Source organism: Megamonas hypermegale (genome assembly GCF_900187035.1).
In the GTDB taxonomy this organism is placed as follows: Bacteria; Bacillota; Negativicutes; order Selenomonadales; family Selenomonadaceae; genus Megamonas; species Megamonas hypermegale.
This window is the reverse complement of sequence record NZ_LT906446.1, coordinates 1,268,769-1,326,439: the sequence shown is the minus strand read 5'-3', so window position 1 is coordinate 1,326,439 and position 57,671 is coordinate 1,268,769. Positions and strand designations below refer to the sequence as shown.

The window sequence follows — 57,671 nt, the reverse complement described above, 5'->3', positions numbered from 1 at the left end:
TGAAGAGGTAGCATCTCAAACGACACAAAACGCTATAAACGTATTTAATTTAGATTGATAAAAAAACCTTGCTTAGTGTTTATATCTAAGCAAGGTTTTTTGTATATTTTTTACATATGACTGTGTCTTTTATAACGAGAAATACATTTGTACATTACAGAAAATAATTTAAAGAAATATAGCTGGAAAAGCTTGATTTTATTGGGCTTTTAGGAAAAATATGTTTACAATTTTACAGATAAAAATGTTACATATTTATGTAAAAATTTGACAAAAGTGTAAAATATTGGTATAATAGGTTTCCGAAAAGGAGGAGTTTGATGGATTTAAGAAACCTATTTAGCCATGACGCTACAAAGCGTAAAGTTACAATTGGTTTTGTTTTGTGTTTTGTAATGGCAACTTTAACTGGTTTTGCTAGTACGAATAAGAATATTACAGTTGTAGCTGATGGTAATCAAAAGGTAATCAGTACAGTTTATAACAATCCACAAAGTATATTAAAACAAGCAGGTATTAACTTACAGGAAAATGATGATTACAGTGTATCGACAGGTGATGTGAGGGATAATTCTGTTATTACCGTAAATCGCGCTGTTCCTGTAAATATTGAAATTGATGGGAATACAAAAACTATTAAAACAGCTAAAAAAACAGTGGGAGAATTGATGTCTTCTTTAAATTTAGATGAAGATAAGTATTTTGTAGACCAGAATAAGAATGCTCAGATAAATACTAACTCCACAATCAAAGTATTAAATGTATCAACTAGATTAGTATTAAAAGATGAAGTTCAACCATATAATGTAATAAAAGAACCAGATAGTTCATTGATTAAAGGAATTGAAGAAGTAGAACAAGCAGGCAGAAACGGTCTTAATCGTTTGTTAGTAAGAGAAAAATATCACAATGGTGTAAAAGTAGACGAAGAAGTAATGCAGACAACGCAACTTGTTAGAGTAAGAGACCAAGTTGTGCGTGAAGGTATTGCTGAACCAGTAGCACAAAAAAGTGTAGGGTTCCGTTCTTATTCACAAGTATTGTACATGGAAGCTAGTGCATATTTGCCATATGATGGTGGTGGTAGTGGCTATACTGCTTTGGGTATTCCAGCACGCTATGGTGTAGCGGCAGTTGACCCTAGAGTAATTCCACTTGGTACCCGCTTGTATATTCCTGGTTATGGCGAAGCAATTGCCGCTGATACTGGCGGAGCTGTAAATGGCTATACAATTGATTTGTGTATGGAAGATTATACACAAGCCATAAATTTTGGTCGTCGTGGTGTAGAAGTTTATATTTTAGATTAATAAATGAGTCTGTATCAAGGGATACAGGCTTTTTTTATAGATTATTTTTCTTCACTTTAATCTTTATTTTTGATTATTGTGAACCGCACACTTGTGATTTTAATCATGAGTTAGGCGAACAAAATAGTCAGCGTATATAGAAATATGTACGTAGAGATAGACTAAGATCTATCCAATACTGTTTGAATTGCTGGAAAGCCCTAAAGATATCTGAACTACAACGTAAACATGAAATAAAGTTAAACGTGAATGTGGCGAAAGCAGAAAAAATCAGATATATAGCATAAGGTTAAATCCTAAGTGTTGAAAAATGGACAATCAGCAGCGAAGCTCCGAATAGGAGAACGTTCAACGATTATTCCTCTTGAGGGAAGTACTCAGTAAGCTATTGACTGAGGAAGTGGACAGACTCTAACAGGTAAAGCTGAGGGATAAGATATAGTCTGTGCCGTTACGAAAGTAACGGAAGTTCATAAGAGAACTGTATAGAAAGTAGCGTTTCTATATGAACGAGACCTCATAATACGACTAAAGCAGAACCTACAGTTCTTGTATATGTTATTTAAAATAGGCAGTTAATATATAAACACTTGCTATATTGCTATACATATGTCATGATTATATTAGATGATAGTATGGAAATAATACGTGGGATATTGTGGGTATAAAAATATTGAAGTAAAAGATTTAAATGTTAGAGAGTGGAACTGTCCTGAATGTAAAACACATCACGATAGAGATGTAAATGCAGCTATAAATATTAGAGATGAAGGATTAAGAATATTAAACATAGCTTAATCTTGAATAACATATACAAGAACCGTAGGAACTATGGGGATAGCTCGGAGATACTGTATTCGTTAGAATACTTGACCGAGAACCCTGCGACTTTAATCGTGGGAGGTTCAGATACTAGACGAATGTTGAAAAAAATTAAAGATAAGAAGGTTTTTTATGATAAAAGAAGTACTAGTAGTTGAAGGGAAAATGGACGTTGTAGCAATCAATAAAGCTGTAGAAGCTGATTGCATTATAACGGAAGGTTTTAATCTTTTGCCACGAACGATAAAGAATATAAAAGCAGCTTATGAAAAAAGAGGCATTATTATCTTAACAGACCCGGATTCAGCAGGGGAAAGAATTCGTTCGTATTTGGTAAGACGCTTTCCGAATGCTAAGCATGCATTCATTCCTGCTCAAGAAGCTACAGCTAATGATGATATCGGGGTTGAACAGGCAAAACCTGAAGCTATAAGAAAAGCATTAGCAAAGGTTCGTACAGCAGAAATTGAACCTTCAAATGAATTTAGTGCTAAGGATTTAATTTTAAATGGTTTAAATGGTTCACAAAGCGCTAGTTTGCGCCGTGCTAAAGTGGGCGAAATCTTAGGTATTGGCTTTGCCAATGCTAAGACTTTTTTGCGTCGTTTAAATAATTATGGCGTGACTAGAGATGAATTTGAAAAAGCTTTGGCGCAGTTGGATAAAGAAGATAATTGAATTAGGAGGAAATTGATGAAAGCACCGACTATTGCGGATAAGAAAGTTACAAGATATATTTTACAGCGTTTTGGTCTACATATGAGCAAACGCTTAGGACAGAATTTTTTAATCGATGCGGGTATTGTACAGGGAATTGTTGATGTGGCAGATATCAAGCCGGGCGATAGAGTTTTAGAAATTGGACCAGGTATCGGCACTTTGACACAGGCACTTTGTGAAGCTGGTGCTGATGTGACTTGCGTAGAATTAGATAAACGCTTGCCAGAAATTTTAGCACATACTTTGGAGTCATATGATAATGTACGTGTAATACAAGGCGATATTTTAAAAGTTAATATCTTGGAAATAATGGGTGAAGAACCTTTTAAAGTTGTAGCGAATTTGCCATATTATATTACAACACCGATTATCATGGAACTTTTAGAAAAACATTTACCGATTACGGATATCGTTGTAATGGTGCAAAAAGAAGTTGCGGAAAGAATGGCGGCAACTCCAGGTGGCAAGACATATGGAGCACTTTCGGTTGCAGTACAGTATTATACTGTTCCAGAAATAGCGTTACATGTTCCACCGCGTTCTTTCATGCCACCACCAGAAGTTGATTCTGTAGTAGTGGATTGTAAAGTTAGACAAGAGCCAGCAGTTGATTTAATTGATGAAAAGATGTTCTTCCGTGTAGTTAAAGCAGCTTTTGGTCAGCGCCGTAAGACTTTAAACAACGCTTTAAAATCAATAGGCGTGGATAAAAATATAATCGCTGATGTTTTAGCACAAGCGGGCATCGAAACAACACGCCGTGGCGAAACTTTGACTATGGAAGAATTTGCAGCTATTAGCAATATTTTAAGTAAAATGTCTATGGAGAAATAAAATGCTTAAATTGGTTTCATGGAATGTAAATGGACTTAGAGCGTGCATGAATAAAGGTTTTATGGATACCTTTAATGATTTAGATGCAGATGTTTTTTGCCTGCAAGAAACGAAGATGCAACCGCATCAATTGCAATTGGATTTGCCTGGTTATTATCAGTATTGGAACAGTGCTGATAAAAAAGGTTATTCAGGAACGGCAATATTCACTAAACAAAAACCTATTTCAGAGTCTTATGGTTTAGGAATTGATGAACATGACCATGAAGGACGTGTAATAACATTAGAATTTGAAAAATATTATATGGTATGTGTATATACGCCAAATTCTAAACGAGAATTAGAACGCCTTGATTATCGCATGGTTTGGGAAGATGATTTTCGTGCTTATGTAACTAAATTGAATGAACAAAAACCTGTGGTAATTTGTGGTGATTTAAATGTTGCACATACGGAAATCGATTTAAAAAATCCTAAGACAAATCGTCGGAGTGCCGGTTTTACTGATGAAGAACGCAATAAACTGACTGAACTACTTGCGGCTGGTTTTACAGATAGTTTCCGTTATTTATATCCAGATAAAACGGGTATATACAGTTGGTGGTCATATATGCGCAAAGCACGTGAAAACAATGCGGGATGGAGAATTGATTATTTTATCGTATCCAATAGTTTGCAAGATAAGATAAAGCAAGCGGGTATTCACAATGAATATTTTGGCAGTGACCATTGTCCAGTGAGTTTACAACTTGATTTATAAATAAAGCCCAGTAATGATGAGAAATTTATTCGTTACTGGGCTTTTTGTTTAAGGCAGAATAGATAGTAATTGCGCTTCGTTTATGCCTAAATCGAGATTGTCATTTAATTTATATTCGATTACAGTACCGGGTGGATATTGAACTTCTTTTCCTTTAAATAGTAATCCTGAAAATGGAATGATAATACTAGCAGCTGCGTTAGCGTAATTATGACCACCTTTAAATTTTAAATCATCTTTAAAATGAAGTGTATGGGTATCATTTATTTTGTAATCATTTATTTTAAGGCGAATTATACCACTTTGGCCAAGAATACGGCTACTATGGGTTTTAGTGATGACTGCTGATAAAACAGTGTCTTTAGGGATTACAATTTTATTTTTTACAGTGATGTCTTTGACTAAAACAAATCTAATTGTATCAAACTTTTTGGCGGTATTGCTATCTAATTTATCTAGTAGTTTAAAAGATAAAATGCTATCTTCAGCGAGATAAGCATTGCCAGGTTGCACATTATCAATTTTTTCAGCATAAGTTGGCTCTGAAAAATTAAAAAGAATAAGTGATATTGTCAAAAATGTAGATAATAAAATTTTTTTCAGCATGATAGACTCTTTCTTAATTGACTTTAGGTAAATTTAATCGGTAGTAAATACCAATAATACGAATGATGAACACAGCTAAAAATGAAATTGGCACAGCTAAAAATAAATTGAAATTAGCTATTAAAAGATATACACATGCGCCAAGTATTGCTGGTAGAGCGTAAATTTCTTCTTGTAAGACAGATGGTATACGCTGGGCTAAGATATCGCGGATAATGCCACCGCCAATGGCTGTAACAAGTCCTAATGTTATAGATAAAAGCGGATATTGAGGATATGTGCTAAAACCAATAGTCGTTCCTGTTACTGTGAATGATGCTAAGCCTAATGTATCAGCTACTAAATAATATTTGCGTATTTTTTGTTTAGAACGGTAATTTAATAATTTTTGGCGGTATATTATAAAGATAATTAGGGTGGTTAAAGCTGTTAAGGCTATATATAGTGGTGATTTAAAAGAATTAGGCGGAATATTGCCGACGAGAACATCGCGGATAATACCGCCACCGATAGCTGTACTGAGTGCTAATACTAAAATACCAAAAATATCCATACGGCGAGAAATTCCCACTAATGCACCTGATATAGCAAAGGCAATAGTACCAGCTACTTCAAAAAAAATCCATAAAATTGTCATGTAAAATTAAATCCTTTTAGTGTGTTTTATAGTCTACATCCCATTCTTTGATTATGCCTTTATCAGCATTTATGGTAAATTCATATCGTATGTTGTTTATAATAGCTTGACCTTCATATTCTGTATAGTGGTCGTCGTGGTCACGGCGAAGTTTAATATCGCTTGCTTGTGCACCAGAGATATTTTGCACTACTAAATCAATAGCTTCTTGTTCAGAAATAGGATTGTCTGGAAGATTGCGTAAATAGCGGTCATCTACTTCATAATCCATGGAGTAAATATCGCCGTTTTGTTTGTCAATATTGTAGTTGAATTGTTTATCTTCTGTATCAAATTCTACATCATAAATATCAACGCCGTAATAATTTTCTGCATGAGAGCGCATATTGTAAATGCCATTAGGGCTGACCTTAGCGTCATGTAATGCGATGGTTTTAGCATCGTCTTCTGTAATATTACCATTGTTTGTTGCTGGTTTATTTGAAGTCGTAGTTGATGGAGTATTAGAAGCTGTAGATGGTTTTTGATTGTTAGATGAGTTAAACAGTGATGAATTAGATAAATAAAAACCACCGATAAAACCGATTACTAAAATGCAGATAACAGCAATGACTTTTTTCATAAAAATCCTCTCCTTTTTTATAATAAAATTTTTTCCATATGGATGTGAGGGCAATGTTCATCAAGATATACATCACCGCTAGCGATATAACCGAGCTTTTCGTAAAATTTTTGTGCTTGGCATTGCGCTGATAATATAGCTTTCTTACCGCCTAATTTTTTTATTTTAGTTTCGATTAATTGGATTAATTTCTGCCCTAAATGAAGCTTGCGATAATCTTTTAAGACAGCTAATCTGCCTATGATATAAGTAAAAGGCTCTTTTTCATCGACGAAAGTTCTTACATTGCCTACAGCATTATCATCGATGTAGATGATTAAATGAATGGCTTTTGCGTCGATATCATCAAACTCATTGTGAAAGCCTTGTTCTTTGATGAAGACGGTTTCACGAATGTACATGGCTTCTTTGGGTAATTGATTAAAGAATTTATAAGATATCATAAAACACCTGTAAAAATATTAGTATTGATTAAATATGAATATGAAAGCGATAAAAAGACGTTAGCTAAAAATATTGATGATAGCTAACGTCTTTAATTTTTATATTAATTTATTTCAAATACAATGGAAACATTAGCCTTTACGCTGATATCGCCTGCTTGAATTGGTGATGAAACACCGCCAATGCCAGCATCAGCAGATTTAGCATACATTAAGCTATTAAAGGTTCTTGCTTCAATATAGCTATTATTAGAATTTACATTTACGACATTTGTGACATTTTTACCCAAGGTACTAGCAATGATATCTGCTTTGCGCTTAGCATTGTTTATTGCTTGGACTAATGCTTTGTCTTTAAATGATTGAGAGTCTTTTAAACCGAATTCAATTGAATTTACACTATTTGCACCAGCATTGATAGCTGTATCAATAACGGTGCTGACGAGGTCAATATTATCTACAGTAACAGTTATTTGATTGGAAACGTTGTATCCTGTGATTTCTTGAGTGCCGTTGTCTTTGCGATTATAAACAGGGTAAAGATTATAGTTGGTAGTTTTTATTTTATCCTTTGTTATGGATAAAGCTAATATATCTTTTTGAATTCTGTTCATAACGATAGCATTTTTAGCAGATGCTTCTTTGGCATCTTTAGCTGTGTTTTCAATGCTGATATTGATAGTAGCTTGGTCTGGCATTGTTTTTATCACAGATGTACCATCAACGGAAATAGTTCTGACTTCTTGAGCGAAAGCCATACTACAAGACAAGAGCAAACAAAAAACAGTCATCAATCCTAAAATTTTAAACTTACGCATGATAAATCCACCTCTTTTAATAAAATTTTTATTTGTTTATATATTGTGTAAATATTGGTGTGAAAATCATTAAATAGCTTGAACAATATAGATATATCAAACAAACTATTTAATGATTGATTAAACTAAGAGTTTTTAAAGATTAAAATTAAACGTTAAAGCGGAAATGAGTTACATCGCCATCTTGCATAACGTAATCTTTACCTTCGACGCGAACTTGACCTTTTTCTCGAGCAACTGCTACACTGCCTGCTGCAACTAAATCATCATAAGATACGATTTCAGCGCGGATAAAGCCACGTTCGATATCGGAATGGATTTTGCCAGCAGCCTGTGGTGCTTTTGTGCCGATTTTAATTGTCCAAGCACGGCATTCATCTTCACCAGCAGTCAAGAAAGTCATGAGACCAAGCAATCTGAAAGCAGCTTTGATGAGTTTGTTAAGACCAGATTCATCTAAACCTAAATCTGCTAAGAATTCTTTAGCTTCGTCTTCATCGAGTTCAGCGATTTCAGATTCTACTTTAGCAGAGATAGTAACGACAACAGCATTTTCTTTAGCAGCGTATTCTTTTACTTTAGCTACGTATTTATTTTCCGTATCAGCTGTTGCAGCTTCATCTTCACCAACGTTTGCCACATATAAAGTTGGTTTTAAAGTTAAGAGATTTAAATCTTTGATTAAAGCGAGTTCATCTTCGTTTAAACCAGCTTGACGAGCAGGAACGGCATCTTCAATGACGCTTTTTACTTTTTCTAGAACAGCTTCTTCAGCACGAGCTTCTTTGCTGCCACTTTTTGCAGTGCGAACTACGCGGTCTAAGCGTTTTTCTACAGTTTCAAGGTCAGCAAGGCAGAGTTCAGTATTGATGATTTCGATATCGCGAATTGGGTCTACAGAACCTTCAACGTGAGTGATATCGCCACTTTCAAAGCAACGAACAACGTGTGCTACTGCATCTACTTGGCGAATATGTGATAAGAATTTATTACCTAAACCTTCTCCGTGTGAAGCACCTTTTACAAGTCCTGCGATATCAACGAAGCTTACACTTGCTGGTGTAGTTTTTTTAGAATTATACATTTCGTGCAGAACTTTTAAGCGTTCATCTGGAACATCAACAACGCCTACATTTGGTTCGATTGTGCAAAATGGATAGTTTGCAGCTTCTGCACCTGCTTTTGTAATAGCATTAAATAATGTGGATTTGCCGACATTTGGTAATCCAACGATACCAACTTCTAAATTACTCAAAATTTATTCACCCTATCTTTTTTTAGTATACTTTATAATTATAACCGATTATATCATTGTTGCAACAATTTGCTATCAATAATCGTACCGTATTTGCCCAGCCACCAAGAAATAGCACGAACAGAATTGATATAAGTTTCTAATTGATTGGCATTTGGTAGAATTTGTTCATTGAAAAATTCTGGTTTATTTATTAAATCATCTGTATTGCCAATAGCATTAGATGTTATCCAAAAACCATAATTTTCGCCGAGTTTATTTTCAAACATGGATTTGCCTACGCTGTAATACGTGAAATCTTTTGGTGCAATTAATTCGATTACAGTAGGGATTACATCTATATGGCTGCCTGCACTATCTTGAGGCAACATGGATTTGTCTATGCCTTTGCCTGTAATGATAAATGGCACAGTATAGCGTTCATACATCGATGGAACTTTGTCGATATTATATCTATCTGCATGGTCGCCGATGAATATGAATAAGCTATCAGGATATTTTTCTTTTACTTTAGCTATGAATTCACCAGCTGTTTTATCTGCATACCAAAAATGGCCGAGCTCTTTTATTAAATCTTGATTATTTTGTTCATTTGCAGGTAAAGCATTTTTTACACTTTCAGAATTAAATCCTTTGCTGTTTAAATCGACATTAAATGGGGAATGATTAGAAGTGTTCAAGATGATGCTAAAAGATGGCGTATCATCAATATTATCTAAAACGGCTTGATATAAATATTCGTCATCAGCACCCCATACGCTACCACTAGCATTTTCATCGATATTGCCACGGCTATAAAAATTATCAAAGCCTTGAGCTAAGCAAAATTCTTGAATGTTTTCCCAAGTAGCAGGGCCAGAGTACCAAAAATTCGTTTCATAGCCAAGTTTTTTCAGCTGTGGAGCAGTTGCCGTAAGATATGGTTTTTCTAAAGCTTCAGGCATTGTAGTCAAATATAAATTAGAATTAGCAAGACCTGTAACCATGGTCATCAATGCTCCTACTGTACTTGAACCACTCGGTAGCATATGCGAAGTGTATATCGTATCATCTTGTTTTGTGATGTTTTTCATATTATCGGCGATATGCAAATCGCTGTATTTATCGAGTAGTGGCCAATTTGCATAGCTTTCAGAAACGATGACGAAGATATGCTTTGGTTTTTCAATTTTATTTCCCTGTGCTTGTTTAGAAAGGTAGATAGATAAATCATTTTGTCCGTCTTTACCAGTTAAAGCATGAGCAAGATTTGTAACATCTTGGGTTGTAAAACTTAAACCGTTGCAAGCTTCCATGCGCATTTGATTGGCATAAGCACGGTAAATGGCTTGGTAATCATCTAAGATAATTTCATTTAAAAATGTATCGTTAGTTATGCCAGCATTTTCCCAGTTTACACCAGTGCGCCAGCTCCAGCCACCGCCGTATAAAGATAACGTGCCGATGATATACGTACATAAAATAAGGCAGATGGTTTTCATATTAAAAGACAAGCGGTTTAATAATTTAAAATTCAATTTATGACTAAAGTATTTGTTGAATACGACTGTTATAGCAAGGCTTAATAAAATGACGAAAGCCAATTTTAATGGTAATTGAAATTCGACGACTAAAGACATAAACAAGGCATAAATGTCTTCATGAAGTGCTGTAAATAGCATTTGATTAAAACCGCTATGAAATTGCTGATAAAATGGAAAACGAGCGATGAATAATAGTGTTGTTAAAAATATGACTATAAAGGAACAGATATAACGAAAATATTTTAATCGCTTAAATACACTTTCAATTATTATGCTGATGAACATGAATAATGATAAGCCACCAGCCGTTTGTAAACTGAGTTTTGCTCCACCAAAAATGGCTGTAATAATGGAATTAAAATCACTGCCATTTGACATATATTCATTCATACCCACCATAAATATCAAGCGGTATAAACATAATAATAGCCAAAAAAATAAAAAAGTCTTTAGTAATTTTCCTAAATTGTAATTCAAACTGGAGAAAACAGTTCGCATTAAAGTTTTATCCCTCTTTCATTTATAGTATACAAAGTAGTTTTTCATATATTATAACAAAAAAGAAATCTGTATTAAATAAAAAAAGCACCGAAAAGGTGCTTTTGTTTTAGTCTAAAATTTTAGCTTTAGTTGCTGTAGCCTGTCCTGGCATGCTAAGAGCCATGAAGTCGTACCAAACTAAAATAGCATCGCCTTTTTTGAGTTCGTTAGCATCATCTTCTACAGTTTTTGGAATAGTAACGTATACATCATTATTGGAATTTAAAATTCTTACGCCGTCTTTAACTTTTTCTACTTCGTTTACTTTCATGTAAATTGCATCGTGTTCACCATTGCCCATTACGAGAGCATACGCTTTGCTTTGTGGTGGAAGACTGCGTGTAGATATTGGGCTGTAGTATGCAGTGAGTTCATCGCCAACGTGTAGACGGTTTAAATCTACATCTTCTCCGTTTCTACCATTTAATATTTCTGTATCCCAGCGTACAATTAAAGCAACACTTTGATTGCTTTGAGTATCTTGAATTGTAATCATATCATCATTGATTTCTGTAATTGTGCCGTGCATGCGCATTACGGAATCAAGTGTTTGTCCTGGTGTTGCTGCAAATGCCATAGTTGTTGAAAAGATTAGGCACATTGCTGTGAGTAATAAAAATTTAATTTTCTTTGACATATAATTCATCTCCTGATAATTATTTACTAAAAATAGCATAGCATGAATGTAGGTATTCAATCAATAAGAATTAGATTAAACTATGATTAAAAGTAAATTAAAATTAATCATTGTAGTAAGAAAAAAAGATGATACATATTGTATCATCTTTTTAGGGAGTTATTCATGTAATTCAAGTGGTAGACCGTCAGGGTCTTTGAAAAAAGTCATTTTTTTGTTGGTGAATGTATCCAGTCGTATCGGTTCACATTCAATGCCGAGAGTTTTTAATTCAGCTACAGTGTCTTCAATGCAGTCGACTTTAAAAGCTAAATGGCGTAGACCGCAAGCTTCAGACGGATATTCTGGTTGTCCGACTCTCTTTGGTGCATCGGGTTTGCCGAAAATTTCAAGTTCACAGTCACCGAGTTTTAAATCGAGTTTATAATCATTTTTTTCTGGGCGATGATTTTCGCGCAAAACTTTAAAACCGAGTAAATCAACATAAAAATGACGTGATTTTTGATAATCAGATACGATAATCGCTATATGATGAATGATATTTAAATTCATATCAATTTGCTCCTTTTATTGTTTTTTTACTTTAAAGATATAAGTGAGATAAATGAAGACTACCCAAATTGGTAAAACTATGATAGAAATGAGCATATCTGGAATTTGAGTCATGATGACTACAACTGCGATTAAGAATAAAATACAGAAATAGTTAGTATATGGATACCATAGAGATTTGAAATGAAGTTCATCAAGGCGGTTTTCACGTGTGAATTTTATTCTGAATTTCATATGTGTGAAAGTGATGATGAACCAACTGATGATAAGACCAGCTACTACGATTGCTAAGAGGTACATGAAGATAGTTTTAGGGAAGTAGTAAGTCATTACAACTAAGATGATGCCAACAATGGCGGATACTAAAATGCCAATCATTGGTACGCCACGGCGAGAAAGTGCGCTGAAGATTTTAGGTGCATGACCATTTTTAGATAAACCGTAAAGCATACGAGATGTACCGTATAAAATACCATTGTAAGCAGAAAGAGATGCAACGAGAACGACGAAGTTCAAGATATTAGCAGCTGCTGGGATACCGATATTAGAGAAAATCTGTACGAATGGGCTACCATGCATACCAACTTCTTGCCAAGGAGAAAGTGTCATGAGAACTACCATTGTACCAATGTAGAAAATTAAGATACGAATTAATATTTCATTGATAGCACGAGGCAGTGTCTTTTCAGGATTTTCAGCTTCACCAGCTGTGATACCGATGAGGTCAACACCACCAAAGGAGAACATTACAACAGCAAGTGATGCTGCAAAGCCCCATGCACCATTTGGGAAGAAGCCACCGTTTTTCCAAAGGTTGCTGAAATTATCTGGGAATGGGCCCATATCTGTGAAGATTAAATAAAAACCGAAGATAATCATAGCGCAAATAGCTGTTATTTTAATGAAGGAAGCCCAATATTCAGCTTCACCATAGAAGCTTACACTGATTAAATTAACAGTGATTATGACAACCATACAAATTAAAATTGTAAGCCATTGAGGAAAATCTGGTAGCCAAAAGTTTATATAAATCGCTGTTGCTGAAAGTTCAGCCATACCAGCAATCATATACAAGAACCAATAATTCCAGCCGGCTAGATAACCAGCAAAACCATTCCAATATTTATTGGCAAAATAGCTGAAAGAACCGGATACAGGTTCATGTACAGACATTTCACCGAGCATACGCATTACAAAGAAAATAAAAGCACCGGCTAAGAGGTATGATACAATGATACCAGGACCGACAAGTTCTATAGTTGCGGCAGAACCATAAAATAACCCAGTACCTACGGAAGTACCGAGAGCAATCATTTGCATATGGCGGCTTTTTAAACCACGCTTCATTTTATGTTCGTCATTTTTCACGATAAGACCACCTTTTTATTTTTTCTTTTTAAAGATATAAGTAATGTAGATGAATATTACCCAAACAACTAGAGCACCAAGGGAAATAATCATATCGCTTCCCATTAAGAACATGATTACTACAATAGCTAATAAGAATAATATGCAGAAGTAATTAGTGTATGGGAATAAAAATGTTTTAAAATGAAGTTCGTCTAAACGGTTTTCTTTAATGAATTTTAAACGGAATTTCATATGAGTGATGGTTATTGTAGACCAACAAATAATTAAAGCAGCAACAATGGAAGTCATTAGATACATGAAAACTTTTTCTGGTAAGATGTAAGTTAAAATTACAAGGAAAAGAGAAAGACCAGAAGATACTAAAATGCCTACCATTGGAATACCACGGCGGGATAAAGAACCAAAGATTTTTGGTGCATTTCCGTCTTTTGCTAAATTGTATAAAATACGAGATGTACTGTATAAGCTACTGTTATATACAGAAAGGGCAGCGATAATAACTACGAGGTTTAAGATATTAGCAGCTGCTGGAATACCGATATTGGAGAAAATTTGTACAAATGGGCTACCATTCATACCAACTTCATTCCATGGAGCAAGAGTCATTAATACAAACATAGTGCCGATATAGAAAATCAATATGCGGACTAAAATTTCGTTAATAGCGCGAGGCAAAGTTTTTTCAGGATTTTCAGCTTCACCAGCGGCAATGCCGACAAGTTCAGTTCCACCAAAGGAAAACATTACGATTGTCAAAGCTTGAGCAAATCCCCAAGCACCATTTGGGAAGAAACCGCCATTTTTCCAAAGGTTACTAAAGTTATCTGGGAAAGGTCCCATAGTTGTAAAAATAAGGTAAAGACCGAAGACTATCATTGCACAGATGGCAACTATTTTTATCAAAGATGCCCAAAATTCAGCTTCACCAAAAGTTTTAACGCTGATTAAATTTATTGTTGTGATGATAATTATACAGATAAGAACTGTAATCCATTGAGGAACATCAGGAAACCAGAAATTTACATAAATACCGATAGCAGATAGTTCGGCAAAGCAAACTAGCAAATATTGAAACCAATAATTCCATCCAGAAAGATAGCCTGCAAAGCGGCTTAAATACTTATTTGCAAAATAAACATAGGAACCAGATACAGGTTCTTTAACAGACATTTCGCCGACCATGCGCATGATGCAGAAAATGAAAATCCCTGCTAAAGCATAAGCGGCAATAATACCAGGACCTACTAATTTAATTGTCGGAGCTGAACCGTAAAATAACCCTGTACCGATGGATGTACCGAGGGCAATCATCTGTATATGACGATTTTTTAGCCCACGTTGCATCTTATTATTGTTGTTGTCGTTCATGTTAATCAAATCCTTATAGATTATTTTTTATACATATGCTCAATACGTGCTACAGCAAGCGTACTAACAACATCGCCAGTAACATTAAGTGCAGTATGAATCATATCAATTAAACGGAAAATACCTACAATCATACCCATTATTTCAATAGGAAGACCCATTGTTGTTAAGAGCATTATTGTTAAAACGATACCGCTATTAGGAATACCTGGTGTGCCAATAGAAATTAATGTAGTCATAAAGATGAACATTACTTGTTGCATTAATGTTAAATCTACACCGTAAACCTGTGCAACGAATAAAACAGTAACAGCATAATAAACAGCAATACCATTCATATTGATAGTAGCACCGATTGGTAAAGAAAATGCAGCAAGCTCATCTTTTACATTGAATTTTTCTTCTGTAACGCGTAATGTAATTGGTAAGGTACCAGAACTGCTAGTAGTACTAAATGCAACGAGCCAAACTTCTGTAATTTTCGTGAAGAAATCTTTTAAAGAAATTTTGGCAATATATTTGATGATAAATGTATACATAATGAATACTACAGAAAAAGCACCTATGTAATGAGTCAAAATAAATTTACCTAAAATATTGAAGATAGATAAACCGTATTGACCAACAGAGCAGGCAACAAGTGCAGCTACACCATAAGGTGTTACTTTCATTACAATGTCGGTGATTTTAAACATGATTAAATTTGCTTCATCAATTACTCGTTTCACATTAGAAACTTTATTACCTAAAATGGTAATGGCAATACCGATAAATACTGCAAACACGATTACTTGAATTAAATTGCCTGTAGCTAGAGCTTCAAGTGGATTAGTAGGTATCATACTTAAAATTGTTTGACTTACTGTCATTGGTTCTGCAGCTTTAATCGGTTCATCAGTATTGATGATTTGGCTTGTTGGGAAATTTGCACCTGGTTGCATTATATGCGCAACAACAAGACCGATGATAGCGGATAAAACGGTAGTTATAATGTAAAAGCCGATAACTTTTGCTCCAATGCGACGTAATTTTCCAATATCACCGATACTAGCAATACCACTGATAATGGATAAAAAGACCATTGGAATAACAATCATTTGAATGAGTTTTAAAAATAAATCGCCGAGTGGCTGAACAAATAAAATGTTTTTTTGGAAAACAAGACCGAGAATAATGCCTACGCCAAACCCAATAAAAACTTTGGCACTCATGCTGAGTTTTCTCAAAAATGACGACCTCCTTATATTTTGTTATAAATTTTACTTTAACACTTTAACAGGTAAAGTAATAAAAGATATTTTGTGCCCACAAAATGGCAAAAAATATCTTTATCATTATAGCATAAAATGTATTATAAGACTAAAAAAATTTACAAATTTACAATGATTTTTTTAAAAATTATTGTAAATTACCGATTAAATGAAGTTTTTTTCGTTTGTAATAAACAAAACCGAAGATATCAGCTAAAGCCCAGCCTATTGGTATAGACCACCAAATACCAATAACACCAATAGAAGGAATGGAAGCTAAATAATATGCTAAAAAGACGCGTGTACCTAATGAGATTATCGTTAAGATAACAGACATCATAGGGAAGTTTATAGCGCGATAAAAACCGTATAATAAAAATAAGAAACCAATACCAAAATAACAACTGCCTTCAATATATAAATATTGTGCTCCGATTTCAATTATAGCTATTTCATTTGCGTCGACAAAAATTGTCATTAAAGATTTAGCAAAAATAATGACGATGATTGAGATTATTAGACAAAAAACAAAAGAAATTTTCAGTGCTGTTTTTATGCCTTGGCGTATGCGTTCCGTCTGTTTTGCACCGAAATTTTGTCCGATAAAAGTTGAAAAGGCATTGCCGAAATCCTGTGCAGGCATATAAGCAAGTGAATCAATTTTTACCGCTACGGTGAATGCAGCCATAACCGTTGGGCCAAAGCTATTTACTAAGCCTTGTACCATTAAAATCCCAAAATTCATTACCGATTGTTGAGTGCATGTCAATATTGAAGAGTTAGCGATATTTTTTAGCATGGAGAAATTCCAATGCATATGTTCTTTTTGGGGCATTAATTCAGGACATTTTAATGCAGTGTATAAGATGAGTCCTAGAGCACATAAACCTTGGGAAATAACGGTAGCTATAGCAGAACCTGATACACCCATATTAAAGATTGCTACAAATACGAGTGATAAAATGATGTTTAAGATAGCGGAAAAGCCGAGAAATAATAAAGGTGTATTGGAATTGCCAATAGCGCGGAGCAAACAAGTAAAATAATTATAGATAAATGTAAAACTAAAACCGATAAAGATTATATAAAGATACGTATAAGCTAAATCGTATATTTCTTGTGGTATCCTCATAAAAACGATGATTTCATCTATATATACGAAAATGAGTATATTGATAATGATGGTGATGATTGAAATTAAGATAAAAGATAAAAAAATACTGGATTTAAGATTGGTAAAATTTTTTTCACCGTAAAAAATGGAAAATAATGCACCACTTCCCATACATAAACCCAATATAACCGATGTTAAAAAGATGATAAGTGTATATGATGCGCCGACAGCAGCGAGTGCATTTGTGCCAATGAACCAGCCAACGATTAAAGTATCAGAAATATTGTAAAGTTGTTGAAACAGGTCGCCTAAAATCATGGGTATGGAAAATTTGAGCATCGTTTTTGCAACAGGACCAGTTGTCAAATCGTATTTCATAAAGAAACCCCCTGAGAAAATGCTGTTTTAAGTGTTTGTTAGTAGAAATATATCACTGTTTATTATACCTGTATAATAATTTATTGCAATTATAAAAATATAAATATATAATTAAATTTAAGTTATTAAAAAAATATTCGAACTATAAAGTTATAAAAAGGAGTAAACAACTTATGGAAGCTACAGTTACAATCATCAACAAAGCGGGAGTGCATGCACGTCCAGCAGCAATGATGGCACAAATGGGTCGTCGTTATAAATCTAAAATCACTTATACAGCTAAAGGACAAACCGTAGATGGGAAAAATATCATTCCGATAACAAGTGTAGGTATGACTTGTGGAACGCCTGTAACTATCACAGCAGAAGGTGAAGATGCAAAAGAAGCTATTGATGCTTTAATTGAACTTATAAACAGTCGTTTTGGCGAACATCAGTAATCGTTTTCCACAATATATATATAAATATTACAGTTGTTTTTATGCGTATTTTATGATAATATAGCTTATACAATTTTTTTAATGTAGTAAAAACGATGAAGAAGAGAGTATAGATATATACGGACTGAACAGAGAGAAAATAATTAGCTGAGAAATTTTCCAGCCAAGTATCTAGAAAGTAGCTTTGGAGTTCTCATGCTGAAATAGTATTAGGCATGGGCGCAGATACAGCGTTAAGTAATGAAGTTCTGTTAAAATTATGCAGAAAAAATTAGGTGGTACCGCGAAATATCTCTTTCGTCCTTTTGGATGGAGGAGATTTTTTTATTGGAGTAATTTTGACTATTTTTGTATAAATTTTATTTAGGAGGATTTTTAATGGAAGAGACAAATATTCCAAAGGTTTACGACCCGCAGTCATTCGAAAAAAAATGGTATAAGTATTGGGAGGAACATAAATTATTTCATGCTGAAGTGGATAAAACTAAAAAACCATTTAGCATAGTTATGCCACCACCAAACGTAACAGGTCAACTTCATATGGGCCATGCTATGGATAATACTTTGCAGGATATATTAATTCGTTTTAGAAGAATGCAAGGCTATAATACTTTATGGATGCCAGGTACAGACCATGCAGGTATTGCAACACAGGCAAAAGTTGATGCTGCACTGCGTGAAGAAGGTAAATCACGCTATGATATAGGCCGTGAAGCATTTTTAGAACGTGCTTGGGCATGGAAGGAAAAATACGGCAACCGCATTAAATATCAAATTCGTACTTTAGGTTCTTCCTGTGATTGGGATAGAGAACGCTTTACTATGGATGAAGGCTGCTCTCATGCTGTACGTGAAGTATTCGTACAATTGTATAAAAAAGGTCTTATCTATCAAGGCAAACGCATAACAAACTGGTGCCCACATTGCAACACTGCACTCAGTGATATTGAAGTAGAACATCAGACAGAACCAGGTCATTTATATCATATTAGATATCAAGTTGAAGGCGAAGATAAATTTGTAGAAATCGCTACAACTCGTCCAGAAACTATGTTTGGTGATACTGGTGTTGCAGTTCACCCAGATGATGAACGCTATAAAGATTTAGTGGGCAAAACTTTGATATTGCCAATCGTTGGCCGTCGTATTCCACTTTTTGCTGATAGCTATGTAGACCCACAATTTGGTACAGGTGCAGTAAAAGTAACACCTGCGCATGACCCTAATGACTTTGATATGGGTACTCGCCATAATTTGGAACAGATTGTTGTAATCAATAATGATGGTACTATGGCAGATAATACTGGCAAATACGCAGGACTTGACCGCTATGAATGCAGAAAACAACTCGTCGCTGATTTAAAAGAAGCAGGTTATTTAATCAGCATTGAAGACCATGAACATTCTGTAGGTCATTGCTCTCGTTGCTCTGCAACAGTTGAACCACTCGTTTCCAAACAATGGTTTGTAAAAATGGAATCTTTAGCTGCTCCAGCTATTGAAGCTGTAAAATCTGGCAAAATCAAATTTATTCCAGAAAGATTTTCTAAAATATATTGCAATTGGTTAGAAAATATTCGCGATTGGTGTATTTCTCGTCAACTTTGGTGGGGCCATCGTATTCCTGCTTGGTACTGTGATGATTGCGGTGCGACAATCGTTGAAAACGAAGATGTACAAGTTTGCCCACATTGCGGTTCTAAACATGTACATCAAGATGAAGATGTACTCGATACATGGTTTAGTTCTGGTCTTTGGCCGTTTGAAACAATGGGCTGGCCTCAGGATACTGAAGAATTAAAACAATTTTATCCAACAAGTGTACTCGTTACAGGCTATGACATCATATTCTTCTGGGTTGCTCGTATGGTAATGATGGGTATGGAATTTGGTAAAGACATTCCATTTAAATATGTATTTATTCATGGTCTTGTACGTGATAGCCAAGGTCGTAAGATGAGTAAATCTCTCGGCAATGGTATTGACCCTGTAGAAGTAATTGATAAATACGGTGCAGATACACTTCGTTTTATGCTCATAACTGGTAATACACCAGGTAATGATATGCGTTTTTATTGGGAACGCGTAGAGTCTGCACGTAATTTTGCTAATAAATTATGGAATGCTTCTCGTTTCATGCTCATGAACCTTGAAGGTTTTGATAAAGACTTCGTTCCAAAAGAAGAAGATTTCACTTTAGCAGATAAATGGATTTTAAGCCGTTATGCTAAAACTGCTATGAGCATAACAAACAACTTAGAAAAATTTGAATTAGGCGAAGCTGGTCGTTCCTTATACGATTTCATCTGGAATGAATTCTGCGATTGGTATATCGAACTTTCTAAAGCTCGTCTTTACGATAAAGAAAACGAATTACCACGCAAAGTTGCTCAATATGTATTGAATTATGTATTAGAACATACACTTCGTCTTTTACACCCATTCATGCCATTTATCACAGAAGAAATATGGCAGCATATACCACATGAAGGTATCAGCATCATGGTAGCACAGTGGCCAACTGGCGAAAAAAGCAAAATTGATGAAGCAAGTGAAATTCATATGACTGCTATTATGGAAACGATTAAAGCAATCCGCAACATGAGAGCAGAAGTAAATGCTGCACCAAGCAAGAAAACAGAAGTGATTTTACATTTCACAGATAAATCATTACAAGATGTATTTATGCAAAATGAAAATTATTTCAAAGCTTTGGCAAGTGCATCTGATGTGACTATTTGGCAACAAGAAGATGTTAAACCACAAAACGCTATGACGGCAGTAACAAATGGCGTAGAAATATATTTACCACTTGCAGGACTCATTGATGTGGAAAAAGAAACAGCACGTTTAAATAAAGAAGTTGCAACATTAGATAAAGAAGTAATGCGTCTTGAAAAGAAATTATCTAATGCAGGTTTCTTAGCAAAAGCGCCTGCTGATATCGTTGCTAAAGAACAAGAAAAATTAAAAGGCTATGAAGAAAAACGCGAAGCTGTAAAACAGCGTTTGGCATACTTGGCAACTCTTTAATTATTTTGTGATGAAAGGCTAAAGATGAAATGAATTATCAGGAATCATTGGCTTATTTGGATGAGCTTAGTACCTTTGGTACTAAGCTCGGTTTAAGCCGTATTAAAAAATTGGTAGGTTATTTAGATAATCCGCAACTGCACTATAAGACAATTCATGTGACAGGAACAAATGGCAAAGGCTCTGTTTCTTCCATGTTATCTAGTATTTTAACGATGTCTAATATAAAAACGGGATTGTATATTTCACCTCATCTAGTATCATATACAGAACGCATACAGATTGATGGTTGTCCTATTACAGAAGAAGCATTTGCTGATTGTATCAGTGCTGTCAAGACATTTGTTGATAAAATGGTCAGTGAAGGCGAAGAATCACCTACTCAATTTGAAGTTATTACAGCGGCAGCTTTTTTATATTTTGCTATTAATAAAGTAGAATACGCTGTCATTGAAGTAGGGCTTGGCGGTTTGCTTGATTCTACAAATGTCATAAAACCAGAAATTTGTGTTATAACAAATGTGACTTTTGAACATGCTGCTTTATGTGGTGGTACTTTAGAAGGTGTTGCTAAGCATAAAGCGGGTATTATAAAAGAAGGCGTACCTGTAGTAACAGCAGCTAAAGGAATAGCACTTGATATTATTTCGCAAACAGCAGAAGAAAAGAGTGCTGATATTTTTATAGCTAATAGTGATTTTTCTGCTTCATATGTTACTTTTGATGGTCAATATCAATATTTGCGTTTTATTTCAGAACTTGCAGGTATAAATTTTGATTACAAATTAAAAATGCTAGGTGACCATCAAATAGAAAATAGTTCATTAGCAATAATGACAGCGGGAATTTTGACTAATAGTGATGAACGCATAAATAAACAGAATATAATTGATGGGCTTGCTGTAGCAAAATGGCCAGCTCGTTTTGAACCTTTTATTATAGATGGACAATCTTATATCGTAGATGGAGCGCATAATCCAGCAGGCATGAAGATATTCCGTGAAAATTTGGATAAATATTATCCAGAAGGAAAAAGAGTTATTCTTTTAGGTATCTTAAAGGATAAAGATATAGATGCTATGCTTGATTATTTACTTAGAGATGATGATGAAATTGTTATTACAACACCAGATTCTGAACGCAAAGCTTCACCAGAATATATTGCTGAAAAAATAAAAAATCATCATGTAGAACTTTTTGATAATATGTATGAAGCCTTAAATGCGGCTAAAAGTTTAGCAAATAAAGAAAAATTACTTTGCATTACAGGTTCTTTATATTTGACAGGTGAATTGAGATACGCTTTAGTTAATGAACTAAAAAAAGTGGAATAAGTTGATTACTGCTTGAAAGAAAACAGTAGGTGAAAATGTGAATATATTTAAAAAAAATAGATTTAATAACGATTGTAAGCGATTGATGTTTTATATCGTAGCAGCATTATTATTCATGTTGCCATTTTCATATGAAATATCCAGTCTTTTATTAGTAGTAGGTTGGCTCGTTTACATTTATAAATCTGTAAAAGGTTTTTTTGAATGGGAAAGAACGCCATTTGATTTTCCTATTGCTATTTTTGTAGTGATATCATTTTTATCCATATTTGTTTCGCCCGACCCAGCGTTCAGTTTTTATAACTGCTATAATTTAGTGGGAAGATATGTACTTACATATTATTTAGTAGTACAAAGTTTAAATATTAAAGATGTTAAACAAGTAAAAGTTTCATCAGATACTGATAAACATGTAGTTAGAGTAGCATTATTAGAACAGGTTAAAACGCTGTTATATGTGATGTGCTTTTCTTTGGCTATTGTAATCGTCTATGGATTTTTACAAGCTTTCTTTGGAATTGGTTTAACGTCAGAAGAAGCAATGGTTTGGACGGATAATGCAATATTTCCGGGTTTGAAAACGCGTGTATTTTCTACTTGGCAAAATCCTAATTTATTAGGTGGCTATTTAGATTTCATGTTGGGAATGCTCATGGGAATATTTGTGGTAGTCAAAAATAGAAATTTAAGAATAGCTATTGGTATTTTATTCTGTATTACAGCTTTTTGTTTAACATTAACTTATGCCAGAGGTGCTTGCCTTAGCATTGCTGTAGTAATGGCTGTTTACGGTGCATTATACAATCGAAAGATTTTAGTGGCACTCATTGCTTTAGCTGTGATATTGCTTGTAAGTGATGCAGCACTCGTTGAACGATTGACTTCTGTATTTAGTAAGCTTGACACTTCATCAGAAATGCGTTTGGCATTTTGGGAAAGTACAATAGCTATGATTTTAGACCATCCACTTTTAGGCATTGGCTGGGGAGCATATTTTATGGTATACCCTAGTTACGATTATTATATGCAGGGTGATTTTATAAAAATTGTACATGCACATAATATGTATTTGAATTTTATGGCAGAAATCGGTTTATTCGGTTTCGTAAGTTATATGGTATATTTTTTTGGTATAATATATAAAGCATTTAAAACGCAAATTTCAGATATAGAGCCTTTAAATAAAGGTGTTATGTTGGGTATTGGTCTTGGCATGAGTGCATTAGCACTCAATGGATTAACAGATTATGTCATGTTTAACACAGAGTTGTCCATGTTAGTATGGCTATTTTCAGGTGTTGCTGTGATATTGGGTAAAAAAGTATATAAGTGATATAAAAATAAATCAAGCCTTAGAGGAGTGAATACAGTTGAAAGAACAAACTATTTCCAAAGCAACAATCGATAGATTACCATTATATTATAGATGTTTAAGACTAGCTCAAGATGATGGTATGGATATAATATCGTCGGAAGAGTTAGGCCGTCGCTTGGAATTAACACCAGAGCAAATTCGTAAGGATTTAGCTTTATTTGGGCAGTTTGGCAAAAAGGGAGTTGGCTATTATGTCAATGAACTTAAATTTAATGTAGGCAAAATTCTAGGGCTTGATAATCATTGGAATATTGCTATAGTCGGCATTGGTCATTTGGGCGTGGCACTTGCTAACTATCAAAATTTTATTGCACTTGGTTTTAATTTAGTAGCATTATTTGATAATGACCCAAGTATTATTGGGAAAACAGTAAATCATGTAAGAGTAAGAAGTATAGATGATTTACCAAAAGTAGCTGCAAAATTAAAAATTGATATAGGTGTTATTGCAGTTCCTGCTCAATTTGCCCAATCTGTAGCTGATAGATTGATTAAAGCAAAGATAAAAGGCATTTGGAATTTTGCTCCAATAAAAATGAAAGTTCCAGATGATGTAAAAATAGTCAATGAAGATTTATCAGTTGGACTTAGTAGATTGTCGTATTATATTACAGGAAAATAGCAGGTTTTCTTAATGGGAAAACTTGACGCTTTTAACTGGTAGTGGTATGCTTTTGTTAGTGATATGCATTATTGTTTATTTATCATTGATGTGTTGATTTTTCATAATTTTTATTTATTAATGTAAAGTATAATTATAAATAAAAAATTTATATTGTAAATAGTATAATAATCTTTGATTATCATGCAGTACAATGGTATAATTAAACACGACAAATAATACAATAATACAATCTTACGTAAGGAGGAGAATCTTTAATGATTGACATTTTAGATCGTGTGCGCAATAAATCATTGCATGCGAAAATTGTCAGTGCTCAGGAAGCAGCTGAACTAATAAAACCTGGCATGAATGTAGGTACTAGTGGTTTTACACCATCTGGTTATCCTAAAGCAGTACCTTTAGCTCTTGCTGAACGTATGAAAGAGCACCCATTTAAAATCAACTTATTTACTGGTGCATCTGTAGGACCAGAACTTGATGAAGCTTTATGCAAAGTTCATGGCATTGATAAACGTATGCCATACCAAACAAACAAAGCAGTAAGAGGTGCTATTAATTCTGGCGAAATCGCATATAGTGATTTACATCTTAGCGAATCTGCACAGCTCGTTCGTTATGGTTTTTATGGTAAATTGGATGTTGCTATCGTAGAAGCTTGCGCTATTACAGAAGAAGGTAATATTATCCCAACAACATCTATGGGTAATACTGCTTCTTATGTTCAACAAGCAGATATGGTTATCGTAGAAGTAAATACTACTCAGCCATTAGAACTCGAAGGTATGCATGACGTTTATGTACCACTTGATCCGCCTCATCGTCTTCCAATTCCAATTGTTAAGGCTAATGACCGTATCGGTACTCCGTACATACCGTGCACTCCAGAAAAAATTAAATGTATTGTTCCTTGTGATATCACAGATAAAACTCGTCCATTTGGTGAAATCAGTGAAGATGACCACAAAATGTCCGAATTTATTATCGAACTTTTACAGAGCGAAGTTAAAAAAGGTCATATGCCTAAAAACCTCTTACCACTCCAATCTGGTGTAGGTAACGTTGCAAATGCCGTAATTAGCGGTTTCGTAGATTCTGACCTTAAAGACTTGTCTGTATATACAGAAGTTATTCAGGACGGTATGTTTGACTTAATCGATGCAGGTAAATTGAATTTTGCATCTGGTACAGCATTATCTCCTTCTCCAGACGGATTAAAACGTTTCTATGAAAATATCAAAGAATATAGAAAACATCTTTTACTTCGTCCACAGGAAATTTCCAACAGCCCAGAAGTTGTAAGAAGAATTGGTGTTATTGCTATGAATACTGCTATTGAATGCGATATTTATGGTAATGTAAACTCTACTCACGTTTTAGGTACTAAAATGATGAACGGTATTGGTGGTTCTGGCGACTTCGCTAGAAATGCGTACCTCACTTGCTTCTTCACAGCATCTACAGCTAAAAACGGTCTTATTTCTTCTATCGTTCCTATGTGCTCACATGTTGACCATACAGAACATGATGTAGATATTATCGTTACTGAACAAGGTTTAGCTGACCTTCGTGGTCTTTCTCCACGTGAACGTGCTCGTGAAGTTATTAACAAATGTGCTCATCCTGATTATAGACCAATGCTGATGGATTATTTGGAAAGAGCAGAAGCTGCAACTAAACATGCACAAACTCCACATATTCTTAAAGAAGCTTTGTCCTGGCATGAAAAATTCATGGAAACAGGTTCAATGAAATAATACCTTTTTAGGGAGGAAATTTAAATTATGAGCAATGAAAAAGAAAAAATCCAAGCTGAATTAGCTAAGTATAATGCTGGCGTAGAAAAAGCAATCGCAAGATTCCCAGAACGTCCACATCTTCCAGAACAGCGTTTATACACTCCGCTTGATATTGCTGACACTGATTATGCAGATGATATCAGCTTCCCAGGTGTATATCCTTATACTCGTGGTGTACAGCCTACTATGTATCGTGGCCGTTTCTGGACAATGCGTATGTATGCTGGTTTCTCCACAGCTGAAGAATCCAACAAACGCTATCGTTATTTGATTGAATCCGGTGCTACTGGACTTTCCTGCGCATTCGACCTTCCAACTCAGATCGGTTATGATTCCACTGATGAAATCTCCGAAGGTGAAGTTGGTAAAGTTGGTGTTGCTATCGACTCCTTAGCAGATATGGAAGTTCTTTTTGATGGTATCGACCTCGGTAAAGTTTCCACTTCCATGACAATCAATGCTCCAGCTTCCGTACTCTTAGCTATGTATATTGCTGTTGCTGAAAAACAGGGTGTATCTGCTGACCAATTAAAAGGTACTATCCAGAACGATATCCTTAAAGAATACGCAGCTCGTGGAACATACATCTTCCCTCCACGTCCATCCATGCGTCTTATCACTAACATCTTTGAATATTGCTCTAAATATGTACCAAAATGGAACACAATCTCCATTTCTGGTTACCATATTCGTGAAGCTGGTTCTACAGCTGCTCAGGAAATTGCATTTACAATTGCTGATGGTATCGCTTACGTTGAAGCAGCTATCAAAGCTGGTCTTGATGTTGATGCATTTGCTGGTCGTCTTTCCTTCTTCTGGAATGCTCATAACAACGTACTTGAAGAAGTTGCTAAATTCCGCGCTTCCCGTCGTATCTGGGCTAAAGTTATGAAAGAAAGATTTGGCGCTAAAAACGAAAAATCCATGAAACTTCGTTTCCATACTCAGACTGCTGGTTCTATGCTTACAGCTCAACAGCCTAACAACAACATCATTCGTGTTGCTTTACAAACTGCTGCTGCTGTTATGGGTGGTACTCAGTCTCTCCATACAAACTCCCGTGATGAAGCACTTGCTCTTCCTACAGAAGAATCCGTTATGATCGCTCTTCGTACTCAGCAGATCGTTGCTTATGAAAGTGGCTTAGCTGACGTTATCGACCCACTTGCTGGTTCTTACTATGTAGAAGCTATGACTAATAAAATTGAAGCTGAAGCTTGGGATTACATCAAGAAAATTGATGAAATCGGCGGTGCTGTTGCTGCAATTGAACAAGGTTATATCCAGAAAGAAATTCAAGACAGTGCTTACAAATGGCAGATGGACGTTGAATCTGGTGCAAGAACAATTGTCGGCGTAAATAAATTCCAGATTGAAGAAAAACCAGTTGAAGGACTTCTTAAAGTTGATGCTTCCGTTGGTGAAAAACAGAAAGCTAAAGTTGAAGCTATGAAAGCTAAACGTGATAACGCTGCTGTTCAAGCTGCTCTTGCTGATTTGGAAGCTGCTTGCAAAGATGAAAACGAAAATCTTATGCCTCATATCCTCGCTGCCGTTAAAACTTATGCAACTCTCGGTGAAATCTGCGGCGTAATGCGTAAAGTATTCGGCGAATATGAAGCACATGTAAATCTTTAATAAGTGAAGATATTTGGAGGTAAATAGAATGATTAGAGTATTAGTAGCAAAACCAGGTTTGGATGGTCATGACCGTGGAGCAAAAGTAGTAGCACGTGCACTTCGCGATGCAGGTTTTGAAGTAATTTATACAGGTCTTCGTCAGACTCCTGAACAGATTGCAGAAGCAGCTCTTCAGGAAGACGTTGATGTTGTTGCTATGAGCATTCTTTCCGGTGCTCATCCACACCTTTTCCCTAAAGTTGTAAATCTTGTTAGAGAAAAAGGCATGAACGATGTATTAATCATCGGTGGTGGCGTTATTCCAGAAGGCGATATCCCAGCATTAAAAGAAGCTGGTATCGCAGAAGTATTCACTCCTGGTACTCCAACATCTGATGTTGTTAACTACATCAAAGAACATGTAAAAAAAGACTAATTAAGGCTTAGCGCGTTAATTTTATCTAAAACTTAAAAGGCAATTCATCCTTTCTCGTTATGCAAGTAGTGAGATGAATTGCCTTATTAAGTAAAGACTTAAATTTGTAAAAACAAAATATGTAGCTTTTGTGCCGGCATATTTTGTCAAAAGGGACAGAAGCTATCAATCAAAGGTGGTGCTTATATGGATATAGCTCAAGAATTGTTAAATGGAAATCGTTTAGCTCTTACTCGTGCAATTACAGCAATAGAAAATGAAACAGATTCTGCAGTAGAAATCATGAAAAAACTGTATCCACATACCGGGCATGCCTTTGTCCTTGGTATTACTGGCCCACCAGGTGCAGGTAAATCCACTCTTACTGATAAACTTGCAAGAGCTTATCGTAATCAAGGTAAAACAGTTGGTATCATCGCTATTGACCCGACTAGTCCATTTACAGGCGGCGCTATTTTAGGTGACCGTATTAGAATGAACAGTTTGACTTTGGATGAAGGTGTATTTATCCGCAGCATGGGGACAAGAGGCAGCTTAGGTGGCTTATCACATAAAACAGCTGATGCAATAAAAGCAATGGATGCTTTTGGCAAAGATGTTATTATTGTAGAAACTGTTGGTGTAGGTCAGTCTGAAGTTGATATTGTCAAAGCCGCTGATACAACTATGGTTGTATTAGTACCGGGACTTGGTGACGATATCCAGGCTATTAAAGCCGGAATATTGGAAATCGGTGATATTTTTACCATCAATAAAGCAGATCTTGATGGTGCAAATAAATTATATATCGAACTGAATATGATGCTTGACCTTGATGGCGTTAAACATGATTGGCGTCCACCTATTAAAAAGGTTATGGCTAATAGAGGCGAAGGTATAGATGAATTAGTGGAAACTATAGAAGAACATCAAAAATACTTGACTGAAAGTGGCAATTTAGCTATTAGACGTCATAAACGTGCTAAAAATGAACTTTTAGACCGTTTGAATGCTTCTATAGGTGCCTATATAACTGAACATATCATAAAAACTGGCGAAATCGATGCTTATGTAAAAGCTATTGAAACTCGCCAAAATGATCCATATACTGTAGTTAATACAATTATGGATAATATGTTAAAAAAATAACAGATTATTTATCAGGAGGGTCTTATCAATGAAAATCAACAGAGTTGACCATATCGGTATTGCTGTACCAAATCTTCAAGAAGCAAAAAAATTCTATGAAGAAGTTTTAGGTATTAAAATTACTAAAGAAGATGAAGTTATCGAAGACCAGAAAGTTAAAGTAAGCTTCGTTCCATGTGGTGAAGTTGAATTAGAACTTCTCGAATCCACTACTGATGATGGCCCAATCGCTAAATTCATCGCTAAAAATGGTGGTCGCACTGGTATTCAACATGTTGCTTTAAATGTTGATAACATTGAAGAAGCTATCGCTGAAATGAAAGAAAAAGGCGTTCGTATGATTGATGAAAAACCTCGTTACGGCGCTGGCAATTCCAGTATTGCATTTGTTCATCCAAAAGCTAGCGGTATCTTATTAGAACTTGCTCAGCGTTTAGATGAAACAAAATAATCTAGCTTATTTTAAGCATAGATTTTATTAAGGAGGTATAATTTTGGCTACAGTTCAAGAAAGAATTGACCTCATGAATGCCAAAAAGGAACACATTTTGCAAGCAGGCGGTCCTAAACGTGTTGCAAAACAGCATGCTAAAGGTAAAATGACTGCTCGTGAACGTATTGAAAAACTTTTTGATGAAGGTACATTCGTTGAATTAGATCAGTTTGTAAAACATCGTTGCACTAACTTCGGTCAGGAAAAGAAAGATTTACCTGCTGAAGGTGTTATCACAGGCTATGGTACTGTAGATGGCCGTTTAGTATATGCATATGCACAAGATTTCACTGTAGAAGGTGGTTCTCTTGGTGAAATGCACGCTAAAAAAATCTGGAAAGTACAGGAAATGTCTTTAAAAATGGGCGCTCCTTGCGTTGGTATCAATGATTCCGGCGGGGCTCGTATTCAAGAAGCAGTTGATGCACTTTCTGGTTACGGCGGAATTTTCCAGAGAAATACTGATGCATCTGGTGTTGTTCCACAGATTTCTGTAATCATGGGACCATGCGCTGGTGGTGCAGTATATTCTCCAGCTCTTACAGACTTCATTTATATGGTTAAAAACACTAGCCAGATGTTTATCACTGGTCCAGCTGTTATCAAATCTGTTACTGCAGAAGAAGTTACAGCTGAACAGCTCGGTGGTGCTATGACTCATAACACTGTTTCTGGTGTTGCTCATTTTGCTGCTGATAATGAAGCAGATTGCATTGAACAAATTCGTTATTTGCTCAGCTTCTTACCAAGCAATAATATGGATGATGCTCCAGAAAGACCAACAGCTGATGACCCATCTCGTATGGATGATAGCCTCGATACAGTAATTCCAGATAACTCTAACATGCCTTATGACATGAAAGATGTTATTCGTTCTATCGTTGATGATGGTGAATTCTATGAAGTTCATCAGCATTATGCTACAAATATTATCACTTGCTTTGCGCATTTCGGCGGACGTTCCGTTGGTATCATTGCCAACCAGCCAGCAGTAATGGCAGGCTGCCTCGATATCAATGCATCTGATAAATCTGCTCGCTTTATTCGTTTCTGTGACGCATTCAATATTCCTATTGTCAACCTCGTTGACGTTCCTGGCTTCTTGCCTGGTACTGACCAGGAATATGGCGGTATTATTCGCCATGGTGCAAAAATGCTTTACGCTTATTGTGAAGCAACTGTACCAAAAGTTACAGTTATAACTCGTAAAGCATACGGCGGTTCTTACCTCGCTATGTGCTCTCGTGAACTCGGTGCTGACCAAGTTATGGCTTGGCCTACTGCTGAAATTGCAGTTATGGGTCCTGCTGGTGCAGCTAATATCATCTTCCGTAAAGATGACCCAGAAACTAAAAAAGCTCATACAGAAGAATATATTGCTGAATTTGCTACACCTTATAAAGCAGCAGAACGTGGTTACATTGATATGGTAATTGATCCAAAAGAAACACGTCCTCGTATTATCACTGCTTTGAACATGCTTGCAAGCAAACGTGAAACACGTCCGGCTAAAAAACACGGCAATGTTCCATTATAATAAGGGGAGAGTAAATTAACATGGCAAATAACAATGCTCCTATTAGCGAAGAAGTAGTAGCTGCTATTTCTGCCGCTGTAGAAATGATGATTGGCAAAAAAGTCATAGCTGTTCGTATTAAACGCAGCGATGCTTGGACAATGGCGGGCAGACGCGACAACGCTTAATTTTTCCGTCATCAATAAACCAATAATATCCAAATAAAAAGTAATATCTTGGAGGAATACAAAGTGAAAAAATTTAACATCACTGTAAATGGTAACGCTTATGAAGTTGAAATCGAAGAAGTAAAAGCTGCTGCAGCTCCTGCACCTAAAGCAGCTCCAGCACCTGCTGCTGCACCTGCACCTGCACCTAAAGCTGCTCCAGCTGCTGCTGCACCTGCTGCTGCTGGTGATACTACAGTTAGTGCTCCAATGCCTGGTAAAATCGTTAAATTAGTAGCTTCCGTTGGTCAAGCTGTTAACGCTGGCGATACTTTATTAATTCTCGAAGCTATGAAAATGCAGAATGAAATTGCTGCACCATGCGCTGGTACAGTTAAATCCTTCTCCGTTAATGCTGGAGATAGCGTAAAACCTGGTCAAGCAATGGTTGTTGTTGGCTAATTATTAATTTGTATGAAAAATCCATCAGTCGTTTTCGGCTGGTGGATTTTTTTATGATATGAGGAAGTGTTTTAAATGAAAAACCTATATAATGTATTTTTTAGTCCTACAGATAGCACACGTGACGTATTAGATTGTTTATCTATGGATTTAAAAATGGTAGCAGAAGATGTTGATTTGACATTATATCAAAATAGAGAATTAAAAGCTGAGTTTACAAAAGATGATTTGGTTTTAATCGGCGTACCTTCTTATGCAGGCAGAGTGCCACAGACTTTTACGCAACGTTTTGCTGAAAATATTTCAGGTAATGGCGCATTAGCAGTATTAGTTGTTACTTTTGGCAATCGTGCTTATGAAGATACTTTAATAGAATTAAAAGATTTAGCTGAAAAAAATAATTTTAAGGTGATTGCAGCAGCTGCTGTTGTAACTCAGCATTCCATAGTGCCAGAGTTTGGAGCAGGTAGACCTGATATGGAAGATAAAAAAGAATTAAAAAGTTTTGCCAAGCAGATAAAAGCTAAAATAACTACTGAAGTTTATGATGATATAGCTGTTAGCGGAAATAGACCATATAAAATGGCAATGGCTTCATCAATGGCACCGCGTTTAGATAAAGATAAATGTATAAGTTGTGGAATGTGTGTTGTAGCTTGTCCAACACATGCAATTGATGAATTTTCTTTTGAATGTGAAGCGACAAAATGTATATCTTGCTTGCGTTGTATAAAAGTATGTCCGATGAATTGCCGATACGTACCGATAGAAATATTAAATAAATTAAAAGAACATTTAACACCACTTTGTTCCACTAGAAAGAATAATGAATTTTTTATTTAAAATAGAAGGGAAGGTAATATGGAAAATAAATTTAGTATAATACGAAAAGCTTTTATCGCGGCATTTCCGCATACCGTACCTATCTTAGCTGGTTTTTTATTTTTGGGAATGGCATATGGAATTTATATGAATGTCTCAGGATTTAGTTTTTGGTACCCTATGTTGATGAGTTTGACCATTTTTGCGGGTTCTGTGGAATTTGTCACTGTTAGCTTGTTGTTGAGTGCTTTTAATCCTGTACAGGCTTTATTGATGACGCTTATGATTAATGCTAGGCATTTATTTTATGGTATTTCTATGTTAGAAAAATATCGTCATACGGGTTGGAAAAAGATTTATCTCATATTTGGTATGTGTGATGAAAGTTTTTCTATCAATTACACAGCGAGAATTCCTAAAGATATTGACCGTGGCTGGTTCATGTTTGCCGTTACTGTATTTAATCATATGTATTGGGTTGTAGGTGCAACGCTTGGCGGTATTTTTGGCTCATTAATCCATTTTAATACAGAAGGTTTGGAATTTGTGATGACAGCAATGTTTGTTGTTATCTTCCTTGAACAATGGTTACATGAAAAAAATCATATATCATCAATATTGGGTATTTTGATTTCTGTAATCTGTCTATGTATCTTTGGCGCAGATAATTTTATAATACCATCTATGCTTATAATCTTAGCCACATTAACTTTATTGCGTAGTTCATTAAAAAAGGGGCATTTAGTAAATGAGTTTTTCAGAACAGATAATAACTATTGCTATGGTAGTATTGGGAACAGTTTTGACGCGTTTTATACCATTTATTTTATTTCCTACAGAGAAATTTACACCTAAATACATTCGATATCTCGGTAATCTACTTCCTTCTGCTGTTTTTGGTCTTTTAATTATCTATTGTTTAAAAAATGTAAATATATTTACAGGTAGTCATGGTATTCCAGAATTGATAGCTATTGTTTTTGTCGTCATTTTACATCTATGGAAAAGGCAAATGCTCATTTCTATAGCAGGCGGAACAATTTTTTATATGGCACTTGTACAATATGTTTTTTTGTGAAAAAGAAAACGACCTTTAATAGTCACATAACTATCAAAGGTCGTTTTTTAAAATTGCGTGTCGGTGAAAACATCATCCCAGAAAGTGTAAATAAAGACAACAATCAGGAGAAAAATTAAAAATAAATCACCAAAATCCATAATAAATCTTCCTTTATGAAATATAGATATTATTTACTGTATTTTAAAATAAAAACTTTTAGTGGTTTAAACAAATTGTATAAAACAACGGCTTTTACAGATGTGAGAAGTGCTGCTTTTATTAAGCGTAAAGAGAAAAATGCTACAGCAGCATCATGGTACATCAATGTTAACCAGATATTGTTTAAAATACAATCGACAAATAAAAGTATGCAACCATTCATTATGAATAATTTTTTTAAGGTTATTTCCTGTTTATAGAGGAATTTACCATAAATAAATGCTGATACAGCTGCACTTAGAGTAAAACCAGGAAAATAAAGTCCTGGCATGAATAGATTACTGCCGATAATATCAGCCAATACAGCCATTATTATAGTTTTTTTTGCTCCCCACATAGAAGCGTAGATAGCTATTGGAATAAAAGCAAAATCAATGCGGACAAATGGGGTTTGGATAGCAAAAACATAAGTGAATAGAATAGTTATTGCAATGAATATACCACTAGATACAATATACATAAAGATACCTCCTAAATTGGCGTTGCCACATAGTAGGAAATCTTTCCTGTATGTAGCAGCGGGATGCAATATCTGTACCGCAAGAAAATCTTTTCGTTCAGACAGCAACTCCCCGTCTGTCTGACACTTAACGCACAGATATTTACTCTGCTTAAAAGCAATAATATTTATTATAATCCTGTGATTTTATCTTGTCCAGTAATGGTTTTGGTATTGTAAAAAGTATACGATGTGTTATTATAAGATAACGAGAAATATTTTGTAGAAGGAAAAGTGGTTTTTATGAAAAAAATTATGGCTTTATTTGTATTTTTATGTATCTTAATGGCACAAGCTGTAGTATTTGCAGCAGAAAACACAAACACTTCTAATAGTGCTCCTGTTAATACGGTTAAACGTTGGATATTGATTAATATTCCAGCGCGTTCGTTGCGCCTTTATGAAGATAATAATTGTGTAGCGATGTATCCTGTTGGTGTAGGTAGAATAGAGACTAAAACACCAGCTGGTTTTTATAAAATCGTTGAAAAAATTGAAAATCCTACTTGGGTTGACCCAGGTGATACAAGTGTTGCAATTTCATCTGGCCCTGATAATCCGCTTGGCTATCGTTGGCTTGGCATAGGTGGTAACTATGGTATTCATGGTACTAATAAACCAAGTTCCGTAGGTCATTACGTTTCTAATGGTTGTGTGCGCATGGTAGAAGCCGATGTTGAAAAATTATTCGATAAAGTAGATGTTGGTACAGAAGTACAGATTATGTACAATCGTTTAGTCATCGATAAAACACAAGATGGCAGAGTAGCTTATTATATTTATCCAGATGGATATAATATGCAAAATCTCACAGTTGATTTTGTTAAACAAGGTTTAGCTGGTTATGGTATTGCTGATTTTGTAAGTGATGATTATGTTGCAAAATCCATTGAAGCTTCAAATGGTTTGCCAAATTTTGTAGCAGCTCCAGTAAATCTCATGTACAATGGCAAAAAATTAGATTTCAAAGCTGTTAATTATCAAAATTTAACTTATGTACCTGTAGAAAATTTAGCAAAGACATTGAATACTGCTGTAAAAGTTGAAAATAATAATGCAACTACAACAAAAGGCAGTGCAGCTGTATCATTATTTAGCAAGAAACCATACATTCGCTTAACTGATATAAGCAATATTTTTGATGTTAACTTTACTTTAAATAAAAATTATACTGTAGCAACATTAACACCAATAACTGCCAATGCTGTACAACCAGTTGAAATTAATGAAGTTGCTGATGAAAAAGACAAACAAGATACTACAGTAAAACAGGATACTGTTAAACAAAATAATGTAAATGTACCTAAACGTGAAAATAGTTTAAATGCAGAAAAAGAATTATATAAATCTGTGGATACAAAAATAAAACCAGAACAAAAAACAATTGACTTTGAAAAATCTGTAGTGGATAACAACGAAACAGATAAAATGGAATTAGTAACAGTAAAATAAAGGAGGCTTGTTGTGGAGCGAAGATTTATTATTATTGATGGTAGCAGTTTAATGTACAGAGCATTTTTTGCTCTGCCACTGCTGACATCTTCTGAAGGCATTTATACGAATGCAATCATGGGTTTTTCTAATATGCTTGGAAAAATCTTGACTGATTATAAACCGGAACTCATAGCTGTAGCCTTTGATAAAAGTCGCAAAACGTTTCGCACAGATATGTATGAAGCGTATAAGGGACAAAGAGCTAAAACTCCAGATGAATTAAAATCACAGATACCGCTATTGCAGGAATTTTTGGCAGCTTTAGGTATTGCTTTTATTGAAAAAGATAATTATGAAGCTGATGATATAATTGGAACTTTAGCTAAAAAATCAGCGAGTGAAGGGTATGAAGTCTTAATCGTTACAGGCGATAAAGACGCATTGCAACTCATTGAGCCACAAGTAAAAGTAATGCTCACGCGTCGCGGTATTATGGATATGCAAATCTTTGATGAAGAAGCGTTTAAAGAAAAGTATGCAGGGCTTGAACCGAAGAAATTGATTGATATAAAAGCTTTGATGGGGGATAGTTCTGATAATATCCCAGGTGTGCCAGGAATTGGTGAAAAGACAGCTTTAAAATTATTGACACAGCTTGGAGATTTAGAAAATTTACTCGATAATATCGATGAAGTTTCAGGCAAAAAATTAAAAGAAAAGCTAGAAGAAAATAAGGATTTAGCACGCTTATCATATAAATTGGCTACAATTTTTTGTGATGTAGATGTAAATTTTGTACCTGATGAATATAAAATTGCACCGGATATCTTAAAATTGCAAGCTTTTTGCGATAAATATGAGTTAAAAACAGTCTTAAATCGTATGAAAAAAATCTTTGCTGATGAGTTTAAATCAGATTCTGAGGAAGAATTGACTTTGGATTTTTCAGCAAATGAAATGCCACAGTATCAGATTTTAAATATAGATAATATAGATGAATTTAAAAATGATATTAAAGTGCAGGGAAAATGTTCCATATTGATGCAGACAGAAGGTAAAGTACCTGATGTAAATATAAAATTGATGGCGATTTGTGTTTCTGATAAGATTGGCATTTTAAAAGATGATTTTGCATTAGTAAATGATATTTTAGCTGATGAAAATATCATAAAAAATGTTTATGATGTGAAATCATTTTACCATGCAGGATTGAATTTAGCGGGTAAAATCAATGATGTACTTTTGATGGCATATCTTTTAGAACCTGCTAAGCGCAGTTATGAGATGAATGTAATCCGCCAAATTGCGGAAGTTGAAGAAACAACTGATTATGAACAATTAAAAGATGAAGAAAAAATCGCTTACGATATACAGCATTTAGATGAAATCTGCAAGACTTTGCAAGAAAAACTCAAAGATATGCAGATGGATAAATTGTATCAAGATATTGAATTTCCATTAGCAAAAATGTTATCAGATATGGAAATGGTAGGCATTTACATCAATGAAGCAAAACTTGATGAAATGAATGCACAGATGAACAGCGAACTCAATCTATTAGAACAGGATATTTATGGATTAGCAGGTGAGATGTTCAATATTAATTCACCAAAGCAATTGGGTGAAATTTTATTCGTGAAATTGGGTTTACCAGCATTGAAGAAGACAAAGACTGGTTATTCGACAAATGCGGAAGTATTGGAAAATCTGATTTATGCTCATCCGATAATTTCTAAGATATTGGATTATCGTTTATTAAATAAATTGAAGACGACATATCTTGATGGATTGAAGGCATTAATAAATCCAACTACAAAACGCATTCATACTACTTTTAATCAAACGGTAACAGAAACAGGCAGACTCAGCAGTTCAGAACCTAATTTGCAAAATATACCAGTGCGCACAGCAGAAGGCAAGAAAATTCGCAGTTTATTTGAACCGGGCGAAGGTTATGACCAAATTTTGTCAGCCGATTATTCACAGATTGAACTTAGAATTATGGCACATATGTCAGAAGATAAGCATTTTCTTGAAGCATTTCGCAATAATCAAGACATTCACCAAGCCACAGCGGCACAAGTATTTAATGTGCCAATTGATGAGGTTACACCGCAAATGCGAAGCCGTGCTAAAGCTGTCAATTTCGGCATAATATATGGCATAAGTCCATTTGGTCTTGCTAAAAATCTGCATATTTCACCAAAAGAAGCTGGCGAATATATCGATAATTATTTAAGAGAATGTAGTGGCGTAAAACAATTCATGGAAAAAATCGTGCAACAAGCGCATGAAAAAGGTTATGTAACGACTTTATTCGGTCGTCGTCGCTATTTGCCTGCGATAAAGAGCCGTAACTTTACGCAACGTTCTTTGGCGGAACGCATGGCAATGAATACGCCTATTCAGGGAACGGCGGCAGATATTATAAAAATCGCCATGAATAGAGCAAGTGATGCGATAAAAAAAGCTGGGCTTAAAAGCAGAATTTTGCTTCAAGTACACGATGAACTAGTTTTGGAAGTTGTGGATAAAGAGATTGAGCAAGTTTCAGAGATTTTGCGTGAAGCTATGCAAAATACAGCAAAATTAAAAGTGCCACTTACAATTGATATAAATTATGGAAAAAATTGGGCTGAAGCTAAATAATAGGGTGATTATATGCCAGAAATGCCAGAAGTAGAAAATATTGTTAGAGGAATTAGAAAGTATATAGTAAATCAAAAGATTGTGGATATTGAAATCATAAAAGGTGATGTGATTAAATATCCAGAGATAAAAAAGTATAAAGAGCTTCTAATCGGTAATAGTATTAAGGCGATAGATAGGCGTGGCAAATACATTATTTTAAAAATGGATAACGGAATATTGTCCGTTATCCATTTGCGTATGACAGGTAAATTATTATATACGTTGCAAAATCAACCGATTGATAAATACAGCTGTGTAGTATTTTATTTGGAAGATGGAAATAAATTAGTATATGCTGATGTTAGAAGATTAGGCACATTAGAAGTTGTTAATACAGATGAATTATCGCGCATTAAGGGTTTATATACTTTAGGTGCAGAGCCTTTGTCTAAAGAATTTACTATAGAATATTTGCAAAATATTTTAAAGGGCAGTAAGAGCAAGATAAAATCATTTTTGTTAAATCAAAAAAATATTGCAGGGCTTGGCAATATTTATGTAGATGAAGCTTTATTTTTAAGTAAGATAAATCCGCTAAGGATAGCGACTTCATTAAATGATATGGAAATAAAAAGACTGCACGAGGCAATAAATAAAGTCATAAGTGCGGGCATTGAAGATGGTGGTACGACTTTTCGCGATTATCGCAACGGCTTAGGCGGAAAAGGCTCACATCAAGAACATTTATACGTTTATAATCGCAAAGGACAGCCGTGCAGATTATGTCAAACGGTGATTGAAAAAACGACAGTAGGTGGCAGAGGTACATATTATTGTCCATCTTGTCAGCGATTAGATAGTTAAAGGAGGGAAGAAGATGAAAATTATTGGTTTAACAGGCGGAATTGCCTGTGGAAAAAGCACAGTGAGCGCCTATTTAAAGCAGAAAGGTGCAATCATCATTGATGGTGATAAAATTTCATGGGAATTATCCGAGCCACATAAAGCTATTTGGCAAGCATATGTAAATCATTTTGGCACGAAAATCTTAAATGCAGATAACAGTTTAAACCGTCGTCTTATTGGACAGATTGTTTTTTCTGATGAAGTGGAAAAAAACTGGATGAATAAGACGATGCACCCTCTTATAAAAGATGCCATTTTAGAGCAATTTGAAATCTGCAAGCAAAATGATGTTAAAGTAGTTGTACTCGATATACCGTTATTGTATGAAGCAGGTTGGGATAAATTTGCCGATGAAGTATGGGTTGTAAAAGTTGATAGACAGCTTCAGATAAAGCGTATTCAAGATAGAGATAAATTGACGCAGCAAGAAGCAGAAAACAGGATTAATGCTCAAATGTCTGTAGAAGAAAAGGCTAAGCGAGCTGATGTGGTGATTGATAGTAGCGCTGCACCAGAGATAACTTTACAAAAAGTAGCACGTATTTGCGAGGAACGAAATTTAAATTTTTAAAGGATATATAGTCATATTTGATTAAGCAGAAAGCTAACTGTTAATCGGGGATAGGACAAAGAGTTAAGATGAGTTTTTTAAGAAATTTGTGTATATGTATAGTGATATTAATAGGTATTGGTTATGGTGTTTGGCATAACGAAGATTTTCAGCGGAAATATATTTATCCATATCCATATAAACAGATTGTAGAATTTTATGCTAATAGATATGAAATAGATGAATATTTAGTTGCTGGTGTAGCTTTGGCAGAAAGTAAATTTGAGCCTGATGCTAAATCTGTTCATGGAGCACTCGGTGTCATGCAGATTATGCCGGAAACAGCGACGTGGATTGCAAAGCAGATTGAAGATGATAATTTTTCGATAAGTGAAATGTACAATCCAGAAAAAAATATAAAATATGGAGTATGGTATTTGTCTTCATTGAATGATGAATTTTATGGAAATAAGGTTTTGATGTTGGCGGCATATAATGCCGGTCGGGGCAATGTCCGCGAATGGATGGAAAAATATGGCTGGAATAAAAACTTTAGCGATTATAAACAAATACCGTATCCAGAAACGCGCGAATACGTGGAACGTGTTTTGAAGAATGAACAAGAATATAAAAAGTTATACAAATAAAAAAATGTTGAGGTAATGAAAACCTCAACATTTTTATTTTATATCAAATTTTATTTTCGATATTATTTTCCTTCAACGAAGTTTAAAGCATTTAATGTTTTTTGAGCTATGCCGTGCATTTTTTCAGCAGAGATAGAGCATACAGCAATTCTTACGCCGCGTTTTAATGGTACAGCAAAGATTAAATCATCATGTAATTTTTCACATACAGCAGCTGGGTCAGTAGATGGAATAGAGAGGAAGAAACCAGCTTTGTAAGGAAGAGCTTTAAGTCCGCATTGTGCAGCTTCATTCATGAAGATAGCACCGCGTTCTTTAATTGTCTGGTAAATAGCATCGCGTTCTGCTTCAAATTGAGCGAGTAATGTTTTGTCACTATCAATAGTTGCAAGTGTTGCCATAGCGCCGCGGTTGATATTTGACCAAGTTGCACGGCTTGTGTATTTGCAGACATTCAAGAATTCAGTAGCGATTTCTTTATTGGAAGATAAGCCAACCATAGCACCAGTACGCTGACCGTATAAAGTATAACCTTTAGACATACTGAAAGCGAAAATAGTGAAGATATTGTCTGGTAAGTTAGCGAATTTGCGCATGAATTTGCGGGATTCATTTTTTTCACCAGCATAATCGATATAAGCGATATCAACGAGTAAAGTGATTTTTTTATCTCCACCTTTAACGTGTTCTTTGCATACATCGAGAACTTTATCCCAATCTTCTTCAGATAAGCTGTAGCCTGTTGGGTTATGTGCTGGAGTATTGATGATGATGAGAAGTGAATCTTGGTCAGCTAGTAAAGAATTTACTTTATCTGTGAAGCTGTCGATATTGTAATTCATATTTTCATCAAATAATTCATATGTTTCGAGTTTACGTCCTGCTTCATTGCATAAGACATTGTAAGTGCCCCAATACCAATCAGAAGTCAAAACACTGTCGCCGATTTCGGAGTAATTCCAGATAGTGTTGTGTATAGCACCAGTACCACCGGCAGTTGCAACGGCTTCTAAATAACCATCGGGTTTATTGTCGGCAAATGTGAGATTTTTTACAGCTTCAAGATAAGCAGGAAGACCAGCAATTGGAGCATATGCAGCGATTTCATTCATTGGAAGACTACGTAAAACTTTTTCTACTGTAGGAATACAAAGGAGTTTTCCTTCGTCGTCCATGATAGCACCAATTGTACCATTTGTTACTTTATCTGCGCCGTATTTTTGAGCGGCAGCATTTGCAGCAGCGCTAGCTCCAAAAATAACATCTTTTAAAACTTTGCCTTGGCTATGAGTTGCAGCCATACTATTAATCATAATAAAATTCCTCCTAATATAAAAGACACATTCAAAGAAATGTATAATGCCAGAATAGCAGACTATTAAATTATACTACAAAATGTAAAAATTTTTTATATATATACGCTATGTATACATGTATATTTTTTGTGAAGTGACATTTTTGCCTGTATTTGTGTATTTTATAGACAATCATGAATTGACATTGCTTCTCAATAAGTGGTATAATCTACTCATTGTACTGTCAACTTGTACAGTTTTTATTTTATTTATTTATTATTGATTTTGCAAATAGGAGGTTTTTGTGAATGGCAGAAAAAGTTTTTCCCATATCTCAAGAACAATTAGAAAAAATTATTGAAAAATATCCAACACCTTTCCATATTTATGATGAAAAAGCAATCAGAGCTAATTTACGTCGCTTTAAAAAAGCATTCGATTGGGCTCCTGAATTTAGAGAATATTTTGCAGTAAAAGCATTACCAAACCCTCGTATTTTACAAATTGTAAGTGAAGAAGGCGCTGGAGCAGATTGCTCTTCTCTTCCAGAACTCGTACTCGCTGATGCTTCTGGTATTCATGGTGAAAAAATAATGCTCACATCAAATGATACACCAGCAGACGAATTCCAAAAAGCTATTGAACTCGGTGCAATCATCAATCTTGATGATATCAGCCATATCGAATATTTAGAAAAAAATGCAGGTTTACCAAAAGTTATGTCCTTTAGATATAATCCAGGTAATTTGATTGAAGGTAATGATATCATCGGTAAACCAGAAGAAGCTAAATATGGTCTTACTAAAGAACAGATGTTCGAAGCTTATAAAATTGCTATGGAAAAAGGCGTTAAACGCTTCGGTTTACACACTATGGTAATTTCCAATGAAACACGTTTAGAAGGTTTACTTTTAAATGCGCGCATTGTATTTACTTTAGCAGCAGAAATTTCTAAACAACTTGGCATTAAATTTGAATTCATCAATTTAGGTGGCGGTATCGGTATTCCTTATCGTCCAGAAGATACAGCTGTTGATTTAGAAGCGCTTGGCGAAGGTGTACATAAATTGTATGATGAAATCCTCGTACCAGCAGGACTTACTAATACAGCTATAGCTTATGAATCTGGTCGTGCTATTACAGGTCCTTACGGCTATTTAGTATCAACTGTATTGCATGAAAAGAAAACTTATAAAGATTACATCGGACTTGATGCTTGCATGGCAAATTTAATGCGCCCTGCAATGTATGGTTCTTATCATCATATGATAATCATGGGCAAAGAAAATGCACCATGTGACCATGTATATGATATTACTGGTTCTCTTTGCGAAAATAACGATAAATTTGCTATTGACCGCAAAATGCCAAAAATTGATATCGGTGACCGCATCGTAATTTTTGATACTGGTGCTCATGGTCATGCAATGGGCTTCAATTACAATGGTAAATTGCGCAGTGCAGAACTCTTATTGCGTGAAGATGGTACAGTAGAACTCATTCGCCGTGCAGAAACTATTGAAGATTATTTTGCTACATTATATTATGATGGTTCTGTATTGAAAAAATAAGATAAAAAAGATAAAAGCTGTTACATGAAATGTGATATGCACCCAAAATATTGGACATATTAATTAAGCTACTAATTGAGACTTAGTTCTGTATTCTACGGGACTAAGTCCTTTTAGTTTTATCTTTATCCGTTTTGTATTATAATATTTTATATAAGATTTTAACTCTTTTATAAAATCTTCAACGGATTTAAATTTTTTTAAATAGAACAATTCGCTTTTTAGCAAACCAAAGAAATTTTCTATTACGGCATTATCTAAGCAATTTCCTTTTCGGCTCATGCTTTGAATAATGCCTTTTTCTTTTAATAACTCCTGATATCTTCTATTCTGATACTGCCATCCTTGGTCTGAATGTAGAATTATTCCTTTTGTTTCTTTTATCTTTCTTGTTGCATCTTCTACCATATCTAATACTTGCTTTAGTATTGGTCTTTTCGATATTTTATAACTTATTATTTCTCCGTTATATAAATCTATTATTGGTGATAAATATATTTTTTCATTACATAATGCAAATTCTGTTACATCTGTTGCCCATTTTTCGTTTGGTTTTGATGCTTTGAAATTTCTATTTAATATATTTTTAGCTATTTTCCCTTCTTGCCCTCTATACGATTTATATTTCTTTGCTCTTATCTTGCATGTTAAATTTTCTTCTTTCATCAATCTCATAACTACTTTATGATTGACTTTTATTCCTTGTTTATGCAGCTGCAAAGTTACTCTTCTATATCCATATCTTCCATGATTTTTATTACAAATATTATGAATTAATGTTTTTAATCCTTTATATTTGTCTTCTTTTGATAATTTTTTTAATGCATCATAATATGTGCTTTTAGCTAATTTTGTATAGTTTAATAGGGTTTTTAGAGTATATTTTTTCCTTAATTTAGCAATTACTAAAACTAGTGTCTTCCTTCCTTTTCCCATTGCTTCATTAAGGCATGCCACTTTTTTAATAAGTCATTTTCCATCCTTAATTGATAATTTTCTTGTTCCAATTGTTCAACATAAGAAAGTTCTTTTTTAGGTTTGTTAACCTTATTTTTAGATTTAGATTTTTTCATAGATGGTCTACCTCGTTTCTTAGAAACTAAGCCAGAAAATCCATAAGAGCTATACAATTTTTCCCATGTAGAAATTGTACCAGTATTAGGAATGGAAAATTTGGCTGCTGTTTGATTTAATGATAAATGATGTAGCCATTTATATTCAATAACTTTTTGTTTAAAGATAGGAGTATATTTACGATTTTTATGAAGAAGTTGTGAAATGCCACCATTTTCATAATGAAATATCCATCTGCGAAGAGGAGCTGTATTTGGCATGTTTAGAATTTTAGCTACATGATAAATAGAATCTCCTTTTAAAACCATTTTAATTGCTTTAACTTTAAATTCATTTGAGTATTTAGTCATAAAAAAACTGCACCTCCAAAAGTTGTTTTTTTTGTCCAACTTTTGGGGTGCAGTTCAATGTTTGTGTAACAGCTTTTTGCGATATAAAATAAAAATGTTGAGGTGAATTCATTAGCCTCAACATTTTTTATGCAAAGATATTTAATTATTTTCAGTTGTTTTATTTGTTTTGCTTGTTTCAAGCGGTAAAATTTCTGGTTTTGTATGATTTTCGATGCAATCTTTAGTGATGATGACGCGACGTGGTTCGTTTGATTGTGGAATTTCATACATGATATCGAGCATAACATCTTCTAAGATACCGCGTAAGCTTCTTGCACCTGTTTTTCGTTCAATGGCTTTATGTGCAACAGCATAAAGGGCATCTTTTTCAAATTCTAGTTTTACATTATCCATGGATAAAAGTTCTTGATACTGTTTTACTGGAGCATTTTTTGGTTCTGTTAAGATTTTCAGTAAATCGTCTTCGCTGAGTTCTTCTAATGTACAGATTACAGGCAAACGACCGATGATTTCTGGAATTATGCCGAATTGGATTAAATCTTCTGGACGAACTTTGTGAATTAAGCTATTGTATTTTGGTTTATCGTTTTTATTTTGTACTTCAGCGCCGAAACCAATGGAAGTAGCGTCTGTTTTTAAACGTTTAGCAATGATATCTTCAATGCCGACGAATGCACCGCCAACGATGAATAAGATATTAGTCGTATTTACTTTGATTGTAGGAGCTTCAGGGTGTTTGCGTTGTCCTTGTGCTGTAAATTCAACGACGCCACCTTCAATCATTTTTAAAAGACCTTGCTGTACACCTTCATGACCTGGGTCAGCTGTTATGGAATTATTAGCACCGGATTTACGGGCGATTTTATCGAATTCATCAAGATAGATTATGCCGTGTTCAGTGCGTTCGATATTTTTATCAGCGGCATAATAGAGATTTCGTACAGCAACTTCAACGTCAGAGCCGACAAAGCCAGCTTCAGTGAGGCTAGAAGCATCTGTTACAGCCATTGGAATGTCTAAGAGTTTTGCTAAATGCTGGAGCATAGCCGTCTTACCGCAACCAGATGGACCGAGCATGATTACATTTGATTTTTCGATATTCATGTCTTTGGGGTCATGTGTATAGCCGTATTTCATGCGTTTATAATGGTTATAAACAGCGACAGAAAGAATTTTTTTGGCATAATCTTGATTGATGATGTATTGGTCTAAATATTCTTTGATAACGTGTGGTTTATTTTTAGCGAGAATATCATCTAAGCTTTCAGCAAATTTGCGATTTACAGCTTTTTCTTCACGTTTATCATGTTCAGCAATAAAATTATAAATGTCTTTGATACAATTTTTGCAGATAGCAAAACCCGTCTGTGGGTCATAAATTGGCATATCGTATTGTGAATGTATAGTTATAGTGCGATTGCAAAAACTGCAATTATGCTTTACTTCTTGCGAATTTTTCTTCATCTAATCCTATCCCTTCAATAGTAAAGTTGAAAATTCAAGATAATTAATCGAATTTTTTGTTGCACAATATGTATATTATAGATTTTTCCTACAATATTATCAATAAGAAAAGACTGCAATGTCTATTTTTCTTTGCTATTAAAAGATTTTTAGATTGATATATCTTGCAAGAATGCTGGCTGTGTGATATAATCAATCAGTAAATGTCAGAGAAAGAGGTGCGATAGAATGAAACAAGGAATCCATCCTGATTATAAAGAAGCTACAGTTATCTGTGGTTGCGGCAATACTTTTAAAACTGGCTCTGTAAAAAGTGAATTACGTGTAGACGTTTGCTCCAAATGTCATCCATTCTTCACTGGTCGTCAACGCGACATGGCAGCTGGTGGCCGTATTGAAAAATTCAACAAACGTTATGGCAAAAAATAATATACCAATAAATGGCAGAGCAGAGATGCTCTGCTTCATTTATATTTAAATAGATTTTGATTATAGAGAAATAAACAAGGCAGGTGCTTTTTATGTCTGAAAAATTAATGGTAGGCGGTCAAGCCGTTATTGAAGGCGTAATGATGCGTGGCCCTAAAAAAGTGGCGACAGCAGTTCGCGAACCTTCGGGAAAAATCACTGTAGATGTAAAACCTGTAAATTCATTAGCTGATAAATATACTATTTTTAAAAAGCCATTTTTCCGTGGCGTTTTATCCTTAGGTGAATCACTTGTGATGGGGCTTAAATCTCTCACTTATTCAGCACAAATGGCTGGAGAAGAGGAAGCGGATAAGCTTACTAATAAAGATATAGCAATAACCATGACATTTTCATTGTTAGCAGCAGTTGTGTTATTTATCATAATACCGACAGCTTCTGTTAATTTAATTCCTACAAATGACCATGTTATCATGAATTTATGGGAAGGCTTTGTGCGCATGGCTGTATTTTTTGTATATATATATTCCATTTCGCGAGTTAAAGATATACAAAGAGTATTTCAATACCATGGAGCAGAACATAAAACCATTCATGCTTATGAAGCTGGCGTAGAATTAATTCCTGAAAATGTACAAAAATTTTCTAGACTTCATCCACGTTGCGGTACATCATTCTTACTCATAGTAATGTTTGTAAGTATTTTTGTATTTGCTTTTCTTGGTTGGCCTTCACTTTGGGAACGTATTTTATCCCGTGTGATATTATTGCCAGTTGTAGCGGGAATTTCCTATGAAATAATTCGTTTTGCTGGTCGTTCTAAAAATAAAATCGTGCATATCTTTTCACTTCCAGGTTTATGGTTGCAGTATTTGACTACTAGAGAACCTGATGATTCCATGATTGAAGTTGCGGTAAAATCTCTTGAAGCAGCTATTGAAATGGAAAGCGTAAAAGAAACTGAAACGAAATCAGAAATGAATACAACGGTAACAAGTGAATTAAAAGTAAATGCTACTATTTAAGTTATCGTTTTAATTAAAAAAAAGTTGAACATATGATATAATTATTTAGTTGGATTGGTTTTGAAAAAATCAATCCTTTTTTATAGAAATAAAAGATAAGGGGAGATATATGTGATAGATAAATTGCAGGCTGTTGAGGATAAATATTTAGAGCTAGAGTCTTTAATCAGTGACCCAGATGTTATTGCTGATATGAAAAAATGGCAAAAATATAATCAAGAACATGCTGCACTTACAGAGATTGTGGATAAATTTCGTGAATACAAGAAACTTTGCGCTACGATAGATGAAGATAAAGCGATGTTTGATGAAGATATTGATAGCGATATGCGCCATATGTTGGAAGAAGAAGTCAAAGAATTATCAACTCGTAAAGATGAATTAGAAAATGAATTTCCAATTTTATTATTGCCAAAAGACCCAAATGATAGCAAAAATGTCATAATGGAAATTCGTGGCGGTGTTGGCGGTGAAGAAGCGGCTTTATTTGCTGGCGATTTATTCCGCATGTATTCAAGATATGCAGAAATGCAAGGCTGGAAAGTTGAAATACTCGACTCTAATCCAACTGGTTTAGGTGGATTTAAAGAAATTTCTTTCTGTATAAATGGTTACGGTGCATACAGTAAATTAAAATATGAAAGTGGCACTCATCGCGTACAGCGTGTACCTCAGACTGAATCTTCTGGTCGTGTGCATACTTCAGCTGTAACAGTAGCGGTATTGCCAGAAGTTGAAGAAGTAGAAGTCGATATTAAACCGAATGATTTACGTATAGATACGTACTGCGCTAGTGGTGCTGGTGGACAGTATGTAAACAGAACGGAAACAGCAGTGCGTATAACACATATACCGACTGGTATAGTAGTTCAATGCCAAGATGAAAAATCTCAGCTCAAAAATAAAGAAAAAGCAATGCGTGTACTTCGCGCTAAAGTGCAAGAACAAGCACAACAAGCTCAAGATAATGAAATCGCTGCTGATAGAAAAAATCAAGTTGGTTCAGGCGATAGAAGTGAACGCATTCGTACGTATAATTTTCCACAAGGACGCGTGACAGACCATCGCATAGGTCTTACACTTCATAAACTCGATTTTGTATTAAATGGGGAAATCGATGAAATTATAAACGCTTTGATTACGGCAGACCAGACGGAAAGATTGAAACAGGTAAAATAATATGGAAAAAAAAGATGTTTGGACAATAAATTCTTTGCTCAATTGGACAGTTAATTATTTTAAGAGTAAAAACATACAGTCCGCTCGTCTTGATGCCGAAGTGCTTCTGTCTCATGTCTTGAGGCAGGAGCGCATTTATTTATATGTGCATTTTGATGAGCCGATGGAGCAAAATGAACTGAGTAAATTCAGAGAATATGTTAAAAAAAGAGCACAGCATGTACCGATTGCCTATATCATAGGTGAAAGGGAATTTATGGGTTTACCATTTAAAGTTACAAAAGATACACTTATTCCGCGCCCTGATACAGAAATTTTAGTAGAAAATGTCTTAAACAATGTGGATAAGGATAAAGAAATAGAAATTGTAGATATTGGTACAGGTAGTGGTGCAATTATATTGTCTTTGCTTGTGAATTTGCCTAAAGCTCAAGGAAAGACAGTTGATATTTCATCAAAGGCAATAGAAGTTGCCAAAGAAAATGCTGTTAATTTACAGGTAAATGATAGATGTGAGTTTTTTGTAGGTGATTTATTTGCGCCGTTAAATGATAATAAATTTGATGTAATTGTTTCTAATCCGCCATATATTCCGCAAAAGGATATCGCTACATTAGAAGATGATGTAAAAGAATATGAACCAGTCAGTGCGTTGACTGATGGCGGTGATGGGCTCAGCTATTATCGTAGATTACTAAGCGAAGGCAAAGCGTATATAAAAGAAAATGGTTTTATAGCTTTGGAAATCGGTATTTATCAATCAGAAGATGTAAAACAGATAGCAATGGATAATGGCTGGAAGAATATCAAGATTATTAAAGATTATGCTGGAATAGATAGGGTGGTGTTAGCGTGGAATGTGAATTAGTAAAGATAAATTCGATAAAAGATGAAGCATTGACTAAAGCGGCAGAATTTATAAAAAATGGCGGTTTAGTGGCATTTCCGACAGAAACTGTATACGGTTTAGGCGGCGATGGTTTAAATAGTGAAGCTGCCTCTAAGATTTATAAAGCAAAGGGCAGACCATCAGATAATCCGTTAATACTGCATATAAATGACCAGAAAATGTTGCATAAAATAGTAAATGATGTAAATTCAATGGCTAAAAAGATAATGACAGCATTTTGTCCAGGGCCGATAACGCTTATTTTGCCTAAATCTGATATCGTGCCAAGTTCTGTTACTGGCGGACTTAATACAGTAGCTGTGCGCATGCCGGATAATGATATAGCGCGAGAATTGATTAGATTGTCAAATACGCCAATAGCTGCGCCAAGTGCTAATATATCTGGTCGCCCGAGTCCTACAACAGCGCAAGCTGTATATAATGATTTACATGACCGCATTGATATGATTTTAGATGGCGGTGCTTGTCATTTTGGCGTAGAGTCCACTATTGTGGATTGTACAGAAGATGTGCCGATTATTTTGCGCCCAGGTGCTATTACAAAGGAAATGTTAGAAGAATTATTTCCTGTTGTAAAAATAGACAGAGCTATCGTTGGCGAAAATGTAGTGCCAAAAGCTCCAGGAATGAAATATAAGCATTATGCGCCGAAAGCAAATATGATTTTATTTGAAGGCAGTAGTGCTAAAATGGCAGATGCTATAGCAAATAAAATAGCTGATTATGAAAGAGAAGGCAAAAAAGTCGGTCTTGTTGTAAGCTCTGAAGTGGCTGAAAAATTGCAACATGAAAATACAGCTATTTACGGAAATCAAGAAGATTTATTGACAATTGCTTCAGAGATATATGAATGTCTGCGCTTTTTTGATGATAAAGATGTGGATATTATACTTGCAGAAGGTACAACAGATAAAGGAATTGGTCTCGCTATCATGAATAGATTGCATAAGGCAAGTGGTTTCAATAGTATTTTTATTGATTAATATAGGTTGCCTTATATTGATAGTATGGTAAAATAATTATAGATGTTTTATATTAAGGAGGCCTTTGAATATGAAGTTAGTTATTGGCAGTGACCACGGTGCTGTGGAATTAAAAGAAGAAATCAAAGATTTACTAAAAGCAGAATTTCCAGATGTAGAAGTCGAAGATATGGGTACTTTTGGTAAAGAATCAGTCGATTATCCTGATATCGCTGAAAAAGTTTGCACACCAGTTGCTAAAGGCGAAGCTGACCGCGGCATCGTTCTTTGTGGAACAGGTATTGGTATTTCTATTGCAGCCAATAAAGTAAAAGGCATTAGAGCTGCATTATGTCATGAAACATACACAGCTAAGATGTCTCGTCAACATAACAATGCTAATATATTAGCTATGGGTGGACGCACAACTGGTCCAGAAATAGCTAAAGAAATTGTTAGAACTTGGATGACAACTGAATTTGAAGGCGGTCGCCATGAACGTCGTGTAAACAAAATTATGGCACTAGAACAGAAATAAAATATCTTGGAGGAATTACCATGAATTTATTAGAAAACTTAGCAAATGTTGACCCTGAAATAAAAACAGCAATTGACAATGAACTTTCTCGTCAACGCAATAAATTAGAAATGATTGCATCTGAAAACATCGTTAGCAAAGCTGTAATGGAAGCACAAGGTAGCGTACTTACGAATAAATATGCAGAAGGCTATCCTGGAAAACGCTATTATGGCGGATGTGAATATGTAGATGTAGTGGAACAATTAGCTATTGACCGCGCTAAAAAATTATTTGGTGCTGAATATGCAAATGTTCAACCACATTCTGGTGCACAAGCTAATACAGCTGTATACTTTGCACTTTTAAAACCAGGCGATACTATTTTAGGTATGAATTTGACAGATGGCGGTCATTTAACTCATGGTAGTCCTGTTAACATTTCTGGTAAATACTTTAAAATAGTTCCTTATGGTGTAAACAAAGAAACAGAACGTATTGACTATGATGAAATGGAAAGACTTGCTAAAGAACATAAACCAAAATTAATTGTCGGTGGTGCTAGTGCATATTCCCGTATCATTGATTTTGAACGCATGGCACAGATTGCAAAATCTGTAGGTGCATATCTCATGGTAGATATGGCACATATCGCAGGTCTTGTAGCAGCTGGACTTCATCCAAGCCCAGTACCATATGCTGATGTAGTAACAACTACTACACATAAAACACTCAGAGGTCCTCGCGGTGGTTTGATTTTATGTCGTGATGCAGAATTTGGTAAACAGTTTAATAAAGCTATTTTCCCTGGCATTCAAGGTGGTCCTTTAATGCACGTTATAGCAGCAAAAGCTGTTGCTTTTAAAGAAGCTTTGAGTGATGAATTTAAAGCATATCAAAAACAAGTTATTAAAAATGCAGCAGTACTTGCAGAAGAACTCACAAAAGATGGCTTTAGAATTGTTTCTGGTGGTACAGATAATCATTTAATGCTTGTGGATTTACGTTCTAAAAATATTACAGGTAAAGAAGCACAATTTTTACTCGACGATATTGGTATTACTGCTAACAGAAATACTATTCCATTTGAACCACTCAGCCCATTTGTAACAAGTGGTATCCGTTTAGGTACACCTGCACTTACTACAAGAGGCTTAAAAGAAGACGATATTCGTCAAGTTGCTGATATCATCGCTAGAGTTATTGAAAACCGTGATGATGCAGCAGTAATTGAACAAGCAAAAGCAGAAGTTCAAGATATTTGTAAGAAATTTCCATTATACTAATTGGATTTGAGAAGGATAAATATGTCAGATTTAAAAGTAAATATTATAAACCATCCATTGATACAGCATAAGCTTACTCTTATGCGTCGCAAAGAAACTGGCTCAAAAGATTTTCGTCAATTATTAGATGAAATTTCCATGCTCATGGCGTATGAAGTAACGCGTGATTTTCCAACAAAAGATATTGAAATTGAAACACCTATAGCAAAATGCAATGCAAAAGTGCTTGCAGGTAAAAAAGTTGCAATAGTGCCGATACTTCGTGCTGGTCTTGGTATGGTAAATGGCATAATCAATTTAATTCCAGCAGCTAAAATTGGACATATCGGTATGTATCGCGATGAAAAAACTTTAGAACCAGTAGAATATTTCTACAAGATGCCAAAAGATATTTCAGAACGATTATTGCTCGTGGTAGACCCAATGCTAGCAACTGGTGGCAGTGCCGTAGCAGCAGTGGATATGCTGAAAAAACGCGGTGCTAAATCACTGATTTTCATGTGTTTGATATCAGCACCAGAAGGAATTAAATTATTCAATGAAAAACATCCTGATGTTCCTATTTATACTGCTTGCGTAGATGACCATTTAAATGAACATGGTTATATCGTACCAGGCATAGGTGATGCAGGTGATAGAATTTTTGGTACAATTTAAGAGGTTTTTATAATGACAAAACAGGTTCGTCCGGATTGGACAACGTATTTTTTAGATATTGCAACAGCAGTTGGCAAACGCTCTACTTGTTTGCGTCGTAAATACGGGGCAATCATAGTGAAAGACAATATTATAATTTCAACTGGATACAATGGAGCTCCACGCGGTGAAGCAAATTGTATTGATACAGGAAATTGCGAACGAGAAAAATATCATGTTCCAAAAGGAGAACGGTATGAGCTTTGCGTTGCTGTTCATGCAGAACAAAATGCTGTGATTGCAGCTGACCCAGTAAAAATGAAGGGTGCTACAATTTATATAGTAGGTTATAATGCAGATGGTACCTTGGCTTCTGGCAAACCGTGCCTGCTTTGTCGACGTATGCTGAGAAACGCTATGATAGAAAAAGTTGTGTACTTGGAAACAGATGGTTCTGTAGTCGAAAGCGCTCCAAAAGATATAGTATAACTAAAAGTATTTTATTGACAATCAAATTAATAGTGAGTTATAATCTGTGTTAATGGAAAAGGAGTGCGAATGTAATGCCTAGTTATTTTTTAGCATTTATCACAGCGCTTATAGCTGTATATGCTTTAACACCGCTCGTTATAAAATTTGCAATAAAAACTGGAGCTATGGACAAACCAGACCCACGCAAAGTGCATAAAAAACCTATTCCGCGCCTTGGTGGACTTGCAATTTACTTTGCTTTTATGATAGCAGTTTGTTCAATGGTAGACTTTACAAATGAAATAATAGGATTACTGCTTGGCGGTACTTTTATCGTCATAGTTGGTATCGTTGATGATTTTGTCAGTCTTCCTGCTAAAGTAAAATTGTTAGGGCAAATTTTAGCGGCATGTATTTTAGTTGCTTTTGACATTAGAATTGATTTTATTACTGACCCATTTGGTGATTTCATCTTCTTAGAATATTTAGCTATACCAGTTACATTATTCTGGGTAGTAGGTATCACAAACACAGTCAATTTAATCGATGGATTAGATGGGCTTGCAGCTGGTGTATCAACGATTGCTACTATAACTATTTTATTAGTAGCTTTACAAAGTGGCGATTTGCCAGTAGTTTTCTTGACTGCAGCACTTGCAGGGGCTTCGCTCGGTTTTCTGCATTATAATTTCAACCCAGCAAGAATATTTATGGGCGATACGGGCAGTATGTTTTTAGGATATATGTTTGCTGCAATATCTATTATTGGTGCTGTAAAAAGTGCAGCAACCATTGCGCTTATCGTTCCGATTTTAGCACTTGGTTTACCAATTTTAGATACTACATTTGCTATTGTTCGCCGTTATCGCGGTGGAGTACCTATTTTTAAACCAGATAAAGGTCATTTACATCATCGTTTATTGGCTATGGGCTTTTCACAAAGACAAGCTGTACTGTTAATGTATGTCTTCAGTGCATTTTTGGGATTGGCAGCGATTGCCTTGACTGAAGTAAGTACAAGTGTAGCTGTTATGATTGTTGTATTTGTGGCTGGAGTAATCCTATTCGGAGCAAAGAAAATAGGCATTTTCAGCACTAAAAATAAAGCAATACATTAATTATTAAAGAAAAGGCAGGTCATGAACCTGCCTTTTTTTATGATGTACGAGGTTATGAATATGAAGAAAAAAATCAAAGTTATGACAGTTTTTGGCACAAGACCGGAAGCAATAAAAATGGCACCGGTAGTGCTAGAACTAGAAAAGTATCCAGATTTAATCACACCGATAGTTACGGTAACAGCGCAACATCGTGATATGCTTGACCAGGTTTTACATTTATTTAAAATTAAACCTGATTACGATTTAAATATCATGGCACAGGGACAGACTTTATTTGATATCACAACAAAAGCAATGAATGGATTAGATAAAGTTTTGGCTAAGGAAAAACCAGATATTGTCTTGGTACATGGTGATACTACAACAACATTTGCTGGAGCTTTGGCAAGTTATTATCATGAAACTGCTGTAGGTCATGTAGAAGCAGGTTTGCGTACTTTCAATAAGTATTCGCCATTTCCAGAAGAAATGAACCGTAAATTGACAGGTGCGATAGCTGATTTACATTTTGCACCAACAGAAACAGCAAGTAATAATTTGAAATCAGAAGGTATTAACCCTGTTAAAATTTTCGTAACAGGCAATACTGTAATTGATGCATTGCATAAAACTGTAAATAGTGATTTTAAATTTGACAGCGAAAAATTAGAAAATATCGACTACAAAAATAAACGCATCATACTTGTTACGACACATCGCCGTGAAAATTTAGGTGAACCGATGCGCCATGTATATAAAGCATTGAAAGACATCATTGAAGAATTCAGCGATGTAGAAATTGTATTCCCGGTACATAAAAATCCTAAAGTTCGGGAAGTGGTAAATGAAGAACTCGGCGGAATTGAAACAGTTCATTTGATTGACCCGCTCGATTATGAACCATTTGCTAATTTAATGCACAGAGCGTATCTTGTATTGACTGATTCAGGCGGAATTCAAGAAGAAGCTCCATCTCTTGGAAAACCTGTACTCGTTTTGCGCGATACTACAGAAAGACCAGAAGCTGTTCAAGCTGGTACAGTAAAACTCATCGGTACAGAACGTGAAAGGGTATATGAAGAAACAAAATATTTATTGACTGACCATGAAGAATATCAGCGCATGGCTAATACTTGCAATCCATACGGCGACGGAAAAGCTGCTGAACGAATTGTAAAAGCTATTTTATATCATTATGGATTGAGTGAAGAAAAACCAGATAGTTTTGTTGTCGGTGAATAAAAATATAAATGCCAAGACTTTTTAGTTTTGGCATTTTTTTATAGATAGGTTGGTGAAAAAATGAAAGTAGCAGTAGAAAGAGCAGAAAATTATCAAATTGAAAATGTAGATAGAGCTATAAATAATGCAGTTGATTTTATAGGTGGTTGGGAAAAATACATTAAAAAAGGCGATAAAGTTTTAATAAAACCGAATTTATTAACAGCAGCTCTGCCGCAAAAAGCAGTGACAACGCATCCAGAAGTTGTGCGCAGTTTGATAAAAGCTGTAAAAAAATTAGGAGCAAAGCCATTTGTTGCAGATTCACCAGGTGTTAGCAATGTGAAAAAAACGGCAGAAAAAACAGGTATTTTGCAAGTTTGCCAAGAAGAAGAAACGCCTTTTATCTTTTGGGAAAAGAGTAAAATATATCCTTGTAGAGAAGGAAAATTCGTAAAACATTTTGAATTAGCTGATACGATAAGTGATTTTGATAAGATTATTTCTGTAGCTAAGATGAAAACGCACGTATTTATGGGCGTAACAGGAGCCGTGAAGAATTTATTCGGCTGTATCGTGGGTACTAATAAAGCTAGATTTCATTTGCGTATGCAAAAACACGCTGATTTTGCGCATGTGATGGTGGATTTATATTACACGGTGAAACCTACTTTAAATATAATTGATGGTATAAGTGGCATGGAAGGTCAAGGACCGATGAGCGGAGATATCGTAAATCCTAAGTTAGTAATAGTGAGTGAAGATGGATTTGCCGCTGACCTTGTAATGGCAGATAAAATGGGCTTTAATGCTGAAAATATGCCAATCGCAGCTGCAGCTATTGAAGAACAACGCTCTGTGCATTTGAAAGATATTGAAGTAGTGGGCAGTGGCAAAGATATAAAATTTGCCTTTAAACGACCGCACACATATGAAAGTATGCAAGATACGTATGTGCCAAAATTCATTTTAAAATTGGGACAAAATCAATTGACTTCAAAACCAGTCATCAATAAAAATTGTATTGGCTGTAGAAGATGTGAATATCATTGCCCACCAAAAGCAATAAATATAAAAGAGCGAAGAGCTGTTATAGATTATCATAAATGTATAAGATGTTACTGTTGCCAAGAACTTTGTGAGCATCAAGCAGTGGATTTAAAAGATGGTTGGATACTTGCTTTATTAAAGAAATTGGGCATTTATAAAGTATAGAAAAATTTTTATAAAAAGTTTATAAAAAAGTGTTGACAAGATAGATGGATTTAGATATAATATTTTTCGTTGTCAATTCGGCAACAGCAAAAATCTGAAAAAAGTTTTTAAAAGAAAAGCAAAAAAAGTGCTTGACAATAAAAATTAAATCAGATATAATAATTAAGCACTCGATGAGAGGGCAAAACTTAAAAGAGAAAATAAAGTACT

Annotated in this window: 57 protein-coding genes, 1 pseudogene, 1 riboswitch and 1 other annotated feature (1 of these 60 only partly in view); of the genes and pseudogenes, 40 read left to right on the top strand and 18 right to left on the bottom strand. The window is 34.9% G+C overall.

Features of this window, described 5'->3' with window-relative positions:
- The 6 genes and pseudogenes from CKV65_RS06290 to CKV65_RS06260 all read left to right on the top strand — a co-directional run.
- On the top strand, positions 1 to 58 hold the final stretch of the coding sequence (locus tag CKV65_RS06290; RefSeq protein ID WP_027889822.1) for a TatD family hydrolase. It extends 707 nt beyond the left edge of the window; 58 of the gene's 765 nt are visible here — the last part of the coding sequence; its start codon lies off the left edge, out of view; it ends in the stop codon at positions 56 to 58.
- 262 nt (positions 59 to 320) lie between these two features.
- The gene (locus CKV65_RS06285; RefSeq protein ID WP_027889821.1) at positions 321 to 1,310 is read left to right on the top strand and encodes a 3D domain-containing protein; all 990 of its coding nucleotides are present in this window, start codon (positions 321 to 323) and stop codon (positions 1,308 to 1,310) included.
- A gap of 657 nt (positions 1,311 to 1,967) precedes the next feature.
- Positions 1,968 to 2,108, top strand: a pseudogene (locus CKV65_RS06275) (zinc ribbon domain-containing protein); the annotation flags it as partial.
- A 156-nt stretch (positions 2,109 to 2,264) separates the two neighbouring features.
- Complete coding sequence (gene rnmV / locus CKV65_RS06270) at positions 2,265 to 2,810, top strand: ribonuclease M5 (protein ID WP_027890332.1); 546 nt, start codon at positions 2,265 to 2,267, stop codon at positions 2,808 to 2,810.
- A gap of 15 nt (positions 2,811 to 2,825) precedes the next feature.
- On the top strand, positions 2,826 to 3,686 hold the full coding sequence (gene rsmA, locus CKV65_RS06265) for a 16S rRNA (adenine(1518)-N(6)/adenine(1519)-N(6))-dimethyltransferase RsmA (RefSeq protein ID WP_027890333.1): 861 nt from the start codon (positions 2,826 to 2,828) through the stop codon (positions 3,684 to 3,686).
- A 1-nt stretch (position 3,687) separates the two neighbouring features.
- Positions 3,688 to 4,446, top strand: coding sequence for an exodeoxyribonuclease III (locus CKV65_RS06260; RefSeq protein WP_027890334.1), 759 nt, complete (start codon positions 3,688 to 3,690; stop codon positions 4,444 to 4,446).
- Between the two features lie 48 nt (positions 4,447 to 4,494).
- Here CKV65_RS06260 and CKV65_RS06255 read toward each other — a convergent pair whose 3' ends face one another.
- From CKV65_RS06255 to CKV65_RS06195, 13 genes are all read right to left on the bottom strand, one after another.
- Complete coding sequence (locus CKV65_RS06255; protein WP_051177629.1) at positions 4,495 to 5,052, bottom strand: hypothetical protein; 558 nt, start codon at positions 5,050 to 5,052, stop codon at positions 4,495 to 4,497.
- Between the two features lie 13 nt (positions 5,053 to 5,065).
- Complete coding sequence (locus CKV65_RS06250; RefSeq protein WP_027890335.1) at positions 5,066 to 5,689, bottom strand: trimeric intracellular cation channel family protein; 624 nt, start codon at positions 5,687 to 5,689, stop codon at positions 5,066 to 5,068.
- 16 nt (positions 5,690 to 5,705) lie between these two features.
- Positions 5,706 to 6,311, bottom strand: a complete 606-nt coding sequence (locus CKV65_RS06245) for a PepSY domain-containing protein (RefSeq protein WP_051177630.1) — start codon at positions 6,309 to 6,311, stop codon at positions 5,706 to 5,708.
- Between the two features lie 17 nt (positions 6,312 to 6,328).
- Positions 6,329 to 6,754 (bottom strand): GNAT family N-acetyltransferase, encoded by a 426-nt coding sequence (locus CKV65_RS06240; protein WP_051177631.1) that lies wholly within the window; start codon positions 6,752 to 6,754, stop codon positions 6,329 to 6,331.
- Between the two features lie 104 nt (positions 6,755 to 6,858).
- Complete coding sequence (locus CKV65_RS06235) at positions 6,859 to 7,572, bottom strand: SIMPL domain-containing protein (RefSeq protein ID WP_027890337.1); 714 nt, start codon at positions 7,570 to 7,572, stop codon at positions 6,859 to 6,861.
- A gap of 148 nt (positions 7,573 to 7,720) precedes the next feature.
- On the bottom strand, positions 7,721 to 8,827 hold the full coding sequence (ychF, locus tag CKV65_RS06230; RefSeq protein ID WP_027890338.1) for a redox-regulated ATPase YchF: 1,107 nt from the start codon (positions 8,825 to 8,827) through the stop codon (positions 7,721 to 7,723).
- Positions 8,828 to 8,880: 53 nt separating this feature from the next.
- On the bottom strand, positions 8,881 to 10,740 hold the full coding sequence (locus CKV65_RS06225; protein WP_231922644.1) for an LTA synthase family protein: 1,860 nt from the start codon (positions 10,738 to 10,740) through the stop codon (positions 8,881 to 8,883).
- A 217-nt stretch (positions 10,741 to 10,957) separates the two neighbouring features.
- Complete coding sequence (locus CKV65_RS06220; protein WP_036254791.1) at positions 10,958 to 11,527, bottom strand: DUF3221 domain-containing protein; 570 nt, start codon at positions 11,525 to 11,527, stop codon at positions 10,958 to 10,960.
- A gap of 159 nt (positions 11,528 to 11,686) precedes the next feature.
- Positions 11,687 to 12,079 carry an SMU1112c/YaeR family gloxylase I-like metalloprotein gene (gloA2, locus tag CKV65_RS06215; protein WP_027890341.1) on the bottom strand — a complete coding sequence of 131 codons (393 nt, stop codon included), beginning with the start codon at positions 12,077 to 12,079 and terminating at the stop codon, positions 11,687 to 11,689.
- 15 nt (positions 12,080 to 12,094) lie between these two features.
- Entirely contained in the window at positions 12,095 to 13,447 is a 1,353-nt protein-coding gene (locus tag CKV65_RS06210) for an amino acid permease (RefSeq protein ID WP_027890342.1), read from the bottom strand.
- A gap of 15 nt (positions 13,448 to 13,462) precedes the next feature.
- Positions 13,463 to 14,818, bottom strand: a complete 1,356-nt coding sequence (locus tag CKV65_RS06205; protein ID WP_027890343.1) for an amino acid permease — start codon at positions 14,816 to 14,818, stop codon at positions 13,463 to 13,465.
- 20 nt (positions 14,819 to 14,838) lie between these two features.
- The gene (locus CKV65_RS06200; RefSeq protein WP_027890344.1) at positions 14,839 to 16,044 is read right to left on the bottom strand and encodes a dicarboxylate/amino acid:cation symporter; all 1,206 of its coding nucleotides are present in this window, start codon (positions 16,042 to 16,044) and stop codon (positions 14,839 to 14,841) included.
- Between the two features lie 172 nt (positions 16,045 to 16,216).
- On the bottom strand, positions 16,217 to 17,560 hold the full coding sequence (locus tag CKV65_RS06195; RefSeq protein WP_027890345.1) for an MATE family efflux transporter: 1,344 nt from the start codon (positions 17,558 to 17,560) through the stop codon (positions 16,217 to 16,219).
- 173 nt (positions 17,561 to 17,733) lie between these two features.
- On the opposite strand from CKV65_RS06195, the gene CKV65_RS06190 reads away from it, so the two are divergent.
- From CKV65_RS06190 to CKV65_RS06120, 16 genes are all read left to right on the top strand, one after another.
- Positions 17,734 to 18,000, top strand: coding sequence for an HPr family phosphocarrier protein (locus CKV65_RS06190; protein WP_027890346.1), 267 nt, complete (start codon positions 17,734 to 17,736; stop codon positions 17,998 to 18,000).
- A gap of 86 nt (positions 18,001 to 18,086) precedes the next feature.
- Positions 18,087 to 18,308 (top strand) — a binding site (T-box leader).
- Between the two features lie 70 nt (positions 18,309 to 18,378).
- The gene (locus tag CKV65_RS06185; RefSeq protein ID WP_027890347.1) at positions 18,379 to 21,033 is read left to right on the top strand and encodes a valine--tRNA ligase; all 2,655 of its coding nucleotides are present in this window, start codon (positions 18,379 to 18,381) and stop codon (positions 21,031 to 21,033) included.
- 29 nt (positions 21,034 to 21,062) lie between these two features.
- A complete protein-coding gene (locus CKV65_RS06180; RefSeq protein WP_027890348.1) occupies positions 21,063 to 22,367 on the top strand; it encodes a bifunctional folylpolyglutamate synthase/dihydrofolate synthase in 1,305 nt (434 codons plus the stop codon).
- 37 nt (positions 22,368 to 22,404) lie between these two features.
- Positions 22,405 to 23,700, top strand: a complete 1,296-nt coding sequence (locus tag CKV65_RS06175; RefSeq protein WP_027890349.1) for an O-antigen ligase family protein — start codon at positions 22,405 to 22,407, stop codon at positions 23,698 to 23,700.
- Between the two features lie 37 nt (positions 23,701 to 23,737).
- Positions 23,738 to 24,364 carry a redox-sensing transcriptional repressor Rex gene (locus CKV65_RS06170; RefSeq protein ID WP_027890350.1) on the top strand — a complete coding sequence of 209 codons (627 nt, stop codon included), beginning with the start codon at positions 23,738 to 23,740 and terminating at the stop codon, positions 24,362 to 24,364.
- A gap of 257 nt (positions 24,365 to 24,621) precedes the next feature.
- Entirely contained in the window at positions 24,622 to 26,121 is a 1,500-nt protein-coding gene (locus CKV65_RS06165) for an acetyl-CoA hydrolase/transferase family protein (RefSeq protein WP_027890351.1), read from the top strand.
- 27 nt (positions 26,122 to 26,148) lie between these two features.
- Positions 26,149 to 27,801, top strand: a complete 1,653-nt coding sequence (locus tag CKV65_RS06160; protein WP_027890352.1) for an acyl-CoA mutase large subunit family protein — start codon at positions 26,149 to 26,151, stop codon at positions 27,799 to 27,801.
- A 28-nt stretch (positions 27,802 to 27,829) separates the two neighbouring features.
- Positions 27,830 to 28,219 carry a cobalamin B12-binding domain-containing protein gene (locus CKV65_RS06155; RefSeq protein WP_027890353.1) on the top strand — a complete coding sequence of 130 codons (390 nt, stop codon included), beginning with the start codon at positions 27,830 to 27,832 and terminating at the stop codon, positions 28,217 to 28,219.
- A 186-nt stretch (positions 28,220 to 28,405) separates the two neighbouring features.
- Entirely contained in the window at positions 28,406 to 29,347 is a 942-nt protein-coding gene (gene meaB, locus CKV65_RS06150; RefSeq protein ID WP_027890354.1) for a methylmalonyl Co-A mutase-associated GTPase MeaB, read from the top strand.
- Positions 29,348 to 29,375: 28 nt separating this feature from the next.
- A complete protein-coding gene (mce, locus tag CKV65_RS06145; RefSeq protein ID WP_027890355.1) occupies positions 29,376 to 29,798 on the top strand; it encodes a methylmalonyl-CoA epimerase in 423 nt (140 codons plus the stop codon).
- Positions 29,799 to 29,841: 43 nt separating this feature from the next.
- The gene (gene mmdA / locus CKV65_RS06140; protein ID WP_027890356.1) at positions 29,842 to 31,377 is read left to right on the top strand and encodes a methylmalonyl-CoA decarboxylase subunit alpha; all 1,536 of its coding nucleotides are present in this window, start codon (positions 29,842 to 29,844) and stop codon (positions 31,375 to 31,377) included.
- Between the two features lie 20 nt (positions 31,378 to 31,397).
- Positions 31,398 to 31,544 (top strand): hypothetical protein, encoded by a 147-nt coding sequence (locus CKV65_RS10820; RefSeq protein WP_027890357.1) that lies wholly within the window; start codon positions 31,398 to 31,400, stop codon positions 31,542 to 31,544.
- A gap of 63 nt (positions 31,545 to 31,607) precedes the next feature.
- Entirely contained in the window at positions 31,608 to 31,985 is a 378-nt protein-coding gene (locus CKV65_RS06135) for a biotin/lipoyl-containing protein (protein ID WP_027890358.1), read from the top strand.
- 75 nt (positions 31,986 to 32,060) lie between these two features.
- Entirely contained in the window at positions 32,061 to 32,828 is a 768-nt protein-coding gene (locus tag CKV65_RS06130; protein ID WP_027890359.1) for a 4Fe-4S binding protein, read from the top strand.
- Between the two features lie 18 nt (positions 32,829 to 32,846).
- Entirely contained in the window at positions 32,847 to 33,662 is an 816-nt protein-coding gene (gene azlC / locus CKV65_RS06125; RefSeq protein WP_081654860.1) for an azaleucine resistance protein AzlC, read from the top strand.
- Positions 33,556 to 33,885 carry a branched-chain amino acid transporter permease gene (locus CKV65_RS06120; RefSeq protein ID WP_027890360.1) on the top strand — a complete coding sequence of 110 codons (330 nt, stop codon included), beginning with the start codon at positions 33,556 to 33,558 and terminating at the stop codon, positions 33,883 to 33,885. The genes azlC and CKV65_RS06120 overlap by 107 nt, the downstream gene beginning before the upstream one ends.
- A 169-nt stretch (positions 33,886 to 34,054) precedes the next feature.
- Here the strand turns inward: CKV65_RS06120 and CKV65_RS06115 are convergent, their stop codons facing one another.
- A complete protein-coding gene (locus CKV65_RS06115; RefSeq protein WP_027890361.1) occupies positions 34,055 to 34,546 on the bottom strand; it encodes a folate family ECF transporter S component in 492 nt (163 codons plus the stop codon).
- A gap of 54 nt (positions 34,547 to 34,600) precedes the next feature.
- A riboswitch (THF riboswitch) is annotated at positions 34,601 to 34,698 on the bottom strand.
- Between the two features lie 130 nt (positions 34,699 to 34,828).
- Between CKV65_RS06115 and CKV65_RS06110 the strand changes: the two genes are divergently transcribed.
- The 5 genes from CKV65_RS06110 to CKV65_RS06090 all read left to right on the top strand — a co-directional run bounded on the left by CKV65_RS06110 (position 34,829) and on the right by CKV65_RS06090 (position 40,753).
- On the top strand, positions 34,829 to 36,037 hold the full coding sequence (locus CKV65_RS06110) for a L,D-transpeptidase (RefSeq protein WP_051177632.1): 1,209 nt from the start codon (positions 34,829 to 34,831) through the stop codon (positions 36,035 to 36,037).
- Positions 36,038 to 36,049: 12 nt separating this feature from the next.
- The gene (polA, locus tag CKV65_RS06105; protein ID WP_027890362.1) at positions 36,050 to 38,668 is read left to right on the top strand and encodes a DNA polymerase I; all 2,619 of its coding nucleotides are present in this window, start codon (positions 36,050 to 36,052) and stop codon (positions 38,666 to 38,668) included.
- Positions 38,669 to 38,680: 12 nt separating this feature from the next.
- Positions 38,681 to 39,514, top strand: coding sequence for a DNA-formamidopyrimidine glycosylase (gene mutM / locus CKV65_RS06100; protein WP_027890363.1), 834 nt, complete (start codon positions 38,681 to 38,683; stop codon positions 39,512 to 39,514).
- Between the two features lie 13 nt (positions 39,515 to 39,527).
- Positions 39,528 to 40,127 (top strand): dephospho-CoA kinase, encoded by a 600-nt coding sequence (coaE, locus tag CKV65_RS06095; RefSeq protein WP_027890364.1) that lies wholly within the window; start codon positions 39,528 to 39,530, stop codon positions 40,125 to 40,127.
- Positions 40,128 to 40,195: 68 nt separating this feature from the next.
- A complete protein-coding gene (locus CKV65_RS06090) occupies positions 40,196 to 40,753 on the top strand; it encodes a lytic transglycosylase domain-containing protein (protein ID WP_027890365.1) in 558 nt (185 codons plus the stop codon).
- 62 nt (positions 40,754 to 40,815) lie between these two features.
- Here the strand turns inward: CKV65_RS06090 and CKV65_RS06085 are convergent, their stop codons facing one another.
- The gene (locus tag CKV65_RS06085; protein WP_027890366.1) at positions 40,816 to 42,066 is read right to left on the bottom strand and encodes a pyridoxal phosphate-dependent aminotransferase; all 1,251 of its coding nucleotides are present in this window, start codon (positions 42,064 to 42,066) and stop codon (positions 40,816 to 40,818) included.
- 290 nt (positions 42,067 to 42,356) lie between these two features.
- Here CKV65_RS06085 and CKV65_RS06080 point away from each other — a divergent pair, with 290 nt between their 5' ends.
- Entirely contained in the window at positions 42,357 to 43,619 is a 1,263-nt protein-coding gene (locus CKV65_RS06080; RefSeq protein ID WP_027890367.1) for a diaminopimelate decarboxylase family protein, read from the top strand.
- 63 nt (positions 43,620 to 43,682) lie between these two features.
- Here the strand turns inward: CKV65_RS06080 and CKV65_RS06075 are convergent, their stop codons facing one another.
- The 3 genes from CKV65_RS06075 to clpX form a co-directional block, all read right to left on the bottom strand.
- A complete protein-coding gene (locus CKV65_RS06075; protein ID WP_157738452.1) occupies positions 43,683 to 44,576 on the bottom strand; it encodes an IS3 family transposase in 894 nt (297 codons plus the stop codon).
- Positions 44,531 to 45,043 (bottom strand): helix-turn-helix domain-containing protein, encoded by a 513-nt coding sequence (locus CKV65_RS06070; RefSeq protein WP_095197699.1) that lies wholly within the window; start codon positions 45,041 to 45,043, stop codon positions 44,531 to 44,533. The genes CKV65_RS06075 and CKV65_RS06070 overlap by 46 nt, the downstream gene beginning before the upstream one ends.
- 141 nt (positions 45,044 to 45,184) lie before the next feature.
- Positions 45,185 to 46,510, bottom strand: coding sequence for an ATP-dependent Clp protease ATP-binding subunit ClpX (gene clpX, locus CKV65_RS06060; protein ID WP_027890589.1), 1,326 nt, complete (start codon positions 46,508 to 46,510; stop codon positions 45,185 to 45,187).
- 228 nt (positions 46,511 to 46,738) lie between these two features.
- Between clpX and rpmE the strand changes: the two genes are divergently transcribed.
- From rpmE to CKV65_RS06000, 12 genes are all read left to right on the top strand, one after another.
- The gene (gene rpmE, locus CKV65_RS06055; protein WP_027890590.1) at positions 46,739 to 46,939 is read left to right on the top strand and encodes a 50S ribosomal protein L31; all 201 of its coding nucleotides are present in this window, start codon (positions 46,739 to 46,741) and stop codon (positions 46,937 to 46,939) included.
- 92 nt (positions 46,940 to 47,031) lie between these two features.
- Positions 47,032 to 47,964: a DUF1385 domain-containing protein gene (locus tag CKV65_RS06050; protein WP_027890591.1), complete on the top strand. Its 933-nt coding sequence runs from the start codon at positions 47,032 to 47,034 to the stop codon at positions 47,962 to 47,964.
- 111 nt (positions 47,965 to 48,075) lie between these two features.
- The gene (prfA, locus tag CKV65_RS06045) at positions 48,076 to 49,143 is read left to right on the top strand and encodes a peptide chain release factor 1 (protein WP_027890592.1); all 1,068 of its coding nucleotides are present in this window, start codon (positions 48,076 to 48,078) and stop codon (positions 49,141 to 49,143) included.
- Between the two features lies 1 nt (position 49,144).
- Positions 49,145 to 50,011 carry a peptide chain release factor N(5)-glutamine methyltransferase gene (gene prmC / locus CKV65_RS06040; RefSeq protein ID WP_027890593.1) on the top strand — a complete coding sequence of 289 codons (867 nt, stop codon included), beginning with the start codon at positions 49,145 to 49,147 and terminating at the stop codon, positions 50,009 to 50,011.
- Positions 49,996 to 51,036 (top strand): L-threonylcarbamoyladenylate synthase, encoded by a 1,041-nt coding sequence (locus CKV65_RS06035; protein WP_027890594.1) that lies wholly within the window; start codon positions 49,996 to 49,998, stop codon positions 51,034 to 51,036. The genes prmC and CKV65_RS06035 overlap by 16 nt, the downstream gene beginning before the upstream one ends.
- A gap of 70 nt (positions 51,037 to 51,106) precedes the next feature.
- Complete coding sequence (rpiB, locus tag CKV65_RS06030; protein WP_027890595.1) at positions 51,107 to 51,553, top strand: ribose 5-phosphate isomerase B; 447 nt, start codon at positions 51,107 to 51,109, stop codon at positions 51,551 to 51,553.
- A gap of 20 nt (positions 51,554 to 51,573) precedes the next feature.
- Complete coding sequence (gene glyA, locus CKV65_RS06025) at positions 51,574 to 52,818, top strand: serine hydroxymethyltransferase (RefSeq protein ID WP_027890596.1); 1,245 nt, start codon at positions 51,574 to 51,576, stop codon at positions 52,816 to 52,818.
- A 21-nt stretch (positions 52,819 to 52,839) separates the two neighbouring features.
- Positions 52,840 to 53,475, top strand: a complete 636-nt coding sequence (gene upp, locus CKV65_RS06020; RefSeq protein ID WP_027890597.1) for a uracil phosphoribosyltransferase — start codon at positions 52,840 to 52,842, stop codon at positions 53,473 to 53,475.
- Between the two features lie 12 nt (positions 53,476 to 53,487).
- On the top strand, positions 53,488 to 53,943 hold the full coding sequence (locus CKV65_RS06015) for a deoxycytidylate deaminase (protein WP_027890598.1): 456 nt from the start codon (positions 53,488 to 53,490) through the stop codon (positions 53,941 to 53,943).
- A gap of 74 nt (positions 53,944 to 54,017) precedes the next feature.
- Positions 54,018 to 55,043 carry a glycosyltransferase family 4 protein gene (locus CKV65_RS06010; RefSeq protein ID WP_027890599.1) on the top strand — a complete coding sequence of 342 codons (1,026 nt, stop codon included), beginning with the start codon at positions 54,018 to 54,020 and terminating at the stop codon, positions 55,041 to 55,043.
- A 39-nt stretch (positions 55,044 to 55,082) separates the two neighbouring features.
- Complete coding sequence (wecB, locus tag CKV65_RS06005) at positions 55,083 to 56,267, top strand: non-hydrolyzing UDP-N-acetylglucosamine 2-epimerase (RefSeq protein WP_269457058.1); 1,185 nt, start codon at positions 55,083 to 55,085, stop codon at positions 56,265 to 56,267.
- A gap of 60 nt (positions 56,268 to 56,327) precedes the next feature.
- Positions 56,328 to 57,461 carry a DUF362 domain-containing protein gene (locus CKV65_RS06000; protein ID WP_027890601.1) on the top strand — a complete coding sequence of 378 codons (1,134 nt, stop codon included), beginning with the start codon at positions 56,328 to 56,330 and terminating at the stop codon, positions 57,459 to 57,461.
- Positions 57,462 to 57,671 lie beyond the last annotated feature (210 nt).

Excerpts from the sequence above, each read along its gene's own strand:
- prmC (WP_027890593.1), top strand. The coding sequence starts at position 49,145 with ATGGAAAAAAAAGATGTTTGGACAATAAATTCTTTGCTCAATTGGACA.
- CKV65_RS06015 (WP_027890598.1), top strand. The coding sequence starts at position 53,488 with ATGACAAAACAGGTTCGTCCGGATTGGACAACGTATTTTTTAGATATT.
- CKV65_RS06010 (WP_027890599.1), top strand. The coding sequence starts at position 54,018 with ATGCCTAGTTATTTTTTAGCATTTATCACAGCGCTTATAGCTGTATAT.
- CKV65_RS06110 (WP_051177632.1), top strand. The coding sequence starts at position 34,829 with ATGAAAAAAATTATGGCTTTATTTGTATTTTTATGTATCTTAATGGCA.
- wecB (WP_269457058.1), top strand. The coding sequence starts at position 55,083 with ATGATGTACGAGGTTATGAATATGAAGAAAAAAATCAAAGTTATGACA.
- clpX (WP_027890589.1), bottom strand. The coding sequence starts at position 46,510 with ATGAAGAAAAATTCGCAAGAAGTAAAGCATAATTGCAGTTTTTGCAAT.
- CKV65_RS06115 (WP_027890361.1), bottom strand. The coding sequence starts at position 34,546 with ATGTATATTGTATCTAGTGGTATATTCATTGCAATAACTATTCTATTC.
- upp (WP_027890597.1), top strand. The coding sequence starts at position 52,840 with ATGTCAGATTTAAAAGTAAATATTATAAACCATCCATTGATACAGCAT.
- CKV65_RS06185 (WP_027890347.1), top strand. The coding sequence starts at position 18,379 with ATGGAAGAGACAAATATTCCAAAGGTTTACGACCCGCAGTCATTCGAA.
- CKV65_RS06205 (WP_027890343.1), bottom strand. The coding sequence starts at position 14,818 with ATGAACGACAACAACAATAATAAGATGCAACGTGGGCTAAAAAATCGT.
- meaB (WP_027890354.1), top strand. The coding sequence starts at position 28,406 with ATGGATATAGCTCAAGAATTGTTAAATGGAAATCGTTTAGCTCTTACT.
- CKV65_RS06160 (WP_027890352.1), top strand. The coding sequence starts at position 26,149 with ATGAGCAATGAAAAAGAAAAAATCCAAGCTGAATTAGCTAAGTATAAT.
- mce (WP_027890355.1), top strand. The coding sequence starts at position 29,376 with ATGAAAATCAACAGAGTTGACCATATCGGTATTGCTGTACCAAATCTT.
- glyA (WP_027890596.1), top strand. The coding sequence starts at position 51,574 with ATGAATTTATTAGAAAACTTAGCAAATGTTGACCCTGAAATAAAAACA.
- CKV65_RS06070 (WP_095197699.1), bottom strand. The coding sequence starts at position 45,043 with ATGACTAAATACTCAAATGAATTTAAAGTTAAAGCAATTAAAATGGTT.
- CKV65_RS06180 (WP_027890348.1), top strand. The coding sequence starts at position 21,063 with ATGAATTATCAGGAATCATTGGCTTATTTGGATGAGCTTAGTACCTTT.
- gloA2 (WP_027890341.1), bottom strand. The coding sequence starts at position 12,079 with ATGAATTTAAATATCATTCATCATATAGCGATTATCGTATCTGATTAT.
- CKV65_RS06255 (WP_051177629.1), bottom strand. The coding sequence starts at position 5,052 with ATGCTGAAAAAAATTTTATTATCTACATTTTTGACAATATCACTTATT.
- CKV65_RS06225 (WP_231922644.1), bottom strand. The coding sequence starts at position 10,740 with ATGAATGAATATATGTCAAATGGCAGTGATTTTAATTCCATTATTACA.
- CKV65_RS06165 (WP_027890351.1), top strand. The coding sequence starts at position 24,622 with ATGATTGACATTTTAGATCGTGTGCGCAATAAATCATTGCATGCGAAA.
- CKV65_RS06130 (WP_027890359.1), top strand. The coding sequence starts at position 32,061 with ATGAAAAACCTATATAATGTATTTTTTAGTCCTACAGATAGCACACGT.
- rpmE (WP_027890590.1), top strand. The coding sequence starts at position 46,739 with ATGAAACAAGGAATCCATCCTGATTATAAAGAAGCTACAGTTATCTGT.
- CKV65_RS06120 (WP_027890360.1), top strand. The coding sequence starts at position 33,556 with ATGAGTTTTTCAGAACAGATAATAACTATTGCTATGGTAGTATTGGGA.
- rnmV (WP_027890332.1), top strand. The coding sequence starts at position 2,265 with ATGATAAAAGAAGTACTAGTAGTTGAAGGGAAAATGGACGTTGTAGCA.
- CKV65_RS06250 (WP_027890335.1), bottom strand. The coding sequence starts at position 5,689 with ATGACAATTTTATGGATTTTTTTTGAAGTAGCTGGTACTATTGCCTTT.
- CKV65_RS06000 (WP_027890601.1), top strand. The coding sequence starts at position 56,328 with ATGAAAGTAGCAGTAGAAAGAGCAGAAAATTATCAAATTGAAAATGTA.
- CKV65_RS06245 (WP_051177630.1), bottom strand. The coding sequence starts at position 6,311 with ATGAAAAAAGTCATTGCTGTTATCTGCATTTTAGTAATCGGTTTTATC.
- CKV65_RS06285 (WP_027889821.1), top strand. The coding sequence starts at position 321 with ATGGATTTAAGAAACCTATTTAGCCATGACGCTACAAAGCGTAAAGTT.
- CKV65_RS10820 (WP_027890357.1), top strand. The coding sequence starts at position 31,398 with ATGGCAAATAACAATGCTCCTATTAGCGAAGAAGTAGTAGCTGCTATT.
- azlC (WP_081654860.1), top strand. The coding sequence starts at position 32,847 with ATGGAAAATAAATTTAGTATAATACGAAAAGCTTTTATCGCGGCATTT.
- CKV65_RS06240 (WP_051177631.1), bottom strand. The coding sequence starts at position 6,754 with ATGATATCTTATAAATTCTTTAATCAATTACCCAAAGAAGCCATGTAC.
- CKV65_RS06155 (WP_027890353.1), top strand. The coding sequence starts at position 27,830 with ATGATTAGAGTATTAGTAGCAAAACCAGGTTTGGATGGTCATGACCGT.
- mutM (WP_027890363.1), top strand. The coding sequence starts at position 38,681 with ATGCCAGAAATGCCAGAAGTAGAAAATATTGTTAGAGGAATTAGAAAG.
- CKV65_RS06195 (WP_027890345.1), bottom strand. The coding sequence starts at position 17,560 with ATGAAATACGATTTGACAACTGGTCCTGTTGCAAAAACGATGCTCAAA.
- rpiB (WP_027890595.1), top strand. The coding sequence starts at position 51,107 with ATGAAGTTAGTTATTGGCAGTGACCACGGTGCTGTGGAATTAAAAGAA.
- CKV65_RS06260 (WP_027890334.1), top strand. The coding sequence starts at position 3,688 with ATGCTTAAATTGGTTTCATGGAATGTAAATGGACTTAGAGCGTGCATG.
- CKV65_RS06085 (WP_027890366.1), bottom strand. The coding sequence starts at position 42,066 with ATGATTAATAGTATGGCTGCAACTCATAGCCAAGGCAAAGTTTTAAAA.
- CKV65_RS06090 (WP_027890365.1), top strand. The coding sequence starts at position 40,196 with ATGAGTTTTTTAAGAAATTTGTGTATATGTATAGTGATATTAATAGGT.
- coaE (WP_027890364.1), top strand. The coding sequence starts at position 39,528 with ATGAAAATTATTGGTTTAACAGGCGGAATTGCCTGTGGAAAAAGCACA.
- CKV65_RS06050 (WP_027890591.1), top strand. The coding sequence starts at position 47,032 with ATGTCTGAAAAATTAATGGTAGGCGGTCAAGCCGTTATTGAAGGCGTA.
- CKV65_RS06190 (WP_027890346.1), top strand. The coding sequence starts at position 17,734 with ATGGAAGCTACAGTTACAATCATCAACAAAGCGGGAGTGCATGCACGT.
- CKV65_RS06080 (WP_027890367.1), top strand. The coding sequence starts at position 42,357 with ATGGCAGAAAAAGTTTTTCCCATATCTCAAGAACAATTAGAAAAAATT.
- CKV65_RS06235 (WP_027890337.1), bottom strand. The coding sequence starts at position 7,572 with ATGCGTAAGTTTAAAATTTTAGGATTGATGACTGTTTTTTGTTTGCTC.
- rsmA (WP_027890333.1), top strand. The coding sequence starts at position 2,826 with ATGAAAGCACCGACTATTGCGGATAAGAAAGTTACAAGATATATTTTA.
- CKV65_RS06220 (WP_036254791.1), bottom strand. The coding sequence starts at position 11,527 with ATGTCAAAGAAAATTAAATTTTTATTACTCACAGCAATGTGCCTAATC.